Origin of the sequence: Streptosporangium sp. NPDC020145 (assembly GCF_040631275.1) — a bacterium.
GTDB lineage: Bacteria > Actinomycetota > Actinomycetes > Streptosporangiales > Streptosporangiaceae > Streptosporangium.
This window is the reverse complement of record NZ_JBEXZT010000039.1, coordinates 1-56,038: the sequence shown is the minus strand read 5'-3', so window position 1 is coordinate 56,038 and position 56,038 is coordinate 1. Positions and strand designations below refer to the sequence as shown.

The window sequence follows — 56,038 nt, the reverse complement described above, 5'->3', positions numbered from 1 at the left end:
GCGCTGGCCGGAGAGATCTTCGGAGCCGACCGGGTTCGCCTGGCCGAACGACTCGACGAGGCGATCGACATGGGGATCGGCCTGGCCGACGAGGAGGGGGAGTTCGCCGGTGCCGGTGTGTTGATCACCGGCTCCGTGGTCACGGCCGGAGACGCGCGGTTGTTGCTGAAGGCGGAGGAGGCCACGTGAGCGAGAGGCGGGGCATGTTCACCGTCACGCCGGGTATGCGGCGGCTCTGTGCCAGTGTGCTGGGCATGGAGGCGATCGTCGTCGGCCTTTTCACGCCGGTGGCGATCAACACCCAGGGGGTCGAGCCCGCTTTCGCGGTGACGGTCGGGCTGGGTCTGGCCGTCCTCTGCGTCCTGGTGGTGGGTCTGTTGAAACACCCCTTCGCCTACATCGTGGGAAGCGTGATCCAGGTTCTGGCCATAGCCGCGGGTTTTCTCGTTCCGACCATGTTCTTCCTTGGGGCGATCTTCGCCGCACTGTGGATCACGGCGATATTCGTCGCTCGCCGTGTCGAGGGCGTGACTTCCCGCTAAAGTCGGCCAACATGGCCGTCCCTCCCATGCAGCCGGCCCGGGGGGTGGCCGCCGGGTCCGCTGACCTGGCGCGTCCTCTCCGTGCCTCGCTGATGCTCGACGTCATCCTAGGGCTGCTCGTCGCGGTGACCCTTCCCCTGGCGATCGTCGCCGTTCCCAACACGATCTCGGTGGTCGCGGCACTGCTGCCGCCCGACGTCTCCCAGATCGAGATGGTCAGGGCACACGGGCTCGCCCTACCCGCGATGGTACTGACCGTGCCGCTCGCCGCACTGTTCTTACGCCGGGTCAGGGCAGTTCCGGTCCTGGTCGCCGGACTGGCGTTGCTGGCGCTCGCGGACGCGGCCGGGGGCTACGCCGGGTCGGCGTCCCTGGTCGGGGTGCTGCGGGCTCTGCACGGTGTCGGAGCCGGGCTGTTGCTGCCCGCCAGTCTTGTGACGGTCTGGGAACGCTCCGCCGTCCTGCGTGCCCTTTGGGCGGGCATGCTGGCGGTGAGCCTCACGGCCGCGCAGGCATTGGCCCTGTGGCCGCTCAACGAGGTCAGGTCCTGGAGGGTCACGCTCCAGCCGTACCCCATGTTGACCGGAGTGGCGTTGGTGCTGGCCGCCGTCTATCTCGTGTTCTGGATAAGGAGCGGCGAAGGTTCCGCGAGTCCCGAGGCCATGCGGGGCGGTCGCCTGCCGGTCGCGGCGGGGTCGGCCGCGGCGGTGGCGACACTGGCCCTGGGCACGACGTTCGACTGGCCGCCGGGCCTGCTCGTTCTCGTCGCGGTGCTGTCGATCATCGGGCTTTTCCTCCTGGCTTCGGCGAGCGGGTTCGGGGAAGGGGCGGGCAGGGCTCCCGCCTACACGATGCTGGTGGTCGGCGTCGTCGTCCTGCCGACCGCGGCGCAGGTCACCAATGTCGAGCTGGGTGGGTTGAGTGGTCCCGGGCTCAGCGGGCTGTGGCCGGCGTTCCTGGTCGCCGGGGTCCTCGGACTGGCCGCGGCCGTCGCGGTGAGCAGACTCGGAGAGTCCACCGCACCGCTGTGCGCCGCAGGTGGCCTGGCCGTCCTGGTCGCCGGGCTGTGCGCGGTCAGGGCATTGCTGCCCACCGCGGAGGGGCTCGCGCTCCTGTTTCCCTTCGCACTGCTCACGGCGGGTGCCGCCGTGGCCCTGACAGCGGTGCTGCGTCCTTCGGGAGTGGGAGTGGCGCTGTTCGCTCTCTCGCTGTTCCTGCCGGGGATCCTGTCCGGCTTCCTGCTGGGGACCGGCGTCCAGCTCACCATGCTGAGGCAGGCGGAGACCCCGCAGGCGATGGTGGACGCGTTCGTCGGGGCGCTGCATCTGTGGGCGCTCATCGGTGGCGGTCTGGTGGTCGCCACGATCGTGCTCGGCGCCGCGCTGGCCCGCCGTACGGTCGTGGTCGGTGCCGGGGCCGTCGAAGACGAGGCGTCGCAGGAGGGGGCGGCGGGGAACGAGAGGAGCGTTTCGGTCCCGGCGCCCGCGCCGCCGGTCGACTCGGCCCCATCTCCGGTGGGGTCCGCGGGCGATGACCGATCCGCCGAAGAGGCCGAGGAGGAGGGGCCCGACGGGGCCGTTCCCGAGACCGGTCCCGGGCGAGATCCGGGAGCGGCGGGCGCACCCGAGCCGGGGACGTTGCCGGTCGTGCCGCCGCCGACTCCGTCCCCGGAGGGGGCGCTGGGAGACGGGGCGGACCGCCCATGACGTCGCCGACCACGGGGAACCGGGCCGAGGGCGATAAACTTCGCGCGTTCCTCGCAGTCCGCGAGTCATCCCCGTTCAAAGGAGAACCTCAGTGTCCGAGCGCACTCTTGTCCTGATCAAGCCCGACGGTGTCGCGCGTGGTCTCATCGGTGACGTGATCGCCCGGATCGAGCGCAAGGGCCTGAAGGTCGCGGCGCTTGAGCTGCGCACCCTGGACGCCGACACCGCCAAGGCCCACTACGCCGAGCACTCGGAGCGGCCGTTCTTCGGCGAGCTGGTCGAGTTCATCACCTCCGGCCCGCTGGTCGCGCTGGTCGCCGAGGGTCCTCGCGCGGTCGAGGCCTTCCGTGCCCTGGCGGGTCTGACCGACCCGGTGAAGTCGGCTCCCGGCACGATCCGTGGTGACCACGCCCTGGAGATCGGTGAGAACGTCGTGCACGGCTCCGACTCTCCCGAGTCCGCCGCCCGCGAGATCAAGCTCTTCTTCCCGGACCGTTTCTAGGTCTCCGGCTTCGCGGAGCCCCGTCGCCTGGGAGGGTGACGGGGCTCCGCGTGTTTGAGACGCTCTAAGATTTTCCCGGATCTGGTGGGCTCATTGCGCTCAGTGGTGGGTACGTCACGTTACGATTCGAGTGCGTTCTGTAGTTTTCGCCGACGACCTGACGGAAGGAGGCCGCCTTCCTCATGAGCAGCAAGCTTGCATTTCTCGGCCGCGACATGGCGGTCGATCTCGGCACCGCCAACACGCTCGTCTACGTGCGGGGCCGCGGTGTGGTTCTCAACGAACCCTCCGTCGTCGCGATAAACACGACCACGGGAAAGATCGTGGCCATCGGCATCGAGGCCAAGCGCATGATCGGCAGGACACCGGGGAACATCATGGCGATCCGCCCCCTCAAGGACGGTGTGATCGCCGACTTCGACGTCACCGAGCGCATGCTCCGTTACTTCATCCAGCGGGTGCACCGGCGCCGTCAGTTCGCCAAGCCGCGCATCATCATCGCGGTGCCGAGCGGGATCACCGGGGTCGAGCAGCGGGCGGTCAAGGAGGCCGGCTACCAGGCGGGGGCCCGGGGGGTCTACATCATCGAGGAGCCGATGGCCGCCGCGATCGGGGCCGGGCTTCCGGTGCACGAGCCCACGGGCAACATGGTGGTCGACATCGGCGGCGGGACGACCGAGGTGGCGATCATCTCGATGGGCGGGGTCGTGACCAGCCAGTCGATCAGGATCGGCGGTGACGAGCTGGATCAGGCGATCATCACCTTCGCCAAGAAGGAGTACTCGCTGATGCTCGGTGAGCGGACCGCCGAGGAGATCAAGATGGCCATCGGCTCCGCCTGCGCGCTTCCCGAGGAGGGGCACGCCGAGATCCGGGGTCGTGATCTGGTCACCGGCCTGCCCAAGACGGTCGTCGTCTCCGCGGCCGAGATCCGCAAGGCCACCGAGGAACCGGTGAACGTGATCGTCGACGCGGTCAAGACGACGCTGGACAAGTGCCCGCCGGAGCTCTCCGGAGACCTGATGGACCGTGGGATCGCGCTCACCGGGGGCGGCGCGCTGCTCAAGGGCATGGACGAGCGGCTCAAGGACGAGACGGGCATGCCGATCCACCTGGTGGACAACGCGCTGGACTCCGTCGCGCTCGGTTCGGGTAAGTGCGTCGAGGACTTCGAGGCGCTGCAGCAGGTCCTGGTGTCGGAACCGCGACACTGATGAGGGACACGCGCCGGGCACGGATGAGTCTGGGAGTGCTGCTGGCCGCGGCGCTGGTGCTCATGACCGTCGACCACCGGGCGGGGGCGAACTCCCCGCTCAGCCCGCTCAGAGGAGTTGGCGCCGAGCTGTTCGGCGCCGCGGAGAACTTCGGGGCGGGGCTGGTTCGGCCGGTCGGGCACTTCTTCGAGACGATGGCGGCCGCACCGGACGCGCAGCGCCGCATCGACGTGCTGCGCGCGGAGAACCAGCGACTCAGACGGGACCTGACGGCGCAGGCGCTGGATCGTGGGCACGCGCAGGAGCTGAGCCGTCTGCTCGGTGTCGCGGGGGCCGCCGGATACCGGCTGGTGCCCGCCCAGGTGATCGCCCGGCGTGGCACGCCCGGCTTCGAGGAGGCCGTACAGCTCGACGTGGGCAGCGCCGACGGGGTGCGCTCCGAGATGACCGTGCTGAACGGCGACGGCCTGGTCGGCAGGGTGGTGCAGGTGGGCACCTCGACCTCGACGGTGGTGCTGCTCAGTGACCCGGCCTCCGCGGCGGGGGCGCGCCTTGAGGGGAGCAACGAGATCGGGCTGGTGCACGGGATCGGGCAGAACGGTCGTCTGCTCCGGTTCCGTCTGCTCGACTCCTCGGCGCAGATCGTGCCGGGACGCCGCATCGTGAGCTTCGGCTCCCAGCGGGGCGCGCCGTACGTGGCGGGGGTGCCGATCGGGGTGGTCGAACGTGTGGTGGCGACTCCGGGGGAGCTGACCAGGGTGGCCTACGCGCGGCCGTACGCCGATCTGACGGCGCTGGACGTGGTCGGGGTGGTGGTGCAGGCGCCCCAGCGTGCCCCGCGGGACACCGTGCTGCCGGCTGTGCCACGGGGAAAGGCCCCGCGTGGGGACGGGCCGCGTGAGGAGGCGGAGGGTGAGCCGTGACCTGGGGGCCGTCGCGGTGCTTCTGCTGGCCCTTGTCGTTCAGGTGACGTTCGTGAACCGGATTCCGCTGCCTGGCGGGGCCGCGCCCGACCTGGTGCTGCTCACCGTCGTGGGGTACGCCCTGGTCCGTGGCGCGGCCGCGGGGGCGGTGATGGGGTTCGGCGCAGGGTTCGCCGGTGACGTGCTGCCGCCTGCCGCCCATGTGCTCGGGCAGTACGCGCTGGTGCTGTGCCTGATCGGGTTCGCCGCGGGCAGGGCGGGGGAGAGCCGTCCCGACGCAAGGCTGCCGGTCGCGCTGGCCTGCGCCGCGGCGGGGCCGCCCGCCGTCGCGGTGGTCAGCGTGCTGCTCGGGGAGCCCGGTGCGGGCGGGGACGTGCTGGCCTCTCCGCTGCCCTGGGCGATCGGCTACAACCTGCTGGCGGCGCCTCCGACGGTGTGGTTGGTGATGAGGATCGTCAAGGGGCCGCGCGAGCGGGAGTTGCGGCCGGTCACGCATCTGGTTCGGGGACGTAGATGAGCGGACGGCGAGGCTGGGGCGGGACGCCGGTCCCGGCCCGCGGGAGGCGGGCATGATCAGGACACGGACCAGGCTGGTCGTGATCCAGGTCCTGGTGGCCTCGCTGCTGGCGTTGCTCGCCGTACGGCTGTGGCAGGTGCAGGTGGTGCGCGGGGCCGAGTTCGTCGAGGCGGCGACCGAGACGCGGACTCGTGACGTGGTCGTACCCGCGGTGCGTGGGCAGATCCTCGACTCGGCGGGGCGCCCGCTGGTACGCAACCGGACCAGGCTCGTGGTCTCCGTCGACCGTACGAGCCTCAACCGGATGGAGGGCAACGGCAGGGAGGTGCTGCAGCGTCTGGCGGCGGTGCTCGACCGTAAGCCGTCGGAGCTGCGCATGCGGATCAGGGCGTGCGGGCCGGGGGTCACCAGGCCGTGCTGGCCGGGCTCGCCGTACCAGCCGATTCCGATCGACGACGACGTCACGACGCGTGAGGCGCTGCAGATCCTGGAGCGGCAGGAGGAGTTCCCCGGGGTGACCGCCGAGGTGCAGGCGGTCAGGGAGTATCCCGGCAACTCGGCGGGGGCGCAGGTGCTCGGCTACCTGCAGCCGATCACACAGGAGGAGATGGAGAGGCGCGACGGGTTCAAGGCGGTCTTCTCCGGGGTCGACCTGGTGGGCCGTGACGGTCTTGAGGCGGTCTACGACAAGGAGCTCCGAGGGGTTCCCGGGTTGAGACGGGTGCAGGTCGACCGGCTCGGCAAGGTGATCGGGGTGGAGCGGCAGGTGCAGCCGACCCCGGGTGACACGCTCATCACCAGCATCGACGCCAGGGTGCAGGCGGTGACGGAGAAGGCGCTGGCGGAGGCGATGAAGTCGGCGCCGTCCGCGGACGGAGCGGCGGGGGTCGTGCTCGACGTGCGGACCGGCAGGGTGGTCGCGCTGGCCAGCGCGCCGACCTACAACCCGGCGGTGTGGACGGGAGGCATCTCGGAGCCCGAGTACCAGCGGCTGCTGTCCGGCAAGGCGGGCAGGCCACTGGTGTCCAGGGCGATCAAGGGGGAGTTCGCGCCGGGCTCGACGTTCAAGATCTCCTCGGTCTCCGCGATGCTCAGGGACGGGTATCCGCTGCACGGGCACTATGACTGCCCGGGGTCCTTCATGGTCGGCAGCAGACCGTTCAACAACTTCCACGGCATCGGGATGGGCACCCTGACCCTGCACACGGCGCTGGTGAAGTCCTGCGACACGATCTTCTACCGGGCGGCGTACGAGCAGTGGTTGCGTGACGGAGGGCTGCGGCCCAGGGGCAAGACGAAGGAACCGATGGCGGTGATGGCGCGGGCCTTCGGATTCGGCAGGCCGACGGGGATCGACCTGCCGGGGGAGTCGGCGGGGCGCATCCCCGACCGCGAGTGGAAGAAGCAGCTGTGGGACGCGACCAAGACGGAGAACTGCAGGCGGGCCAAGAGCGGATATCCGGAGGTCGCCAGGTCAAGTCCGTCGCGGGCGGCCTTCCTCAAACAGCTGGCGTACGAGAACTGCCTGGAGGGCTACCAGTGGCGGCCCGGAGACGCGGCCAACTTCTCCATCGGGCAGGGTGATGTGCTGGTGACTCCGTTGCAGCTCGCCGCGGCCTACTCGGCGCTCGTCGGTGACGGCAAGCTACGCAGTCCCCGTATCGGCTGGGCGCTGGTACGGCCGGACGGCACCATGGTCAAGGAGATCAAGGTCCCGGTCGTCGGCAAGCTGCCGCTCTCCCAGGCGGAGCGGTCCTACATCAGGGGGGCGCTCAGCGAGGTCGCCTCGGACGGCACGGCCGCCGGCGCCTTCGGCGGGTTCCCCATGGACAAGGTCAGGGTCGGCGGCAAGACAGGGACCGCCGAGGTGTACGGCAAGAACGACACCTCCTGGTTCGCCTCGTTCGCCCCGGCGCAGAAACCGCGTTTCGTGATCGTCGTGATGGTCTCCCAGGGCGGGATGGGCGGTCAGACCGCGGCTCCGGCCGCGCGGAAGATCTACGAGGGCATCTACGGCATCGCGCCGCAGGACGGTCAGGGCAAGGGGAAGCCGGTGCGCGCGGCGCTGCCCGACCACCGGCCCGCGACCAGGTTGCCGATGATCGAGCGGGACGGGACCGTGGCCCGATGAACCGCACGATGGCCGTGCCGGCCGGTGGTTCCCTCACACGCAGGGCGGTCGCGGCCTCCTCCGCGGTGCGCAGGATGGACGGGGTGCTGCTGGTCGCGGTCGCCGCGCTGACGGTGATCGGGACGTTGCTGGTCTGGTCGTCGACCAGGACCTGGGCGCCCGGCTCGACCGGCCTCGTCAAGAAGCACATTCTCAACGTGGCCATCGGGATCGCGCTGACCAGCGTGGCGGTGATGGTCAACCACAGGTCGCTGCGGGTCTACGCGCCGCTGGTCTACGTCATGAGCCTGGTCGGCCTGGTGCTGGTGATCACGCCGCTCGGCTCGACGGTGAACGGCGCCCACTCGTGGATCATGCTGGGGGGTGGGTTCGCCTTCCAGCCCTCGGAGTTCGCCAAGCTCGGGCTGGTGCTGATGCTCGCCATGCTGCTGGCCAGACCGGTCAGGGGCACCGACAGGCCCCGCACGCTGGACATCGGGCTCTCGCTCGGGGTCGCGGGGTTCACCATGGGGCTGGTGATGCTCCAGCCGGATCTGGGCACCACGATGGTCCTCGGCGTGATCACGGCCGGGGCGCTGGTGATCGGGGGCGTCAGGAAGCGGTGGATTCTCGGGCTGGCGTTGCTCGTGGTCTGCGGGGTGGTGGCCGTCTGGTTGCTCGACGTGCTTGAGCCGTACCAGATCGCGCGGTTCACCGCTTTTCTGAACCCCGCGAGCGATCCGCGGGGGGTCGGCTACAACAGCACCCAGTCGCTCATCGCGATCGGGTCGGGGGGACTCTTCGGCAAGGGGTTGTTCGAGGGGGGTCAGACGACGGGGCGGTTCGTGCCGGAGCAGCACACCGACTTCATCTTCACCGTCGCCGGGGAGGAGTTCGGCTTCCTCGGGTCGGTCGCCGTGGTGGCGTTGATCGGGGTGATCCTGCTGCGCGGCATGAGGATCGCGCGGTTGTGCGACGACCGGTTCGGGACGCTGGTGGCGGGGGTGATCGTCTGCTGGCTCGCCTTCCAGGCCTTCGTCAACATCGGGATGACGATTGGAATCATGCCGATTACAGGTCTTCCGCTGCCGTTTGTCTCGTATGGTGGTACTGCGACCTTCGCCAATATGATCGCCATAGGCCTGCTCCAGGCCATCCACATTCGCGAGCAACCATTCTGAATCGGCGAACATGAGAGCCGTCCGCATGTTCGCACCCCTGGATTCTCACTGGATTTCCGTGCGTCAAGCGAACATTCTGGGAACGATGACGGAACTCGCGATGACGGAGGGGCCGTGACATCGGAGCTCGCCGAGCGGCAACGGGCACTGGAACTGCTACGTACCGCGTTCCCCGATTATCGGATCGTGTTCAGCAAGGGTCGCTGGGCCGCTGTTTCGGCCGGGAACCCACCTGCGGTATGGTTCGCCGAAACTCCGAGCAGCCTGTGCGGGCAGCTGTTCCAGGCTCAGCTGCGCAACGGTGGGACGGTGGTTCCCTTCGGCGGTAACGGTTCATGAGGGAGAAACTCCCCTTAACCGGCGAAATGCTCTCAGGTCCACCCGATGTCGATCAGACCACTAGCGTGGGGGCGACCCCATCGGGAAAGGGCCGAAAAAGCCTATGACCCAGAGTTCGAGGGGCGGAGACCGTGCCGCCCTCGCCTGCGCCACCATCATCCGCAACCGTACGCTCGCCGCTCTGCCGGGACCGCCGTCCGCGGCCGTCATACAGCAGATGGTCGAGGAGATCCACAGCTGCTGCCCGCAGCAGAGCCTGTTCAAATGCCGCAGGCTCGCCCACGGGTGGACCGTCGAGGAGGCCATAGAGCACTTCCACGCCCTGTGCGACAGGGAGGGCATCAAGCGACGAGGCCTGACCGAGCGTTCGTGGCGGGAGTGGGAGGCGGGCGCGCGACCCGACCGTGACTACACCGATCTGCTGTGCAGGCTCTTCGAGACCGGCCCCGTCCAGCTCGGCTTCGCCAACGACTACACACCTGAGGGGCTTCGGGCCGTGCCGTCGGCGCCGCCCGCCTTCGACATGATCACGGTCGCGGCCGACGAGGCCGGTGCGCACGCGGAGGAGGCGGAGGCGAGCGAGCTGGGCACGGGCGCGCTGGAACGGCTGCGGACACAGGTGATCTGGGTCGGCAAGCGCTACGTCGCCGAGGCGCCGCTGCCGCTGTTCGTCGAGATGCGCGAGTTGCAGGAGCGCACCAGGAAGGCGCTGGACAAGCGCATCCACCCCGGGCAGGCCAGGGAGCTGTACTTCCTCACCGGCGCGCTGTGCGGGCTGATGGCCAACGTCAGCATGGACATGGACCGCCGTATCCCCGCCGACACCCTCGCCCGGGCCGCGTGGACCTACGGCAAGGTGGCCGGGCACATCGCGCTCATGGGCTGGGCGCGTGGTATGCAGTCCTCCGTCGCGCTGTGGGACAGACGCTACGGCGACGCCGCCAGATACGCCGAGGAGGGCCTGAGCTACCTGCGTGCGGGGTCGGGCGCGGCCCGCCTGCACATGCTGTGCGCCCGCTCCTACGCCATGCTCGGCCGCAGGAGAGAGGCCGCCGACCAGCTGCGCAGGGCCGAGGACGCCAGGGCGGCGGGCTCCGACGAGCTGCACGACGAGATCGGCGGGGAGTTCGCCTTCCGCCCGGCCAAGGAGCGCTACTACGCGGCGGTCACCCACCTGCACCTCGACGAGCCCGCCTCGGCCATCGAGGCGGCCCGTGAGTCGCTGGCGCTGTACGCCGCGGGGGAGCCGGAGAACCGCTCCTACGGATGTGAGTCCATGGCCAGCGCGCACCTGACGGTCGCCCACATCATGGAGGGCGACGCCGCGGGAGCCGAACAGGCGATGGAGCCGATTCTCGCGCTTGCGCCGGACAGACGCATCAGCAGCCTGGGCGCGACCCTCAGCACAGGTCGTGAGCTGCTGGCATCCCGGCCCGGCGGGCAGCAGCTGGCCAGGCAGATCGAGAGTTTCTGCGCGGTGGGTCTGCCCCAGCGGGCCCGCCACGCCATTTCAGACAGGAGTGGACGATGACGATTGCCGCGGAGGGCTCGCTCCTCACCAGGGCAGCCATGGCACTCAACGAGGCATGCCGGAAGGCCGATCTGGACGCGGACGGGGTCACGCTGCTGCGTGACTTCGCCAACACCGTCTACCACCTGCCAGCCGAGCGCGTCGTCGTACGGCTGGCGCAGGCGAACACCCCCGGGAAGTTCGACCGCCTGGTGACCTCGGTGAAGGTCACGCGCTGGCTGGTCGAACAGGGCTTCCCCACGATCAGGCCGCTTGAGATCAAGCAGCCGATCGTCGCCGAGGGGTTCCTGGCCACCTTCTGGCACCACGAGGAGCACATCGGCCCCCCGCCGGACCCGGCTCAGCTCGGGCCGCTGCTGCGGCGGCTGCACGACCTTCCGCCGGTGCCGTTCGAACTGCCGACCCACGACCCGTTCGGCACCGTGCGCAGGTCGATCCTGGCCGGTCTCGCCCTCGGGGAGGCCGACCGCGCCTGGCTCCTGGAACGTTGCGAGGCGCTGGCCGAGACCTACTACGAGCGGCTTGAGTTCGCGCTGCCGTACGGGCTGGTGCACGGGGACGCCCACCGGGGGAACATGATCCGCACCCGTGACGGGTTCCTGCTGTGCGACTGGGACGGGGTGTGCGCCGGGCCGAGGGAGATCGACCTGATTCCCACGCTCGCGGGCGTGCGCTTCGGGCTGACCGAGCGCCAGCGGAGCAATTTCAGCCAGGCCTACGGCTACGACGCGACCAGGTGGGAGGGGTATCCGGTGCTGCGCGACATGCGCGAGCTGCAGACCCTCACCGCCGTGCTGCGCAACGCGCACCGCGACGAGACCGCCTTCGCCGAGCTTCGGCACCGCCTCGACTCGCTGAGGGCGGGCGACGATCGCCAGTGGCACCCTTTCTAGGCGGATAGTCTTGGCCTATGCCTGTCGAGTCGTTGTTTCCCCGCCTGGAAGCGCTCCTGCCCAGGGTGCAGAAGCCGATCCAGTACGTCGGAGGTGAGCTCAACTCGACCGTCAAAAGCTGGGACGAGGCGACGGTCCGCTGGGCTCTGATGTATCCGGACGCCTACGAGGTGGGCCTGCCCAATCAAGGCGTGCAGATCCTCTACGAGATCCTCAACGAGATGCCGGAGACCCTGGCCGAGCGGACCTACGCGGTCTGGCCCGACCTGGAGGCGCTCATGCGGGCCGAGGGGGTGCCCCAGTTCACCGTCGACGCGCACCGCCCCGTGCGGGCGTTCGACGTGTTCGGGATCTCCTTCTCCACCGAGCTCGGCTACACCAACATGCTCACCGCGCTCGACCTCGCCGGCATCCCGCTCGACGCCGCCGACCGGGGCGAGGACGACCCGATCGTCCTCGCCGGAGGTCACGCGGCCTTCAACCCCGAGCCGATCGCCGACTTCATCGACGCCGCGGTGCTCGGGGACGGCGAGCAGGTCGCCATCGCGATCACCGAGGTGATCCGCGAGTGGAAGGCCGAGGGTTCGCCCGGCGGGCGCGACGAGCTGCTCATGCGCCTGGCCGAGTCCGGCGGGGTCTACGTGCCCCGCTTCTACGACGTCGAATACCACCCCGACGGCAGGATCCAGCGGGTGGCGCCGAACCGCTCGGGCGTGCCCTGGCGCATCCACAAGCACACGGTCATGGACCTCGACGAGTGGCCCTATCCGAAGAAGCCGCTGGTCCCGCTGGCCGAGACCGTGCACGAGCGGTTCAGCGTCGAGATCTTCCGCGGCTGCACGCGCGGCTGCCGCTTCTGCCAGGCAGGGATGATCACCCGCCCGGTCAGGGAGCGTTCGATCACCACGATCGGCGACATGGTCGAGGCCGGGATCAAGGCCTCGGGCTTCAACGAGGTCGGCCTGCTCTCACTGTCGTCGGCCGACCACTCCGAGATCGGCGAGGTCGCCAAGGGACTGGCCGACCGCTACGAGGGCACCAACACCTCGCTGTCGCTGCCCTCGACCCGGGTCGACGCCTTCAACATCGACCTGGCCAACGAGTTCTCCCGCAACGGCCGCCGTTCCGGCCTGACGTTCGCCCCCGAGGGCGGATCGGAGCGGATGCGCAAGGTGATCAACAAGATGGTCACCGAGGAAGACCTGATCAGGACCGTCACCACGGCCTACAGCCAGGGCTGGCGGCAGGTGAAGCTCTACTTCATGTGCGGCCTGCCGACCGAGGAGGACATCGACGTCCTGGGCATCGCCGACCTGGCCAGAAAGGTCATCAAGGCCGGTCGCGAGGCCACCGGGTCGCGTGACGTGCGCTGCACGGTCTCCATCGGCGGGTTCGTGCCCAAGCCGCACACCCCCTTCCAGTGGGCGGCCCAGGCCTCCCACGAGGTGGTCGACCACAGGCTCAAGGCGTTGAAGGACGCCCTGCGCGGCGACAAGGAGTACGGCCGCGCCATCGGCATGCGCTACCACGACGGCAAACCCTCGATCGTCGAGGGGCTGCTGTCCCGGGGCGACCGCAGGGTCGGTGAGGTCATCCGCGCGGTGTGGCAGGACGGCGGCCGGTTCGACGGCTGGAGCGAGCACTTCTCCTACCAGCGCTGGATGGACGCCGCCACCAAGGTCGGCATCGACGTCGACTGGTACACCACGCGGGAGCGCGAGGAGAACGAGGTGCTCCCCTGGGACCACCTCGACGCGGGCCTCGACCGCGAATGGCTCTGGCAGGACTGGCAGGACGCCGTCAACGACGTCGAGGTCGAGGACTGCCGCTGGAGCCCGTGTTACGACTGCGGCGTGTGCCCGACCATGGGCACCGAGATCCAGATCGGGCCCACGGGGAAGAAGCTGCTGCCACTGACGGTTGTCTGAGATAGGCCGTGCGTGAGCACGGCCCGCTGACAAAGGCGACCATCACGACTTGGGAAGGACGAAACCACTCTGAAACCCGTTCCCGATGGGCCGGCGCCCGCGCCGGTCGCGCAGCGTCTACGCGTCCGATACGCCAAGCGCGGCCGTCTGCGCTTCACCAGTCACCGTGACATCTCCCGGGCGGTGGAACGTGCCGTCCGCCGCGCCGACGTGCCGGTGGCGTTCAGCGCGGGCTTCTCACCCCACCCCAGGATCTCCTACGTGGGCGCCGCCGCGCCGACCGGAGTCGCGAGCGAGGCCGAATACCTTGAGATCGCCGTGACCCGGCGATGCGACCCCGACCGGCTGCGCGCCGCCCTGGACGACTCGCTCCCGCCGGGCCTCGACGTGCTGGCGGTCATCGAGGCGGCCGGGGAGAACCTGTCCGACCGGCTCGAATGCTCCGCGTGGGAGGTACGGCTGCCGCAGGCGGATGCCGCCCTCGCGGCCGTCGCGGTCGAGGAGTTCAAGGCCGCCGAGCGCGTCGAGGTCGAGCGCCTGACGAAGAAGGGGCTGCGCCGCTTCGACGCCCGGGAGGCGGTGCTGGGTCTTGAGACCCGTGAGGCAACTGAGGGAATTGGGACAACAGCAGGTCAGGGGTCCAGTCAGCCATGTGTCATACTTCGCATGGTTGTGCGGCACGCTACTCCTGCCGTTCGACCCGACGACGTTCTTACCGGACTGCGTCTTGTGGCTGGCTTCGCGCCGCCGGTGCCCCCCGAGGTGACCAGGCTGGCGCAGGGACCGCTCGACGTGATGACCGGTGAGCCCGCCGATCCCTTCGGCCTGGACCGCGACACCACGCGCGGCGGCGAAACGGAACCGGTGGGCGGGCACGTCGGCGGCGACCTATAGGACTTGGCGCCGGACCCGCGGGCCCGGCGTACAGCGAGAGACGAGAGCTCCCGCGCGGCGCGGAGACGCGCCCGGGAGCTGACGGGAGAACGCCCGCATGCTCGACAACGAGCCCGGAACCGGGGCCACAGGCCCTGGCGGGGACACAGAGGAACAGCCGAAGCAGGCACCGCGCAGGCGGGCCGCGAGCAGGCCGGCGGGCCCTCCGCCGGAGGAGCCGGAGACCGCCCCGCCGGTGGTCGTGGTCACCAGACCCGAACCGGAGCCCGAGCCCGTAGGGGAGCCGGTCGCCACGGCGGCGCCTGAGGTGACGGCGCCCGAGCCGGCTCAGGAGGAGGCGCCCAAGCGCGCCACCAGACGAAGGACGACCGCGGCGACGGGTACGACCACGCGGCGGAGCCGTACGAAGAAGACGGCCGAGGAGACGGCGGAGCCGGTCGCCGCGGCTGAGGAGAGCGCCCAGGAACCGGCGCAGGAGGCCCCCGCGCCCGCCAGGCGCAGCCGTACGCGGAAGAAGGCCGTCCCGGAGGAGACGCTCCCCGAGCCGGTCGCCGAGTCGGTTCCGGCTGAGGAGGCCGAGGAGGTCGCCGAGGGGCTCCTGCTCGCGATGCCCGCCGACGAGCCGCTGGACGACGAGCCCGCGGGCGAGGACGTCGCCGAGGAACGCCCCGGTCTGTTCGCCGACCCGTTCGGCCTGACCGCACAGGAACGTTTCGAGGTTCCCACCGTCACCTTCCAGGCGCCCGCCGCGGTGTTCCAGCCGCTGTTCCAGGCGCCTGACCCCTACCGTGCGGAACCGCCCGCCCGCCCCACCGCGCCGCAGCCGCCCGAGCCGCCGCAGCCTGAGCCCGAGGCCGTGGAGGATGAGGCGGAGGGCGCCGAGGAGCCCGAGGACGACGACTCGGAGGGGGACGAGTTCGAGGGCAGCCGTCGCCGTCGCCGCCGCAGGGGCGGCCGGGGCCGGGGCAAGACGCGTGAGCTCGACGAGGCCGACGAGGACGACTCCGAGCAGCGGCAGCCGCAGGAGGAGGAGACCTCCGCAGAGGCCGTCCAGGAGGAGGAGCAGGACAGCGGCGGCACCTCCCGCCGCCGCCGCCGTCGCCGCCGCAGGGGCGCCGACGACGCGGGTGAGCTCAGCGACGACCCGCCGAACACGGTCGTGCGCATCCGCGCGCCCAGGGCCGGTCGCAGCACCTCCGCCGACGAGGTGCAGAGCGTGCGCGGCTCGACCCGCCTGGAGGCCAAGAAGCAGCGTCGCAGGGAGGGCAGGGAACTCGGCAGGCGGCGTCCGCCGATCATCACCGAGTCGGAGTTCCTGGCCCGCAGGGAGTCGGTCGAGCGCGTCATGGTCGTGCGCCGCACCGGTGGCCGTACCCAGATCGCGGTCCTTGAGGACGGCGTGCTGGTCGAGCACTACGTCAACCGTGAGGCGAGCCAGTCCTACGTGGGCAACGTCTACCTCGGCAAGGTGCAGAACGTCCTGCCCAGCATGGAGGCGGCCTTCGTCGACATCGGCAAGGGCCGTAACGCGGTGCTCTACGCCGGTGAGGTCAACTTCGACACCGTGGGCCTTGAGGGCCAGCCGAAGCGGATCGAGGTGGCGCTGAAGTCGGGCCAGTCGGTGCTGGTGCAGGTCACCAAGGACCCCATCGGGCACAAGGGCGCGCGGCTCACCTCACAGATCAGCCTTCCCGGCCGTTACCTGGTCTACGTGCCCGACGGCTCGATGACCGGTATCAGCCGCAAGCTCCCCGACAAGGAGCGCACCCGGCTCAAGGGCATCCTGAAGAAGGTGATGCCGGAGAACGCGGGCGTCATCGTCCGCACCGCCGCCGAGGGGGCCTCCGAGGAGGAGCTCGGCCGCGACGTGGCCAGGCTGTCGGCCCAGTGGGAGAACATCCAGCGCAAGGCCAAGTCGGCCAGCGCGCCCGAGTTGCTGTCGTCCGAGCCCGACCTGACGGTCCGGGTGGTCCGCGACGTGTTCAACGAGGACTTCACCTCACTGGTCGTCGCGGGTGACGACGTGTGGGAGACGGTCGACGAGTACGTCCACTATGTGGCGCCGCACCTGGCCGACCGGCTCGTCAGGTGGCAGGAGCAGGGCGACGTCTTCGCGGCCTACCGGATCGACGAGCAGATCGCCAAGGCGATGGAGCGCAAGGTCTGGCTGCCCAGCGGTGGCTCGCTGGTGATCGACAGGACCGAGGCCATGACGGTCGTCGACGTCAACACCGGCAAGTTCACCGGCCAGGGCGGCAACCTTGAGGAGACCGTCACCCGCAACAACCTGGAGGCGGCCGAGGAGATCGTCCGTCAGCTCAGGCTGCGGGACATCGGCGGCATCATCGTCATCGACTTCATCGACATGGTGCTGGAGAACAACCGGGACCTGGTGCTGCGGCGCCTGCTTGAGTGCCTGGCCCGCGACCGGACCAAGCACCAGGTGGCGGAGGTCACCTCGCTCGGCCTGGTCCAGATGACCCGTAAGCGGGTCGGGCAGGGGCTGCTCGAGGCCTTCTCGACCGTCTGTGAGTGCTGCAACGGCCGTGGCCTGCACGTCTCGACCGAGCCGGTGGAGAGCAAGCCCGAGCCGCGTGGCACCCAGGGCAAGATGGCCGTGGAGAAGGCCGTCGCGGAGAAGCTCGTCAAGGACGGCCACGCCGTCGCGGCCAGCGAGGTGTCCGGCCGTGATACGGTGACCGATGCGCTTGATGACGTCCGAGGTGAGGACGCGCAAGCCGTACAGGCTTCGGGCCGGGGGCGGCGACGCTCCCGTAAGGCCAAGACGGCCGACTAGACCCGTTCCACAGGATTTCCACGAGGGACGGGCCTGGCCCGGCCTACCGACGTTCCGCCCGGTTCGACCAGGAGACCGGTAATCCGGTACCCTGGTGAACCGGTGCGCTCATGGCGTGCCCTGTTCGCGCGCCTACCTGGTTCGTCGGTCACAATCAATGCCCACGGCCGGATGCGGGGCGCAGCATCCAGCGAGCAAACAGTCAGAAGAAGGGTTCCGCGGTGTACGCGATCGTTCGTTGCGGCGGCAGGCAGCAGAAGGTCTCCGTCGGTGACGTCCTTGAGGTGGACAAGGTCGCCGGCGAGGTCGGTTCCACGGTTTCGCTGCCGACGGTGCTCGTCGTCAACGATGGCGATGTGACCACCGAGGCGGGCAAGTTCACCGTCGCCGCCGAGATCCTCGGCGAGACCAAGGGTCCGAAGATCCGGATTCTCAAGTACAAGAACAAGTCCGGCTACAAGAAGCGCCAGGGTCACCGCCAGCGTTACACGCAGGTGAAGATCACCGGCATCAACCAGGCCTGAGTTTCGGGAGTTTTGCGAGATGGCACACAAGAAGGGCGCGTCGTCCACTCGGAACGGCCGTGACTCCAACGCCCAGCGGCTCGGTGTGAAGCGCTTCGGCGGCCAGCTGGTCAACGCCGGTGAGATCATCGTTCGCCAGCGTGGCACCCACTTCCACCCCGGCGACAACGTCGGCCGTGGTGGCGACGACACGCTGTTCGCGCTGGCCGCGGGTCACGTGAAGTTCGGCGTCAAGCGCGGTCGCCGCGCAGTGAGCATCGTCCCGGTCGCGGAGTAGATCCGCACCGACAGACGTCAACGGCAGGGGTGGATCGCATAGGCGGTCCACCCCTGTTCGCGTTTTAAAACGGGTATTTCCGCATATGGGGGTAGGGAGCAGGCATGCCGGACTTTGTGGACCAAGTGGTCCTGCACATCAAGGCCGGTGACGGGGGACATGGCTGCGCCTCTGTCCATCGGGAGAAGTTCAAGCCGCTCGGCGGCCCCGACGGAGGCAACGGAGGCCGCGGCGGCGACGTGATCCTTGAGGTCGACGCCAACACCGCGACGCTGCTGGACTACCACCGCCGCCCGCACCGCAAGGCGGCCAACGGCAAGCAGGGCCAGGGGTCCAACCGTGACGGGGCGAACGGCGACGACGTCGTGCTGCCCGTCCCCGACGGCACCGTCGTCAGGAACGCGACGACCGGCGAGGTCCTGGTCGACATGATCGGCGCCGGCACCCGCTACGTGATCGCCGAGGGCGGCCACGGCGGGCTCGGCAACGCCGCCCTGGCCTCGACCAAGCGCAAGGCCCCCGGTTTCGCGCTGCTCGGCGAGGCCGGCGACGAGCTCGACGTGATGCTGGAGATGAAGAGCGTCGCCGACGTCGCCCTCGTCGGCTTCCCCAGCGCGGGCAAGTCCTCACTCATCGCCGCCCTCTCCGCGGCCCGACCCAAGATCGCCGACTACCCGTTCACCACGCTGATCCCCAACCTCGGCGTGGTCACCGCGGGCGACACGATCTTCACCGTGGCCGACGTGCCCGGCCTGATCCCGGGGGCGTCCGAGGGCAAGGGGCTGGGGCACGAGTTCCTGCGGCACGTCGAACGCTGCAACACCCTCGTGCACGTGATCGACTGCGCGACCATGGAGCCGGACCGCGACCCGATCAGCGACTACGAGGCGATCGAGGCGGAGCTGAGGGCATACGGCAAGCTGGAGGACCGGCCGCGTCTGGCCGTGCTCAACAAGGCCGACGTCCCCGACGCCCGCGAGCTGGCCGACATCGTCAGGCCGATGCTTGAGGAGCGGGGCATGCGGGTCTTCACGATCTCCGCGGCCACCCACGAGGGCCTCAAGGAGCTGACCTACGCGATGGGCGAGATGGTCGACGCCGCGCGGAAGGCCGCGCCGGTGGTCGAGCCGACCCGCCTGGTCATCAAGCCCAAGCAGCTCGGCGACACGGGTTTCACGGTGCGCCGGGTCGACGACAACACCTTCCAGGTCACCGGGGCGAAGCCGGAGCGGTGGATCCGCCAGACCGACTTCACCAACGACGAGGCCGTCGGTTACCTGGCCGACCGTCTCGAACGGCTCGGGGTCGAGGAGGAGCTCACCAAGGCGGGTGCGAAGGCGGGCGCCGAGGTGATCATCGGCTCCATGGAGAGCGGCTACATCTTCGACTGGCAGCCGACCCTCAACGCCGAGGCCGTGCACCAGGGGCCGCGCGGTACGGACAACAGGCTCGGATAGCCTGCTGTCCGGCGGTGATCTCCGCGGCCCCTCCGACTCCGGGAAAGGTGAGCGTTTCGTGGACTCTGTGCGCGATCGAATCCGTACGGCCTCGCGCCTCGTCGTGAAGGTGGGTTCGTCGTCGCTCACGACCCCGCAGGGGACGATCGACGTCGACCGGGTCGACGCCCTGGTCGACGTGCTCGCCGCGCGCCGTACGGCGGGGACGCAGGTCGTGCTGGTCTCCTCCGGGGCGATCGCGGCGGGTCTCGGCCCGCTCGGTCTCTCGGCCAGGCCGCGTGACCTGGCCACCCAGCAGGCCGCGGCCTCGGTCGGCCAGGGGGTGCTGGTCGCCCGCTACACCTCCTCCTTCGCCCGCTACGGCCTGCGGGTCGGCCAGGTGCTGCTGACCGCCGACGACATGATGCGCCGCTCGCACCACGTCAACGCCCAGCGCACGCTGAGCAGGCTGCTCGAACTCGGCATCGTCCCGGTGGTCAACGAGAACGACACCGTGGCCACCGACGAGATCCGCTTCGGCGACAACGACCGGCTCGCCGCCCTGGTCGCCCATCTGACGCGGGCCGACGCCCTGGTGCTGCTGTCCGACGTGGACGCGCTCTACGACGGCGACCCGCGCCGTCCCGGTGCCAGCAGGCTGCGGGAGGTGCGCGGCCCGCAGGACCTGGTCGGGGTCGAGCTGGGCAGGGGCGGCGCCGTCGGCACCGGTGGGATGGTCACCAAGGTGCAGGCAGCCAGGATCGCCACCGGTGCGGGCGTGCCGGTGGTGCTGACCGCGGCCGCGCACGCCGCGCAGGCCCTCGCGGGCGCCGACATCGGCACCTGCTTCCACCCCGACGGCCGTCATCCGGGCACCCGCCTGCTCTGGCTGGCGCACGCGACCACCGGGCGGGGCAGGCTCCACCTGGACTCGGGTGCGGTGGACGCCGTGGTCGGGCGCCGCAAGTCGCTGCTGCCCGCCGGGGTCACCGCCGTCGAGGGAGACTTCGCCGCGGGTGACCCGGTCGATCTGTGCGGGCCGCTCGGCGGGGTGGTCGCCAGGGGACTGGTCAACTTCGACGCCGTGGAGATCCCGGACCTGCTCGGCCGTTCGACGCGTGAGCTGGGCGCCAGCCTGGGTCCGGAATATGAACGCGAGCTCATCCACCGTGACGACATCGTCATACTGGAGTCCCACCACTAGTTCTTTTGGAGCGCGACATGTCCGAGGACTTCCTGAAGGTAGCCCTGGCGGCTAAGGAGGCCGCCGCCGAGCTGGCCCCGCTGCCGCGGGCCCCGAAGGACGTCGCGCTCCGCGCGATCGCCGACGCCCTGGTCGCCAGGTCGGCCGAGATCGTCGCCGCGAACGCGCTCGACGTCGAGCGGGCGGAACAGAACGGCGTCCAGGCCTACATGATCGATCGGCTCAGGCTCGACGAGGGACGGGTCGCCGCCATCGCGGACGCCGTACGCCAGGTCGCCGACCTGCCCGACCCGGTCGGTGAGGTGATCCGGGGCGGCACGCTGCCCAACGGCCTCGAACTGCGCCAGCTCAGGGTGCCGCTCGGCGTGATCGGCATCATCTACGAGGGCCGTCCCAACGTGACCGTGGACGCCGCCGCGCTCTGCCTGAAGAGTGGCAACGCGACCCTGCTGCGCGGCTCGTCGAGCGCCTACGAGTCGAACACGGTCCTGGTGAGGATCATGCAGGAGGCGCTGGCGGGCACCGACGTCCCGGCCGGGGCCGTACAGCTGGTGCCCGGGCAGTCCAGGGAGTCGGCCAAGGAGCTCATGCGGGCCCGTGGCCTGGTCGACGTGCTGATCCCGCGCGGCGGGGCCTCACTGATCAACTCGGTGGTCGAGGAGTCGACGGTCCCGGTCATCGAGACCGGTGTCGGCAACTGCCACGTCTACGTGGACGCCGAGGCCGACCTCGACCTCGCCCTGGAGATCCTGGTCAACGCCAAGGCGCAGCGCCCCTCGGTGTGCAACGCCGCCGAGACGTTCCTGGTGCACGCCGACGTCGCGGACGCCTTCGTGCCGCGCGCGCTGGCCGCGCTGGCGGCCGAGGGCGTGACGGTGCACGGCGACGCCAGGATCGCCGCCCACGGTGACGGCGTGGTGCCCGCGGGGGAGGAGGACTTCCTGGCCGAGTATCTCTCGCTGGACATCGCCGCGGCCGTCGTGGACTCCCTGGAGGAGGCGGTCGCGCACATCAGGAGGTACGGCTCGGGCCACACCGACGCCATCGTCACCCGCTCCGTCACGGCCTCCCGGCGGTTCGTCGCCCTGGTCGACTCGGCCGCGGTCGCGGTCAACGCCTCGACCAGGTTCACCGACGGCGGCGAGTTCGGGTTCGGCGCCGAGATCGGCATCTCCACCCAGAAGCTGCACGCGCGCGGGCCCATGGGCCTGCCGGAGCTGACCTCCACCAAGTGGGTCTACACCGGTGAGGGGCATCTGCGCACCGGTGCGGGCACGGTCATCGCCTCCTCGGGTGCTACGAACGGTTAGAGCGTGTCGCTCCGGGTGATCGGGGCCCAGGGTGGTTTGACTGGGCCCCATGGAGACCGTGATCGCGTTCCTGTTCGTCGTCGTCGTGCTGGCGTGCCTCGACCGCCTGATGCTGTGGCTTGAGGACAGGGGGCATGTGCGCTGGCGCCGTACCGGAAGGCGGGACCTGTCGGCCGAGCCGACGGCGGAGCTGGACAGCCTCCTGGAGGACTCCCGCCCCTGAATCGGCACGGATCTTTCCCCTCCTACGGCGCGCCTCCGGAAAATCGTCATATTCGCCCGCTAGGGTGAGGACTCCTATGGCTGGAGAGCAGGGAAGCACGGGCGAACGTGCGACCCGGTAGGCACAGCGGTCCCCCCAGGGCCATGTGGCCGACGCAGGAGGTCACGTGGGTCGTCTCGGGCGCGTCGGCTCCTACACGTTGGTTGAGCGCTTAGGCCGGGGCGGCATGGGTGAGGTCTACCACGCGACCAACAAGCGTGGTGAGAGCGTCGCCCTCAAGATGCTCCACGACGCCGTCGACGCCGACGCGGAGTCGCGAATACGCCTCGAACGCGAGGTGCGCGCGCTGCGCCGGGTCGAGAGCCCCTACGTCGCGCGGGTCCTCGACGCCGACCTCGCCTGTGAACGCCCCTACCTCGTCATGGAGTACATCGAGGGAGACACCCTCCTCGACCGCGTACGGCGCGGCGGCCCGCTCGGAGGGACGGCGCTGATCAACCTGGCCCACGGCCTGGCCACCGCCCTGTCGATCACCCACGCGGCAGGGATCGTCCATCGTGACCTCAAGCCCGCCAACGTCCTGATCAACGTGGAGAACGACCCGGTCCTGATCGACTTCGGCATCGCCCAGGTGCTGGACGCCACCCGGCTCACCCTGACCGGAACCTTCCTGGGCACCCCCAGCTACGCCGCTCCCGAGGTGTTCGCCGACGAGCCCGTCGGCGAGCCCGCGGACGTGCACGCCTGGGCGGCGACCGTCGCCTTCGCGGCGACGGGGCGCCCCACCTTCGGCAGGGGACCCGCCGAGGCGCAGATGTACGCCATCCTCAACGGCCAGGCCGACCTGGCCGGTGTCCCGGCGGCGCTGCTCCCACTGGTGCGGGCGGCCCTGCACCGGGAGGCGGCCAAGCGCCCGACCGCGGCCCTGCTCACCGCCCGTCTCAGCCGCCTGGCCAGGGCCGCGGGAGCGGAGCAGCGGCCGCGCGGCGCGACGCGCCAGGTTCCGGTGGCCGCCGCGGCGGGTGCGGCGCGCAGAGCGGAGGCGCGCCCGCGTGGGACGGGCACCAGGACGGAGGAGCCGCCGCGGGCCGGACGGCCCGTCCAGGGGCACGAGGGGGTCACGCGTCAGCCCGTGACCGGTGAGCCGTCCGGGGACAGGCCCGTCCGGCGGATGGTCAGGAGGCCGCGGGCGGGAAGCGCAACAGAGGACTCCGCGCCCGGCAGGCCGTCCCAGAAGGGCAGTGCGGCGCTGGGGTTGCTGCTGGCCGTACTGGCCGTGCCGTGTGTCGTGGCGACCGTGATCTGGCCGGTGGCCACCTTCGCCGTGACGGGGGCCTGCGCCGCGCTGGTCCGTTCGGTCTGGGCCGGGCACCGGCTGGCGCGCGGACGCAGGACGGCCAGGTCGCGGGGTGTCCTGCGGGCCGCGTCCTTCCCGCCGGTCTTCGCGATCTCGCTGCTGACCGTGCTCGCCTGGCCGGGGGTTCCCGCCGCCGCGGCGGCCTGGGTGACCCTGTGGCTGGCCTGCGGGGGTTCACCGCCGCCTGAGTGGTGGTTGCAGCCTGCCCCGGTGATCCTCGCGGGCGTCGTGTTCGGCGTCCTCTGCGGCATGATCGTCAACCGGGAGGTGGAGCGGGTCGGCGCGAGGTTCCCCGAGCTTCACAAGGAGGGGCTGCGCATGCTCGCGTTGCTGGGCGGGTTCGTCGCCCTGTGCGCGGCCGCGGTGCGCGCGCTCGCGTTCCTGATCTAGCCTCCGGAGCGCCTCACGGGGCCTCCGGAAGGGGTGGCCTTCGGAAAAGGCCCGGAAGGCGGCCTTCCAGACCTTTTCAGGGAGCCACGCCCTCAGTTGCCGTCGCGGCGGGCGAAGCGGTTGAAGATGCGCTCACCCGCGTTGACCGCGCCCTCGGCGACGTCGCGAAGGACGCCGATGAAGGGGTCCTGCGACTGGGACCAGGACTCGCGGTAGGAGCGGGCGGCGGCCCTGACCTCCTCGGAGATCTTGGCGTTCGCGTCGTCGGCCCGGCGGGGGTAGTCGCCGGAGAGGATGGTCTCGTACTCGCCGCTGCGGCGCCACTTGTCCAGCTCGGCCACCCGGGAGACGGCGAACGGGTGGGTCGTGCCGAGCAGGTTGAGGACCTTGAGCAGGCCGTCGCGGACGTCACCGGCCGTGTCGTACTCGCGGGCCTGGTCGAGGAAGGCCTCGATGTTCATCTCGTGCAGGCGGGAGCCGCCGGCGAGCTTCATCAGCGCGCGCAGCGCGGCCTCCGGGTCCTGGCCGCAGAGCAGACCGCCGCGGTCGGCCGACAGCTCCGACTTGCGGTGCCACTCCTCAAGGCCGGCGACGATCGCGCGCAGCCCGATGTAGCCGAGCGGGATCCAGGCGACGCGGGTGGCCAGACGGGTCAGGATGTCCAGCATGGTGCGGTAGACCGCGTGGCCGGACAGGATGTGCGCGGTCTCGTGGCCGACGACGAAACGCAGCTCCTCGTCGTCCATGAGGTCGAGCAGGCCGGTGGTGACGACGATGAACGGGTCGTCGAACCCGATCGCCATGGCCTGCACCTGCGGGCTCTGCTGGACGTACACCTCGGGAATGCGGTGCAGATCCAGGGTGTAGGCCGCGTCACGGCCCATGTCGTGCAGTGTGCGGAACTGGGTCTCGCCGGTGCGCACCGCGGAGGCGAGGTAGATCAGGCGCAGGCGGCGCTCACTGATCAGGCCGGACATCTGCTTGAGAACCGTGTCGAACCCACTGAGCGAGCGCAGGGCTACCAGCGCGGACCGGTCGGCGGGATGTTCGTAGGCACGTGAGCTTACGCCGGGAAGCTGCACGCGATTGCGATCCGGGGTGGTGGTCATGTCCGGCATGCTACGTCGGGCCCGCCGGGCATGCGCGGGGGGTGATTAAAAGCCGGGTACGGCTTACGCGTATGGTCCGTTTCATGATGAAAGCGGCCAACGGCACGGGGAAGAGACGCCTGGGAGTCATGGGCGGCACCTTCGACCCCATCCATCACGGGCACCTCGTCGCCGCCAGTGAGGTCGCGCATCACTTCCACCTCGACGAGGTGATCTTCGTGCCGACGGGGCGGCCGTGGCAGAAGGCCGACAGGACCGTCTCGGCCGCGGAGGACCGCTATCTGATGACGGTCATCGCGACCGCCTCGAACCCGAGTTTCTCGGTGAGCCGGGTGGACATCGACCGCCCCGGGCCCACCTACACCATCGACACCCTCAGGGAGATCGCCGCGGCGGGGGGAGCCGACGTCGAGCTGTACTTCATCACCGGGGCCGACGCGCTGTCGCAGATCCTGGGCTGGCACGACGCCGACGAGCTCTTCACCATCGCGCACTTCGTCGGGGCCACCCGGCCCGGTCACATCCTGCGCGACCCCGGGCTGCCCGAGGGCAAGGTGAGCCTGCTGGAGATTCCGGCGCTGGCCATCTCGTCGTCGGAGTGCAGAGAACGTGTCTCTTCCGGACAACCCATCTGGTATCTGGTCCCTGACGGTATTGTGCAGTACATCAACAAACGCGGCCTTTACCGTCATGTGCGCTCTTCGCCGGACCATCAATCCGTTTGCGACGTGGAATCGGGTGGCACACGATAGGCGTTGTACCCGAAGGCGGCTCTTCGACAGGCGTTCGATCGGGCACCCTGATAGGTGACAGCGCCGACTACTGGAGGACTAACCGAAACCGTGACCGCAACCGACAGATCCGTCCAGCTCATCAGGATCGCCGCCGAGGCCGCGGCCGACAAGCTGGCCGACGACATCCTCGCCTATGACGTGAGCGACCAGCTCGTCATCACCGACGCCTTCCTGCTCTGCTCCGCCACCAACGACCGTCAGGTCCGCTCCATCGTCGACGAGATCGAGGAGCGGCTGCGCGTCGAGGCCCACGCCAAGCCCGTCCGCCGTGAGGGAGAGCGTGAGGGCCGCTGGGTTCTCCTCGACTACGTCGACATCGTCGTGCACGTCCAGCACGAGGAGGACCGCACCTTCTACGCCCTGGAGCGGCTGTGGAAGGACTGTCCCGCCATCGCCCTGCCCGACAGCGTCGCGCAGGCCGCCGCCCAGCGTGCCCGCCCGGCGGTAACTGAGTGAGCCGCCGTGTCGTCTGCCTGAGACACGGTCAGACGCTGTGGAACGTCGAACACCGCTTCCAGGGCCACAGCGACATCCCGCTCGACGAGACCGGCGTCGCCCAGGCGGCCAGGGCCGCCTCGCTGCTCGCCGCGCTCCGCCCCACCATGATCGTTGCCTCCGATCTCCAGCGGGCCTATGACACCGCCTCCGCGCTCGGCCGTCTCACCGGTCTGAGCGTGTCGGTCGACAAGGACCTGAGGGAGCGGGGCGGCGGCGAGTGGGAGGGGCTCACCCGCGAGGAGATCTCCGCCGGGTGGCCCGAGCAGTACGCCGCCTGGGAGGCCCCCGGCGGTGAGGAGGTCGCCGACGTCGCCGCGCGTGTCTCGGCCTCCATCCGCAGATGGGCCGAACGGCTCGACGAGGACGGCCTGCTGGTCGTCGCCTCTCACGGAGCGGCGATCCGGCTCGGCATCGCCCACCTGCTCGGCCTGCCTGAGGATCTCTGGTCCGCCCTCGGCGGCCTGGGCAACTGCTCCTGGTCGGTGCTGGAGGAGGGACGCAGGGGCTGGCGCCTGATGGAGCACAACGCCGGAACCCTCCCCGAGCCCGTCCAGAGCGACGACAGCCCCGAGGTGACGCAGAGCTGACCCCTCGTACGGCTCACGCCCGGTGAAGGGCGAGAGCCGTACGGTCGTCGATTAGGTGAACCCCCGGGTGTCCTTGTATGCTTCCCAAGCGCCGCAACGAGAGCACTCGGAGCGGTGACCAGGGGCTATGGCGCAGCTGGTAGCGCGCCTCCATGGCATGGAGGAGGTCTGGGGTTCGAATCCCCATAGCTCCACAGGACCGGCGAGATCCCGCCCGATCAGCTGATCGGGCGGGATCTCGTGTTTTCTGCAGTTCTTCGGCAGTGGGCAGACAGGCCTGAGACGCCCTGATCCGTGGGGCGGGGCCGGCGCACGATAATCGATGACATGTGGTTCGGCTTGCTCGGCGCGACGGAGATCAGGGACGCCGAGGGCGGCCCGGTCCCCGTCGGCGGGCCCAGGACGCGCGCGCTGCTGGCGCTGCTGGCCCTCGACGCGGGCCGGGTGGTGACCGTCGAGCGGCTGATCGACGGCCTCTACGGTCAGGAGACGCGTGGCAACGCCGCCAACGCGCTGCAGGCTCAGGTCTCCCGGCTCAGGAGACTGCTCGGGCACGCCGGGACGGTCGAGTTCACCCCCGCCGGTTACCGGCTCGCGGTGAGCCCGCAGAAGGTGGACGTTCACCGGTTCGAGGCACTGGCCGCCCGGGGACGGCGAGCCCTGGAGGAGGGGGACGCCCCGCGCGCGGCCGGCCTCCTGCGCGAGGCGCTGGCCCTGTGGCGGGGGCCCGCGCTGTCCGACGTGGACGGTGCCCCGTTCGCGCGCGGGCAGGCCGTACGGCTTGAGGAACTGCGGCTCTCGGCCGTGGAGGAGCGGGTCGAGGCGGAGCTCGCCATGGGCGGGCACCGGGCGCTGGTGGCCGAGCTGACCGGCCTGGTGGCCGCGCACCCGTTGCGGGAGCGGCTGCGGGGTCAGTTGATGCGGGCGTTGTACGGCGGTGGCAGGCAGGCCGAGGCCCTGGCCGTCTACGAGGAGGCCAGACGACTCCTCGCCGAGGAACTCGGCGCCGATCCGTCAACGGAGCTGGCCGCCACGCACCTGGCCGTGCTGAGGGCGGACCTCTCCCTTCTCTCCGGGCCGGTGGTGCCCGCCGCTCCGGAGAGGCACGCGCTCACGGCCCAGCTCACCAGCTTCGTGGGCAGAGGGCGGGAGCTTGAGCGGGTCGGCGCGCTGCTCGAACGGGCACGCCTGGTCACCGTCACCGGGCCGGGAGGGGCGGGCAAGACCCGGCTGGCGGTCGAGGTGGCCACCCGGCACCCGGGGGAGGTCCGGTTCGTCGACCTCGCGCCGTTGAGCCGGGACGCGGAGGTGCCCCAGGCGGTCTTCGACGCCCTCGGGCTGCGCGAGGCGTGGCTCACCCCCGGACTCGGCAGACCGGGAGGCGACGCGGTCGAGCGGATGGTCGCGGCGCTCGCCGCACGGAGCGTCCTGCTGATCTTCGACAACTGCGAGCACCTCGTCGAGGCCGTCGCGGCGCTCGCCGGGCGGCTGCTCGGCGCCTGTCCCCGGCTGCGGGTCCTCGCCACGAGCAGGGAGGCGCTGGGCATCACCGGCGAGAGCCTGTGCCCGATCCCCGCGCTCGCGGTGCCGCCGAGGGGAACCCCGGCGCGGGAGATGCCCGGTTACCCGGCTGTCGAACTGTTCGCCGACCGGGCCGCCGCCGTGCTGCCCGGGTTCACCGTCGGGGAGGACAACGCCGAGGCCGTGGGACGGATCTGCCGGGCACTCGACGGTCAGCCCCTGGCGATCGAGCTGGCCGCGGCCAGGCTGCGTTCCCTGCCGGTCGGCGAGGTCGCCGCCAGGCTGGACGACCTGTTCGGGCTGCTGTCGCGCGGCAGCCGTACCGCGCAGCCGAGGCACCGCACGCTCAGGGCGGTGGTCGAGTGGAGCTGGGACCTGCTGGGGGTGGAGGAGCGGGCGCTGGCCGGGCGGCTGACCGTCTTCGCCGGGGGCGCGACGCTTGAGGCGATCCGCGCGGTGTGCGGGCTGCCGGACGGCGGCACGGTCGAGGCGCTCACCGGCCTGGTGGACAAGTCTCTTGTGGAGGTCTCGGGAACCCGCTACCGCATGCTCAACACGATCAGGGCGTTCTGCGCGGAACGGCTCGCTGAGGCGGGGGAGACCCGGCGGACGCGGCGCGCGCACGCGGAGTACTTCCTCGGCCTGGCGGTACGGGTCGAGCCACGCCTGATCACCGCCGAGCAACTGGAGTGCCTGGCCGCGCTGGACGCCGAGCGCGACAACCTGCACGCCGCGCTCCGCCACGCCACCGAGGCGGGGGAGGCGGAGCGGGGGACGGCGCTGCGGCTGCTGGCGCGCCTGACGACCTACTGGTGGCTGCGGGGACTGCGCAGCCAGGGGGCGGCGCGGGCCGAGGAGCTCCTGCGCGGGATCGGCCCGCATCCTCCGGAGGGGCTGGAGGAGGAGTACACCGTGGGCGTCCTGAGCATCGCCTCCGGCGGGCCGCGCGGCGAGTTCGACGCCCATCTGGGCAACGCCGTCGCGACGATGCTGGCCGGGGGCCGTCCGCCCAGGCAGCCCTTCATGACCATGTTGCTCGGCATGGCCATGGGCATCCCGGAGGCACACACCGCGAACCTGGACGACCGGTGGTACGGGCTGGTCGGCACCGACCCGTGGAGCCGGGCCCTGAACCACCTCGGTGAGGGGCTCGTGGCGGCCTACACCGGGCGGCTCGGTGAGGCGGAGGACAGCCTGTCCGCCGCGCTGGCCGGTTTCCGGGCGGTCGGAGAGCGGTGGGGGACGTCGGTCGCGCTGTCCGAGCTCGCCAAACTGGCCTCCTGGCGCGGAGAGGCCGAACGGGCGTGGGCGTTGTGCGACGAGGCCCTGCGGACGGCCCGTGAGCTCGGAGCCGAGGAGGACGTCGCCGGGACCCTGTGCCAGCGGGCCGGTGTGCGCCTGCAGACGGGGGATCTCCGGGGGGCCGCGGAGGACGCGGAACGGGCCGCCGTGCTGGCGCGCCGTACGGGGGCCTCCGAGGTGTTCGCCCTCACCCGTCACGTGCTGAGCACCGTCGCCAGGGCGCGGGGTGAGACGGCACGGGCCAGGAGCCTGGCCGAGGAGGCGCTCGCCGGGTGCCCCTCCGGGTGGTTCGGCGGTGAGGAGGCCCGGGCCACGATCATGATCGGTCTCGGGCTGACCGCCGAGGCGGAGGGCGTCGCGGGGGAGGCGCTGGCGTGGTACCGCCGGGCGCTGGCCTCCACGGCGGACCTGCACAACGTGACGATGACGGCCCTGGTCGTCGAGCTGATGTCCGGGGTCGCGCTGCTTGAGGGTGACCCGGCCAGGGCCGCCCTGCTGCTGGGCGCGGGTACGGCGGTGCGTGGAACCGCGTCGGCCGGTGACGTGGACGTGGTCCGGCTCGCCGGGGCCGCCAGACGCGCGCTCGGCGACCGGGCCTACGAGGAGGCGTACGGCCAGGGCGCCCGTATGACACGTGAGGAGGCGTTGGCGATGACCGGGGCCGGTGTTTCCGGAGAACCCGCCTGACGGCGCGGGTCAGTCCTGGGCGTCCTGCGTGGCGTCCTTCCTGCGCGGCCAGCGTCTGGCCTGGGGGCGCCGGGCCGTACGGAAGAGGGGCTCGTACTGGTCGGTGCGCAGCCACAGCTGCACATGGGCGCCGCCGAGGACCGATGAGTCGATCCGCAGCGCGCCACCCGAGCCCTCGGCGAGCCTGCGGGCGATGTCCAGACCGAGGCCGGTCGAGCCCGCGCCGCTGGCCCCGCGCCGCAGCGCCGCCTCGGGGTCGGCGATTCCGGGGCCCGCGTCGGCGATCAGGATGCCGACCGCGTCCGGTCCCTGGTGCAGCGTCACCGTGAACGCGGTGCCCTGGGGGGTGTGCCGGAAGACGTTGCCGAGCAGCGCGTCGACGACCGCGCTGAGCTCGGTCGCCGCGACCGGGATCCTGACCGGCTCCGTGGCGCCGATCAGCTGCCAGGGCCGTTGCTGGTCGTCGGCCAGCGCCGACCAGAAGGTCAGCCGCTCACGCAGTACGTGGGCCGCGTCGCAGTGGACGAGGGCGGGGGCCCGTGAGGGCTGCCTGGCGGCCGCGATGATCTCGTCGACCTCGGCTTCGAGACGGCCCAGGGCCCGGCGGCTCTGTTCGGCCTCCGGGCCCAGGTGGTCCAGGCTGAGACGTAACGCGGTCAGCGGCGTGCGGAGCCGGTGCGAGAGGTCGGCCGCCATCTCCCGTTCCGCGGCGAGCAACTGGATCACCCGGTCGGCCATGGTGTTGAACGCCTCGCCGACCGCGACCAGCTCCGTGGGCCCCTCGGGGGCGATCCTGACGGTGAGGTCACCGGCTCCCAGGGAGGTCGCCGCGTTGCCGAGACGCTGGGAGGCACGCACCAGCCGGGCCCCCAGCCGGTCGGCGACGAGCACGGAGCCCGCCATCAGCACCAGCGCCACCCCGGTCAGCACCGCCCAGGAGACGGCGACCCCCCTGGTGAGTTCCTGGACGGGTACGAAGATCTCGATGACCGCGGTCCTGCCGTTCTCCAGGGTGACGGGGCGAAGCAGCAGGGAGTCGTCGCCCAGCTCGTCCGAGGTCGCGGCGCGGGTCAGCCGGACCGCCGTGGCGACGGTCAGCGCCGAGGCCCTGGGGGTGCCGATCTTCCTTCCGTCGGGCAGGTGGAGCGCGATGCGCTCCGGCTGGCCCGTGCTGGCGACCGCGCGGGCCAGCCGGGCCGGCGTGGTGGTGATGGCCAGTACCGGGACCAGCGCCGAGGCCTGCCGTTCCGCCTCGGCGATCGCCCGGTCGTGTGCGATGTCCCTGACGATGATCCCGAACGGGACCAGGAAGGCCAGGGCGATCATCGAGGCGCCGGCGAGGGCGAGCAGGGCCAGGGTGCGTCTCACGACGGTGTGATCAGCATGACGCCGACGCCGCGCACGGTGTGCAGATAGCGGGGGGCGGAGGCGCTCTCACCGAGCTTGCGCCGCAGCCACGACAGGTGGACGTCGATGGTCTGGTCGTCACCGTAGGACTGCTGCCACACCTCGGTGAGCAGCTCCTTGCGCGGGACGACCCGGTCGGCGCGGGCCGCGAGGTAGGCGAGCAGGTCGAACTCCCGCCGGGTCAGCGAGAGAGGCTCCCCGCCCAGGGAGGCCTCACGCCGGTTGAGGTCGACCGAGAGCGCGCCGACGCGCAGCACCGGGGGCGGCCCCGCGGCCCGGGCCCTGCGCAGCACCGCGTCGAGCCGCGCGTTGAGGTGGTCGCCGGAGAACGGCTTGACCAGGTAGTCGTCCGCGCCCGCCTCCAGCAGGCGGACGATCTCCGCCTCGTCGTCCCTGGCCGTGGCCACGATGACCGGAACGCTGGAGACGCTGCGGACCATCTTCAGCGCCTCCGACCCGTCCAGGTCGGGCAGGCCGAGATCGAGGATCACCGCGTCGGGGGGATTCTGGGTGATCTCCCGCAACGCGTCGAGCGCACGTCCCGCGCTGCGCACGGCGTGTTGGCGCCTGCCCAGTTCCTGGATCATCGCGGAGCGCACGTACTCGTCGTCTTCTACCACGAGAACCGTCGCCATACGACGTAACCGTAGTGAACAAAGAAGCACATGAGGTAATAATTCACCGCATGAGGCAAACCTGGGGATTCGTTGTGGTCTGGTGTGCTGCCACGGTCCTGGCTGCCGGGATCACCTGGCTTGGTGTCCGTGACGTGCTGACCAGCCAGGTTTTCGACGACGCGAGGGTCGAGTCCCTGGACGCGGAGCTGTCCCGGATAGGGGCCGTCGCGATTCCCTCGAAGCCGCCGACCGGCACGGCCGTCGTGACGGGCCCGCCGAGCGCCTCTCCCCAGGGCAGGCGCACCCCGGGGGCCTACGTCTCCCCCCTGGGCCGCCGCGGCACCTCCCACCCGCGGGCCACCGGTCTGCCGAAGGGCGACACGAAGGGGTCGGTCGGATCCAGGCGGATCTCCGGCCACGAGCGCCAGACGGACGACTCCCCGGCCAAGCCGACCGCGACCGGAACCCCGACCCGGACCACGACCAAGCCCCCGGCCAAGGCGCCGACCGCAACGCCCGAGCCGGAGAAGGCCTCCGCCACTCCCAGCCCCACGCCCCACCTCGCGGCCGAGGGCGGGACCAAGACGGTGAGCTCAAAGAACGGCTCCGTCGCCTTCAGCATCGAGGGGGGCGTGTGCCGGGTGGTCTCCGCCAACCCCAACCCGGGCTACGAGGCCAAGGTGACCCAGGCCGAGGGATGGATCAGGGTGGACCTGGTCCAGGGGGAGCACGGTTCGGCGATCTACTGCGTCGGAGGGGAGAGCCGCACCGACGTGTGGGAGTACTGAGAACGCCTCAGGATCGCGACAACTCGCGCAGCCGTACGGCGGCGGCGGGAATCCTGTCCTCGCCGAACACCGAGACGCCGTGCTGTTCGAGCAGGGCGGTCGTGACCCCGGCACCGGCCAGCCGCCCGCCGCCGAAGGTGCCGTCGTGGATGGTCAGGCTTCCGCAGGAGGGGCTTGCCTCCTTCAGGATCGCCACCCGGGCGCCGCAGGAGAGCGCGGCGGCGAGCGCCGCCCGCGCCCCGGTGAGGAAGGCCTGGGTGACGTCGGTGCCGTCGGCCGTGAGCACCCGGGCCGCCCCGGCGAGCACGGCCGCGCCGCCCGCCCCGCCCTCGATCTCGGCGGGAGGACGCGGCACGGGCAGGCCGCCCTCGACCTCGGGGCAGAACGGCACCAGCCGTCCCTCGGCCCGCCAGGCGGCCAGCAGTGCGTCACCGCTGGTCTTGGCGGCCCCGTCGTAGCGGACCCGCCGTCCCATGAGACAGGCGCTGACCAGGATCGTCTCCACGTGTCCAGGGTATGCGGAAGCGGAGAGGAGGGCGGCGGCACCGGGCAGTAACCTACTGCCCATGCCTCCTGCCACGGTGATGTCCCGATGATCGGCCCGCTCGCGACCGCCCTGATCATCCTGGCCCTGGTCATCGTGCTGTCCGCCATCGTGGCCGCGGGCCGGAACAGGCCGATGGGCACCGTGCTGCTCGTCATGCTCGCGCTGCTCGAACTCGGCCTGCTCGTCCAGGCGGGCTTCGCGGTCGCCGGGGTGATCGGGGGCAGGGGGCCGGCGGAGACGGCGACCCTGATCGGCTACCTCGCGGGGACGCTGGTGATCCCGCCAGGGGCGGTCTTCCTCGGCCTCGCCGAGCGTTCGCGCTGGGGGTCGGCGGTGGTCGCGGTCGGCGCCTTCGCGGTCTGCGTCATGGTGGGACGGCTGCTGCAGATCTGGCAGGGGACGGCATGAGCGAACCGGTGATCGGCTCGGGGCCGGGACGCGCGCTGGTCGCGGTCTACGGTGTCTTCGCCCTGGCCGCGGGCGCGCGTGCCGCGGTGCAGATCGCGACCCGTTTCGGTGAGGCGCCGCTGGCCTACTCGCTGTCGGCGTTCGCCGCGCTGGTCTACCTCGTGCTGGCCGTGGCGCTGGTCAGGGGGAGGCGGGGCCTCGCCCTGACGGCCTGCGGCGTCGAGCTGGCGGGCGTGCTGGTCGTCGGCACGCTGAGTCTGGCCGACCCCGAGGCCTTCCCGCACGCGACGGTCTGGTCGGGCTACGGCAGCGGTTACGTGTTCATCCCCCTCGTGCTGCCGCTTGTGGGCCTTTACTGGCTTTTGCGGCGTAAGTAGTTATGTCCGCGGATCGTCGGGCAGGTCGGCCTACCGAACCCACGAGAGGGAGGCAGACCTGTGAGCACGATCGAACAGTCCGTCGATGTGAACGTCCCGATCAGGACGGCCTACAACCAGTGGACCCAGTTCGAGACCTTTCCCGAGTTCATGGAAGGCGTCGAATCGGTCAGGCAGCTGAGTGACACCCGTACGGCCTGGGCCGTGGAGATCGCGGGCGTCCACCGTGAGTTCGAGGCCGAGATCACCGAGCAGCACCCGGACGAGCGGGTGGCGTGGAAGTCCCTGGACGGCCCGCACCAGGCGGGGGTGGTGACCTTCCACCACCTGTCCCCGGAGACCGCCCGTGTCACGCTCCAGATGGAGTACGAGCCGGAGGGCTTCGTCGAGACCGCGGGTGACTGGCTGCAGCTCGTCCGGCTCCGGGTCCGGGGCGACCTGGAACGCTTCAAGACGTTCATCGAGTCGCGCGGCGGGGAGAGCGGCTCCTGGCGCGGTGAGGTCCCCGCGCCGCACGACCGTCCGGGCGGTTACGGCGCCGGCGGTGGCGCGACCGTCACCGACAGGCCGGAGGGCGGCGCTGGGAACGGCGGTTACGGATACGACGATCCGGTTCCGCCGCGCACGGTCGGCGGAGAGTACCCGCCGTCCTCCCCGCTCGCTCCTCCCGGTGGCGGCCCGCTGCCCGGAGCGGGCAGGCGGCCGGGCGAGGAGCCGCCCGCCATGCCGGGCCCGCGCGTCTGAGCCGGTCATCGCCCTGAACTGAGGGAAGGAAGCCGGATCACGCCCTGTAAAGGAGGGCGTGATCCGGCTTTCACAGTGTCAGGGCTTCGGGCGGGGCGCGCATTGCCAGGAACAAACCAAGTTTTAGGTCCTGTTACAGTTGGAGTCAGCCAATCATCCTACGATTGGGTGAATCGATTGAAGGAGGACTGAACCCCGCATGAGCGTGCTAACCCATCAGACTCGGGGCCGCACCGGTGGAACGACGGGATCTCTCGCCTGGTTGCTCGTGCTGGGAATCGTCCTCGCCGCACTGAACCTGCGCACCGCGGTCACCAGTGTGGGACCGGTGCTCGACCGCATCTCCTCCGGCCTCGGCATGTCGGGCGTCGGAGTCGGGCTCCTCACCACACTACCCGTTCTCATCTTCGCCTCGGTCGGCGCCGTGACACCGGCCCTGGCCAGGAGGATCGGCGAACACCGGCTGCTGCTGACCGCCCTGGTCGCCCTGGGCTCCGGACTGCTCATCCGCGCGATGGTCGGCTCGGCCGAGGTCTTCCTGTTCAGCAGCGCGCTGGCGCTGTCCGGCGGCGCCGTGGGCAACGTGCTCATCCCCACCCTGATCAAGCGCCACTTCCCCGGCCGGGCCGGGACCATGACCACCGTCTACACCACCGCCCTCGCGGCCGGCACGATGCTCGCGGCCGCCGCGACCGTCCCGATCGAACGGGCCGCCGACGGCAACTGGCACGTTGCCCTCGGGGTGTGGGCGGCGCTGGCCGCTGTCGCCGCCATTCCGTGGCTTGCGCTGTCGCGCAGTGAGCCGGAGCGGGACACGGGCAGCAGCGATCTCGGTCCCCGGAGCCTGGTCAGGAGCAGGCTCGCCTGGGCCGTCGCCGCCTACTTCGGCACGCAGAGCATGGTCGCCTACATCATGTTCGGCTTCCTGCCGAAGATGCTCATCGACGGTGGCTACACCCCCGGCCAGGCCGGGCTGACGCTGGGCGTCTTCACCGCGATCGGCATCCCGGTCTCCATGGTGGTGCCGTGGATCGCCTCGAAGTTCGCCGACCAGCGGCCCGTCGTGGCGGCCTTCGTGGTCTTCTACACGATCGGCTTCCTCGGCCTGTGGCTCGCCCCCGTCAACCTGGCCTGGCTGTTCGCCGTACTGGTCGGGATCGGGATGGGATCGTTCCCGCTGGCGCTGACCATGCTGGCCCTGCGCACCCGGACCCCCGAGGCCACCGCAGCTCTGTCCGCCTTCGGACAGAGCGCCGGATACCTCATCGCGGGCGCGGGTCCTCTGGTCGTCGGTGTGATGCACGAGGCCAGCGGAGGCTGGACGCTGTCGTTCCTGCTGCTGTTCGCGGTCGTCGGCGTGCAGCTGGCCACCGGCTGGTACGCGGGCAGGGCGCGCTATCTGGAGGACGAGAAGGGCGTCCCCGCCCTCTGATCCCCCCTCCCTCCGCCGTATGGCCCGTGCCTCCTCAGGGGTGGCGCGGGCCATACTCGTTTGGCTGAGATGATGAAGGAACCAACAGGGGCAGAAGGGGGAAACGGTGATCGAGGGATCGACGCTTGTCAGCTATCCGGCGGGGGAGACCGGGGGCCGCTCCACAGTCGTGGCGAGGGTCCCCGTGGGGGAGGAGCACGGGACGGTCGTGGCCGAGACCCCCTTCCATCCGCTCGACCACACCTGGCCCGACCAGCCCGCGGACCGGGGGACCATCGCCGGGATCGCGGTGACCGACTGCGTGACCGGGGCGGTGGCCGACGGCGAGCAGCGGATCCACCTCGGCGAGGACATCCCGGTACGGCGCGGCAGCTCCGGGTGGAGCTGGCTGGTCGTCCACGTCACCCGGGAGCCGGTCCCCGACGGGGAGGTCGAACTCGCCGTCGACGCCGAGTACCGTCACGCGCTCTCCACGGGGCACACCGCCTGCCACCTCGCCGCGCTCGCGCTCAACGCGGCGCTGGCAGACCGGTGGCGCAAGGAGATCTCCGCGGACGGCCTGGGCAACCCCGACTTCGACCAGACGGCCATCGCCTCCTCGCGAATCCTGCCCGGGGGCAGCCTCGACGTCTATCGCCTCGGCAAGTCGCTGCGCCGCAAGGGCTTCGTCACGGAAGGGCTGCAGGAGAGCCTTCCGGAGATCACCGGGAAGGTCTGCGACACGCTGAAGGAGTGGGTCGCGGCCGACGCCGAGGTCCGGATCGAGAGCCCCGGGCGCGAACTGACCGCACGCCGTACCTGGCGGTGTGGCCTGCCCGAGGGAGAGGTGACCATTCCGTGCGGCGGCACCCACCTGCCGAGCACCTCCCGGCTCGGCGCCGTCACCGTGTCCTTCGAACTGTCCCAGGACGGCACCGAGCTCACCATGCGCACCACCGCGGGCTGAAGGCGGCGCTCCCCGGGAGTCCACGGACATGGCGCCCAAGGCGTATCACGCCACCCGTGACGCGACATGACCCAGTAGATGACGTTTTCTGACGAGCATTTACCATCTCATTGCCGCAAGTCGATGGGAAAAGAGGGGGAGCATGGCAGGAGTGGCCGTCGCCGGGCCCGGTGCCGCGATCCGGAGCAGACAGCTCTGGCTCACCCTGCTCGCCCTCTCCATGGCGGGGATGGTCGTCTCCGTCCAGCAGACCGTGGTCATTCCGCTGCTGCCGAGGATGATGGCCGGCTTCGGCGTCTCGGTCGACGAGGTCGCCTGGGTCTTCACCGCATCGCTGCTCGTCGGCGCGGTGGCCACGCCACTGCTGTCCCGTCTGGGGGACATGTACGGCAAGAAGCGGATGATCCTGTTCACCGTCGGCCTGCTCGTCCTGGGCTCCGTGATCTGCGCCGTCTCGCTCACGCTGCCGGTGCTGATCGTGGGCCGTGCCCTGCAGGGAGCCTCCGCGGCGCTGATCCCCCTGGCCATCGGCATGATCAGGGACAGCTTCCCGGCCCAGAAGGTGATGACCGCGATCGGCGTGGTCAGCGCGACCATGGGCATCGGCGGCAACCTCGGCATGATCGTCACCGGCGTCATCGCCGACCGGACGCCCAGCCACCACCCGGTCTTCTGGATCACCGCCGGACTCGGCGTGGTCGCGATCGTCCTCGTCGCCCTGAGCGCCCACGACAGCGGGGCCCGCGCCGGGGGCCGCCTCGACCTCGTCGGCGCGTTGCTGTTGTCGATCTGGCTGGTCTGCCTGCTGCTCGCGGTGTCCAAGGGAAACGACTGGGGATGGGGATCCCCCCAGGTGGTCGCCCTGTTCGCGGCCACCGCGGTCGTCTGCGCGGTGTGGGTGTTCAGCCAGCTCAGGCTCAGGGCGCCGATGGTCCGTCTCGACCTGCTCGTCGGCCGCCGGTCGCTGCCGGCCAACCTGGCCGCGCTGCTGCTCGGCTTCGCGATGTTCGGCTCCTTCACGCTGGTCTCCAGCTTCGTCCAGACCCCCTCCTCGGCCGGGTACGGCTTCGGCGGATCGGTCCTCGACGTCGGCCTCTACGCCCTGCCGAGCACCGTCACCATGCTGGTGTCGTCCTTCATGGCGGGACGGATCTCCGGACGCCTCGGCCCGGCGCGTTCCCTGGCCGTCGGCGCGGCCATCACGGCGGCGGCCTTCGGCTGGTTCGCGATCTTCAACGCCTCGGTCTCGGATCTGATCGTCGCCAACACGCTGCAGGGGCTCGGGTTCGGAGTCGCCTACGCGGCCCTCGGGGCGCTGGCCGTACAGCATGTGCCGATGGACCAGAGCGGCATCGCCAGCGGGGTCAACTCCCTGGTCCGCTCCATCGGAGGCAGCGCCTCGGGGGCGGTGACGGCCGCGCTGCTGACCTCGATCACCGTCGCGGGCACGGCCGTCCCCGCCCGCGGTGCCTACGTGCTGTCCTTCACGATCGTCGCGGTGAGCGCCGTCGCCTCCGTCCTGGTCGCCCTCGTCGCCGCCGCGATGGCACGAGGGGTCCCGGAAGTCGGCTAAGATTTCTTCTGCACCACACAAGGGGCTATGGCGCAGCTGGTAGCGCGCCTCCATGGCATGGAGGAGGTCTGGGGTTCGAATCCCCATAGCTCCACAGCGAAGTGGTCGACGAAGATCCCGCCTGATCGGTCCGATCGGGCGGGATCTTCGCTTTCCGGGACGGCGAGGCCGTCGAGGGGCGTTTCGCGGTCCGGTGGTGACGGTCCGCCTCCGATCACGGCCGCGGGAGCGGCCCGGCTCTCCTGCGGACGGCCACGCCGAGGATCCGGTCGCCGGAGTACAGGCCGACCTGACGTGAGTCGTGACTCTCGCCGGCGTCGCCGAACACGATCAGCGAGTTCTCCGGGACGGTCTCCCGGCCGTCCGACGCGGCGCGCGCCGACACCGGGATCCGGTCGCCGGGCAGCGCCACCACCCGTTTGACCTTCCACCGTGTACGCGGTCGTGCGCGCGCGACGACGACGCCCCTTGGGTGAACCGGGCGGGGCGGCTCCAGGACCACGATGTCGCCGACCTTCAATCCGGTGATGCGGCACCGCCGTACCAGGAGACGGTCTCCCGGCTGGAGGGTGGGCGTCATGCTGGTGCCGCTCACGGTCACCAGCACCCAGCGCCGCCGCAGACGGGCGAGAAGGACGGCGGACGCGGCGAGGACGGAGACCGAGGTGAGAAGTCCGATCACGAGGAGACCGCCTGCGGTTCCTGCCCGGTGTCGTAACCCAGCGCCTGCAGGAGGAAGAGCCGGGCGTAGTCGCCGTCCACGGTCATCAGTTCCTCGTGCGTGCCCTGTTCGGTGATCCGGCCGTCGGCGAGGACGACGATGCGGTCGGCCATCCGGACGGCGTTCAGCCGGTGAGAGATGATCACGCTGGTGGCGCCGTGCCGGTGCTCGACCAGCCGCCGGTGGATCGTGTGCTCCGCCTCGGCGTCCAGGCCCGAGCTGGGCTCGTCGAGGACGAGCAGATCCCGCCTGCCCCGCATGAGGCCGCGCGCGAGGGCGAGCCGCTGCCACTGGCCGCCGGACAGTGTCACACCCGCCGTCCTGCCGTCCGACCGGGAGTTCATGAAGAAAATCCTGCTCAGGAGCGTGTCATATCCGTACGGCAGGCCCGAGACGGTCTCGTGGGCCTCCGCGGCGGTCGCGGCGGCGCGGATCCTGTCGCGGTCCTCCAGCGCCGTCAGGTCGCCGATGCCGATGTTCTCGGCGGCGGTGAAGTCGTAGTTCATGTGGTCCTGGAAGACCGTGCCGATCCGGTCACGCAGTTCCGCCACCGGAATGAGACGGATGTCCACCCCGTCCCAGGTGATCGTCCCGCGCGTGGGCTCGTACAGCCGGCACAGCAGCTTCACCAGGGTGCTCTTGCCGGCGCCGTTCACGCCGACCATGGCGAGCAGGGCACCGCGGGGGATGCGCAGATCGACGCCGCGCAGCACCCACGGCTTGTCGGCGTCGTAGCGGAACCAGACGTCCTTCAGCTCGATCGCGTCCCTCAGCGGCAGGGCGGGCAGCGGGGAGTCCGGCCTCGTCAGGTCGGGTCCCGCGTTCAGGACGGTGAGATAGTGGCCGAACTGCAGGAGCCCCTGGTGCCCGCTCGCCAGTAACGTGATCAGCCCGGACAGCCCGGACTGCACACCCGCGACCGCCGCGACGAAGACGACCACGTCGCCCGGGGTCAGCTCGCCCACCCGGGCCAGCTGGACGGCCCAGACCAGCCCGCCGCCGGACACCGCGGCGGCGAGCGCGGCCAGGCCCACCTGAGCGCGGAAGGCCCGCCGGTCGAGTTCGTGCTCCGCGCCGTTGACCTGTCGTAGTTCGGCCAGCATCCGCTTCCGCATGAAGTCGCCCAGGCCGAACAGCCGGATCTCCTTGGCCGCCGCGCGGTCGGTCATGAGCTGGGAGTAGAACAACTCCCGGCGCGCGTTGGGGCTGGTCGTCCAGAGCATCTCACCGCGCCTGCGGCTCAGGGCCAGCTCGGAGACCACGGCGGGCACGGCCGAGAGCACCACGAACCCCGCCATGACGGGACGCACCGCCAGCAGCGTTCCGGCGAACCCGATCATGGTGACGGCGGCGCGTACGCCTCCCAGCGCCGCGTCGAGGACGATCTGCGGCGCCGTCCCGCTCGCCTGCCGTGCCAGGCCGATGCGGTCGTGGAACTCGGGATCCTCGAACCGGGCCATACCCTCGAAACGAGACAGCGCCTCATACAGCCGGTCCCGGGTGCGGAACCGGATGCTCCGGCCAAGCTCCGCCTGCACGTACCGGGAGAGGAACGGCAGCGTCGCCGTGAGCAGTCCCAGGCACGCCAGCAGGACGGCCTGTGTCACCAACCGGCCGACGGGCACCCGCTCGGCCGACAGCCCGTCCAGAACGTACTTGGTCAGCCAGGCGACGCCGACCGGCGCGGCGCCCGTGACGAGCGCGGCGGCCAGATAGGTCAGCAGCAGGGCCGGTCCGGCGTGCCACGCGACGCCCAGGGCGGCGACCGCTCTCTCCCGCCAGGTCGCCTCACCGCCGACGTGGCCGGCGGTGAGGCCGAGTCCGCTCGTCACCGCGCGGGGACCTGGGGTGAGGCCAGTTCGCGGACGCTCACCGCGCTCGTGCGCACGGTGCCGTCCCGGTCGAGCAGGACGAACGTGGGTGAGCCCTGTACGCCGAACGCGCCGGTCACCGGACCGTCCTGCGGCTCCACGACCACCCGTGCCACCCGGCCTACGGCGTCGATGATGTCGGCGCCCTGTTCCAGGGTGCCGGAGACGACCACCAGTTTCCGCTCCGGGCCGCCGGGCATGGCGGCGGCGTACTCGACGAAACGGGGAACCTCCTCCCGGCAGGACGGGCACCCCGTGGAGAAGAAGCCCGTGAACAGGGGAGTTCTCAGATCGCGCAGGGACACGGTGGCGCCGTCGAGCGCCGTCGCCTCGAAGTCGGCGACGCGGTATCCGGACTCCGGCGACGACCTGCGCTCCACGAGCCGGTCGAGGCCGGCCCGTGCCCATTTCGCCTCGTGGTCCCGTAACCGGCGCAGGACCGCGAGCGACAGCAGCAAGTTGAGCAAGCCCAGAAAACCGACGACGACCACAGCGGCGATCAGTACGGCATCCATCGACACTCCCAGCCTGAGAGGACCTGCAAGAGAATTCAGCGGACGTTCAGCGGACAAGGATCAGCGCCACGAGGTCGTCGTAGGCGATGACCAGCGTGGCCAGGACGACGGCCACGAAACCGGAGAGGAGCATGGCGGTCACGTCGAGTCCGCCGGAAGCCAGGAGGGTCCCCGCCATGCCCGCCGCCGCGACGGACAGGAGGATCACGTTGCGCACCACGTGCCGCACACCCAAGGGCTGATCGGACGCGCCGAAGCACCGGCAGCTCGTCGTCGCGCCCCGCCGTACGGCCGAGCCGATCGCTCCCGTGAAGGCCGCCAGCAACATCGCGGCGAGTCCCAGGCCCACGGGAGCGGTGGCGTCGATCAGCATCAGCGACGCGGAGACCAGTTCGCCCGCGATCACCGCACCCGAGACGGCGGAACTCCAGCGCGGGGCCACACCGAACTCACCGACCGCGGCGCGGAACCGCGCCAGATCACCTCGCCCGCGTAACTTACCGGCGACGGCGGCGAGGAGAACCAGGGCGAGAGACAGGCGGCATATGAAACTCAAATATGCCACCGATATCACGAGCCTCCCGCTGAACGGGGGCGGTGTGATTGCGGGAACATTTCAGAGGAAATGCGTGCCGTCGCGGGATTCGCCGTTCAGCAGAACCACGGTCCGTGATCGCAGCCTCCGGCGGTACACGTCCCGATGCGGTACCAGTCGCTGCAGCCGCCGGGGCCGCAGATCTGCTGCCAGAGTTCGCAGTTCTTGCAGGTGCACCGCAGATATGTCGGGTCGGCGGACGCCTCGGCCCGGGGGGCGGTCAGGGAGAGGAGTGTGTCCCCGACCCTGTTCAGCAGACGAGTCATGTGAACCTCCAGGGGTTTGAGCTGGGTAAACCTCAGCAGGAGTAGACGCCGGTCGGCTTGGTGCACCCTCCGGCGAGGTACCAGTCGCTGCAGCCGCTGGGGCCGCAGATCCGCTGCATCAGCCCGCACGTGTCATTGCAGTAACACTGCAGATATGTCGGGTCGGCGGACGCCTCGGCCCGCGGCGCCGCCATCATGAGCATAAGATCGCCCGCGGCTCTGAACATACGAACCATTTCGCTTCCCTCGGGTCGGTGATTTATCGAAATCATAATTATGTGCGACCGGCCGATCCAGGAGCTTTTCTGCCATACATGGACGGTCGGCTGCCAAATCCGAACCCGAATTATTTCTCCGGCCGTAGCCGGGCGGGGGAGCGGTCATGTGGTCGATTTCGAGTAATCGTGCGGTGGCGACGACGTCCGGCAGGGCGTGTGCGAAAGACCGTCACAGTGGTCGCAGGCCGGGCACCGGGGGGTTCGGGGCCGCCGGACGCTCAACCGGCGCGGTTTCGGAGGCGAGCCGAGCAAGGAGACCGGTGCGCCGGGCCGCCGTCTCGCTGGGACCGCCGCGAACCCCGGGGACGATCTCACGGATCGCTCCGCCAAGCGTGAGCCGGTAGGACCCGGTCGGGCCGTGTTCAGCCTCGGCCCAGGGCGGTTCGAAGGGACTGACGGGGTCCGGGGTCACCCGCTGATCGGTTCGTAGGCGCCTCCCCACTCGTTGAGCAGGACGAAGCCGGGCGATGCCACCGTCTCCATGAGGAGGGTCAGCGCGTCCGTCGTCGACGGGAGGCGCAGCCCGAGCAGTCCGGTCAGCGAGGTACGGCACGCGTCGAGGTCGATGTCGTGGTCGGCGTACTCCTCCTCCAGTTCCGGAACCACCGACGACATCGCTTCGAGCCCGCCGGAGACGCGCCAGACACAGTCCCTCCAGTACGGGACCCGCACGATCAGCTGGATCGCGGAGGTCAGGTCACCGCCGATCAGCCCGGCCTGCCCCTCGGAGTCGGCGTAGAGCACGGGCCGCCGCCCGGCCGCGTCCCCGCAGAGGAAGTACGTCCCGCCCGCGCCGTCACCGGCGACCGCCTCAAGGGTCTGTCCGGACTGCAGCGTCACCTTCTCGACGTGGTCGGTGCGGGAGACGTCGAAGTCGAACGGCCAGGTCAGCAGTTCGGCGGCGGCCGGAGTGCGGTGGATGAGGCCGAGCAGGGGGTCGGGGTGCGTCATGGGGAGCACCGTAACAGTCGTTCGCGGGGCGAACCGGTCATCCCAGTCGCGCGTCTACTGATCATGAGATTGCTCCCGATCGCGCTGCTCGTCGTGCTCGTGACGGCCTGCGGTCCCGGACGCGCGCCGGTCACCGACGACGAGTTCGCCGCCCGTGCCCGCGAGGTCGTCGAACACTGGCGGGGCTCGGCGGAGCGGGAGGCCTGGGTCTCGGGGTTCGTCCCGCTGCGGAACCTGACCCTGGAGCCGGACTGGAGGCGCACACCCCGCTGGGTCGGACGGAGCGCGATCAACAGCGTCTGGAGGCTGGAGACCGAACCGCCGTCCGGGACGCCCGCCCCGGCGAGGTTGCGCTGGGCCGACGGAGGCTCGCTGGAGGTGCCGGTCCTGACGGCGGAGGCCGCCTACGCGGGGCTGAGCAAGCCCAAGTCCTTCGCCGACGAGAAGTGCCCGGCCGAGGGCTGCCGGCCGTTGAGCGTGGTCGCGGTGGCGCGGGGCGAGGCCACGGTGCCCAGCAGCAGGGGAGAGGTACGGGTTCCGACGTGGGACTTCACCGTGCGGGGCGTGCCGGAGCCGTTCCGGCGGGTGGCGGTCGACCCGGCCGCGATGGGCGGGCCGCCCCGGCCGCTGGACGACGGGATCCAGGAGGTGGACACCTACGAGGCGAGCGCGCCGACCGAGCTCCGGCTGAGCTACCTGCACGGCGACTGCGACACGACGTACGGCTCGCGTGTCCACGAGACGCCCGAGGCGGTGGTCGTGGACGTCGACGTCCGGGACGACGACGTGAGGATCTGCCCCGACGTCGGCAGGGCCGGCCGGATCGACGTCACGTTGCGCGAGCCCCTGGGGCGCCGGGTGGTGCTGGACTCCGGCAGCGGGGTGCCCCTGCTGCCGGAGAGCAATGTCCGCCTGATCGAGTTCCGGAACTACGACCCACGCCGTTCCTGACGGGAGTTTCGGCCGTTGACATGCGCTGATTTGCCGAAACGGACACCCATACATACCCTAGGGGGTATGGAGCTGACGGAATCGATGGTGGGCGACGCCGTGACACGGCTGCGCCGTGCCCATGGGCAACTCGCGGGTGTGATCTCGATGATCGAGGCGGGGGAGGACTGCGTGAAGGTCCTGACCCAGCTCGCGGCCGTGTCCAAGGCGCTCGACCGGGCGGGGTTCAAGATCGTGGCCAGTGGCCTGAAATGCTGCCAGGACGCCCAGGCCCGTGGTGAGGAGGCTCCGATGAGGGTCGAGGAACTGGAGAAGCTCTTCCTGGCCCTGGCCTGAACCGAAGGGCGGCGAGTGGTTGGGGCACCCGCTCGCCGTGTGTCCCGCATATACCCCCGGGGGTATCTGGCCCCTCTCATGTCTCACTGATACCCCCCGGGGTATTTACCAAAGGAAGGACCACGATGGAGGTCATCTCGTTCCGCACGCCCGGTCTCGGCGACCAGAGTCACCTGCTCGTCCACGAGGGGCGCGGTGTCCTGGTCGATCCACAACGCGACATCGGCCGCTTCCTGGACGTGGCCGCCGAACGCGACGTCGAGCTGCGCTTCGTGCTGGAGACCCACCTGCACAACGACTACGTCTCGGGAGGCGGACAGGCGGCGCTGCGCACCGGCGCCGAGCTGGTGCTCCCGGCGGCCGCCGCGGCGGCGTACCCGCACACCCCGGCCTTCCATCTGGAGGACATCGACGGTGGGGGCGGCCTGACCATCCGCCCGATGCACACGCCCGGCCACACGCCGGAGCACACCGGCTATCTGGTGCTGATCGACGGCGAGCCCGTCGCGGTCTTCTCCGGCGGCAGCCTGCTGGTCTCCTCCGCAGGGCGGCCTGACCTGCTCGGACCCGAGCGCGCCCGCACTCTGGCCAGGCTGCAGTACGGCTCGCTGCACCGGCTGGCCGCGCTGCCCGGTGAGGTGGACCTGTTCCCGACGCACGGCGAGGGATCCTTCTGCAGCGTGTCCGGCGTCGGCCGCCACACCTCCACGATCGCCGACGAGCGACGGGACAACCCGCTGCTCGCGCTGCCCGACGCCGAGGCCTTCGCCGACGAACTGCTGGCCGCGCCGATGCCCATCCCGGCCTTCTACGCCCACATGGGATCGGCCAACCTTCTCGGAGCGCCCGCCATGCCGGCCCTGCGTCCGCCGGAGACAACGGTCGAGGAGATCCCCGAAGACGCGCACGTCGTGGACGTCCGCCCGCGTGCGGTGCAGGCGGCGGGGTTCCTGCCGGGATCGACCGGCATCGCGCCCGGCGACGACTTCGGCAGCTGGGCGGGCTGGCTGGTGCCGTACGGAGAACCGATCGTGCTGGTGGCGGAACCCGATCAGGACGTCACCGAGGCCCTCACCCAGCTGGCCAGGATCGGCGTCGACGACGTGCGCGGCGTCGTCCGCGACCTCGGCGGGCACGCGAGCGCCGGCTTCGAGCTGCTCGGCCTGACCGACTTCCTCGAAAGGATGCCCGGAGCCCGGGTGCTGGACGTGCGCATGCCCGGCGAACGGCGGGCCGACCCGCTGCCCGGCGCCGTCGAGCGATTCCTGCCGGACCTGCTCACCCAGGGTGTCCCCGAACAGCTGCGGGGCGAGCGGCAGGTGCTGGTCGTCTGCGGCTCGGGCCGCCGGGCCTCGATCGCCGCCACCGTCCTCACCCGCCACGGCCTGCACCCGGTCGTGCTCGGCGACGCGGGCGCCTCGCAGGTGGCGGCGGCCCTGGCCGGAAAGGGGGAGGCGCGGTGAACGCCGTCGACGTGGCCACCGTCCGGGCGCTGACCGCGGCCCGGGAGACCGAAGGCGCCGTGCTGCTGCTGGACGTGCGAACCCCCGCCGAGTTCGAGAGCGCGCACATCGACGGGTCCGTCAACGTGCCCCTCGACCGGCTGGAGGCGTATCTGCCGCAACTGGCCGGCGCGATGACCGGCCGGAGCGTGCTCGTCTGCCAGTCCGGCGGACGAGCCAGGACGGCCCAGGACAAGCTCACCGCCGCCGGGCTGCGCGGGACGGCCGTCATGACCGGCGGGCTGAACGCCTGGATCACCTCGGGAGCGCCCGTCAACCGGGGACGGCGCCGCTGGAGCCTGGAGAGGCAGGTCCGCCTGGTCGCGGGGCTGCTGGTCCTCGGCTCCGTCACGCTGAGCCTCTGGTGGGCACCGGCCCTGTTCGTCACGGCGTTCGTCGGCGCGGGGCTCGGCTACGCGGGAGCCAGTGACAACTGCATGATGGGCATGCTGCTGGCCCGCCTGCCGTACAACAGGGCCGGTGCCGGTGATCCCGCCGCCGCGCTCGCGCGGGCCTGCCGGCGATGACTCTCACCGTGGCCCTGGTGCTGGCCGGCGCGGTGGTCGTGGGCGTCAGCCTGGGACTGCTCGGCGCGGGTGGCTCGGTGCTGGCCGTGCCGGTGCTGGTCTACGGCGCGGGCCAGCCGGTGGCGGTGGCCGTCCCGACCTCGCTGGCGGTTGTGGCGATCTCCAGCGTGGGGGCGCTCGTCCCACGCCTGCGCCGGGGACAGGTCCGCTGGAGCGTCGCGGCGGTGTTCGCCGCGGGAGGCGTGCCTGCCGCCCTCGCCGGGGCGGTACTCGGCCGTGGGCTGCCCGGCGAACTGCTGCTGCCCGCGTTCGCGGTCATCATGGTCGTGGTCGCCGTGCGGATGCTGCGCGACGCGGAGTCGACCGGCGGTGCCTGCCGTACCACGGCGGGGCGGGTGAACCGCCGCCGGTGCCTGCCGAGGGCGCTGGCCGCGGGAGGCGGTGTCGGGGTGCTGACCGGGGTGTTCGGCGTCGGAGGGGGGTTCGCCGTCGTCCCCGCCCTGACCCTGCTGCTCGGCCTGACCGCGACCGATGCGGTGGGGACCTCGCTGGTCGTCGTCGCGGTCAACTCGGTGGCGGGGTTCGCCGGGCACGTGGGCACGCGGCTGGACTACGGCCTGGTGCTGCTCTTCGCCGGTGGGGCGCTGCTCACCTCGCTGGTCGCCGGGCGCCTGGCCACGCGGCTGCCCGCCGACCGGATCCGGCGCTGGTTCGCCTGGACCGTCCTGGCGCTGGCGCCGCTGGTCGCCGCGGGCGCGTGGATCTAGGACCGGGATCGGCGTCACCGTGGAGAAGGGGATCCGTCCAGGTGGGCGACGAATCCCCTTCTTGGACGAACCGGGTCAGGGCTACCCGGCCGTCACGGCGAGCTGGATCTCCGTCACCCATTTCTCGTGGTCGGCCGGGCACTCAAGGCTGATCTCCCTGGCCAGGCCCAGACTGCGGTAGCCGTGCTCCTCGACCCAGTGGGCCAGGATCTGGTAGGTCGAGTCGACGTGGTCCATCGACCCCCGGTGGACGATGGTCGCGGCCGTCCCGATCTCGGGCAGGTCCACGATCTCGAAGTCGTGCCCCGGGGACGGCTGGGCCGTCACCTCGACTCCGGCGTGCACGACCACCGAGCCGTCCTGGACGGGTTCGTAGTGGGCGATGCCGTACCCGGACGGTGCGACCCCCGCCCTTTCGAGGCGCTGGAACAACTCCTCGTACAGGGGCTTGATGACGGGGCCGATCTCCTCACTGTCGTAGCTCGCCGCGACGGCGCTGACCTCCGCCAGCCGCACCGGCGGGACCCGCTTGACGACGACCTCTTCGACGGCCATGTGGCCCTCCCTCTCCATCGTCCGGAGCCTCGCCTCGATCCGCAGCAGCCGCGCGGTGTCCGCGGCGATCCGCTCCTCAAGCTCCGCACGGCGCAGCCGTACCATGCCGTGGAGTTCGGCCACGGTCACCTTCTCGTCGAGGATCGAGCTCACCTGCTGCAGGGTGAGGCCCAGGTCCTTCAACGCGATGACGCGGTTGAGGCGCGAGAGCTGCGCCGCGTGGTAGAAGCGGTAGCCGCTGGCCGGATCGACGTGGGCGGGCCGCAGCAGCCCGAGCGCGTCGTAGTGGCGCAGCATGCGTACCGAAACGCGGCCGAGCTGGGCGAAGTCTCCGATGCTGAACATGATGGTTCCAGGTGTACGGGCTCACACGGTGTCAGGGTCAAACGTGTCAGGTGAGGGCGGCGAAGGCCCCGGCGCCGACGAGGGCCACGGCCCAGGCGAGGTCGAGGTTGAACCACGCCTTGCGCAGCACCGCCACCCCCAGTTTCTCGTAGACCAGCAGGGCGACGGCCGTGACCGTCGTCAGCATCGCAAGGGTGTGGACCGCCGTGGCCAGCAGACTCTGCGAGGCCAGTACGGCGGCGCCGTGGCCACCGCGCAGGGTGACCGGGAGCACCATCAGGCCCGCCCCGTGCGCGGTGGCCATCAGGAACGACCACCCGGCGAGCTGCCACCGGTTCACCCGCATGCCGACCCAGCGGGGGTGGCGCCGCCGTACGATCCGCCAGATCCCGAACCCGCACACCACGGCCGCCACGCCGTAGGAGACGGCCCTGGGAGGCACGGCCAGTCGTGCGAGGGACACCAGCGCGAGCGTGACCAGCACCGAGCCCGCGTGGCCGAGCACGATGGGCGGCAGGGCGCGCAGCACCGCGGAGCGCGAGCGTTCCTGCAGGCCGAGGGCGACGGCGAACAGCCAGCCCATGGCCGGGTTCAGGCCGTGGAAGGCACCGAGACCGGCCAGGACCAGCACGGACGTCAGGTCCATCTCGCGCGCTCCGTCCTGTTCTTCGGGGCGGGGCCCGCAAGAGCGTTCATGGAGGAGGCCGACTCCTTTCTGCGGTCGTCGCGGGGATCAGGAGGGGAAGCAGTAGGAGTCGGAGGAGGAGTCGCCTCCCTGCAGCCTGATCTGGTGGGCCCGGCGGCCGTCGGCGGCGAAGTCGACGAAGAAGCCCTCGTCGAGGGAGAGCGAGCCGTCGTCGCCGATGTCCACCTTGGCGATCCAGCTGGAGATGCCGTCGGGGTAGAAGACGTCGTCCCAGGAGCGGTAGAGCGAGTTGGAGAAGTAGACCCGCCGGCCGTCCCTGCTGGCCTCGACCATCTGCGGGCCGCCGTTCAGCGCCCGTCCCCGGCGCGCCGGGTGCGGCGTCCTGCCGACGATGCCGCCGAGGCGCACCGAACCGGTCTCGCGGGGGGAGAACGGGTCGGAGACGTCGTAGGCCTTCAACTCGCCCGTGCCCCAGCAGGAGACCAGCAGGATGCGGTCGTCGAGGGTCAGCGAGATGTCGGTCACCAGCGGCGGAACCGCTCCGAACTGCTTGAGCGGCTCGGGCAACAGCTCGGGGTCGGCGGGCTCGGCGGGGATGGTGATGACCTTCTCCGCCTTCCAGACCCCGTTGTCCTGGTACCACGTGAAGATGCCGGCCGACAGGTCCTCGACGCTGATGACCGTGTTGACGAAGCCGTGGGTCTTGGACGGGTCGTGCGCGGGGCGCAGTTCGAGGGCCATCTGGTGCTGGTCCCCGAGGTCGATCTCCTGCAGGTGCCTGCGCTTGGTCAGGTCCCAGACGTGCAGCTTGTGGCCGTACTTCCTGCCGACCAGCAGGTCGAGCGAGGGGCCCGCCTCGATCTGGTTGGGGGTGCCCCACTCACTGGTGATCATCGTGTCGTGGCCGAGGTGCCACCAGAAGTCGTAGTGCAGCTCCTGCGGGCCCCGGTCGACCTCCCAGCGGCCCTTGGGCTCGAAGGTGTCGTGGTCGAGGGTGAAGACGCCGCCGGGCGCGTCGCCGTCCACGTTGCCGAGCGCGCTGACGTAGATCGCGTCGGTGCCGCAGTGGACGGTGTGCGGGCGGCTGTAGCCGGTCTTTTCGAAGACGGTCTCCGGCTCGATCGTCTTGACGAGCCTGGGCCGCCGGGGGTCGTCCTTGACGTCGAACACGTAGATCCTGCTGGAGCGCAGTCCCGGCAGGACCAGGTAGCGCCGCTCGACGTGCGGGTGCGGGGCGTACGGGCACAGGGCGGCGCTGCAGACGTTCCACCCGAAGTGGTGGAGCTCGTCGCCCGCGTGGGGCATGTCGCCGACGCTGACGATCGACCCGTCCGACAGGTCGATCGTGGCGAGCCCGTCGGGACGGCCCTGCCCTTCGGCGTCCAGCAGGGCGACGTAGGCGAGCTCCTCCCGAGGCGCCTGCATGGCGTCACGGGCCGACGGATAGAAGGTGGGATCGGGCTGAATGAGTGCCACGGGAACTCCTAGGCCGAGATCAATATCCCACTAATGTTGTAGGAAAACTCTCCGCTGTCTAGGGGTGATTTTACGTAGCCGGGTCAGGAGGGGACCTGGACGTGGATCTCGTCGAGTCCCTCGGGGGCCTTGCCCGGGTACGCGCCCGACAGCATCGTGGCCACCGTGTAGAGATGCCAGACCTGGGCGGGCTTGGTGACCACGGGCGCGGCGAACAGCTTGCGGACCTCGTCGGGGGAGACGATCGGGGCCAGCAGGTCGAGGTGCTCCAGGATGTGGTCGCGCAGCACGCCGCTCAGCGCCTCACCCGGGCTGGTGCGCCAGCTCCAGCCGCCCCCGGTCTTCGGAGCCGTCAGGAATCCCGGCTTACGCTGCCAGGGGTAGTAGCGCCTGTCGGCGGTGAAGCGCCACGGCTTGCCCTCGATGGGGATGTGGCGAAGTTTCGGGGCGAAGGTCGTGATGAGTTCGTGGACGACCTCCTCCGACAGCCGCCACGCCTGGTCGAGCCCGAGGGCCGCGCGCACCACCCGGTTGTCGAGGAAGGGCCAGACCGGGTCGCCCCGGCGCTGCGACCCCGCCCTTGAACCGGCCTGCCAGCGGCCGATCCGGTAGAAGACGTACATCTGGTCGAGGGCCTCGACCCCCTCGCGCTCCTGCCAGGTGCGGGCCAGTTCACGGGCGTGGTCGTTGGCCTCGGCGCTGAACAGGGCCTTGTCCCGCATGAAGGTGGTGTCGATCCGGCGCCGCAGCGCCTTGGGACTCAGGTCGCTCTGGAGCAGCAGGAAGCTGCCCGCGCGCAACACCTCCCCGCTCTGCCCCGACATGGTCGGCCTGGCGTTGTACGGCAGGTAGCCGACGATCGACTCGTAGGCCGAGGTCATCCCCTCGCAGGTCCGCAGTGTCTCGTAGGTCCTGGCGAGCGGGTGCTCGACCAGGACGGCGTCCCTGCGCTCGGTGCGCGCCGGGGGGATGACCGTGTGCTCGACGCCGAGCGCCCCGGCGATCCGCCCGGCGAGGATCACGTCGGGGTGGCTGTCGAGGCCGTTCGTGGTCGCGCGCAGCGGAATCCCCGCCGCGTGCAGCACCGCGGCGGCCAGCCTGCTGTCCCGGCCGCCGGTGAGGGCGAGGTTGACCGGCTCGCCGGCCGCGCGCAGCGGCTCGACCGAGGTCAGCAGGGCGTCGGCCAGCCCCCCGATGAGGGCCCTGCGCCGCCTGGCCGAGGACGGCGCGGCGACGGCGACCGGCAGCGGCGCCTCGGTGACCGTACGGCTGCCGCCCCTGACGGTGACGGTCGAGGAGGGCGGCAGCGCGCTGACCCCCCGGTAGGGCGTCTCGTCGGACAGGAAGTAGCCCTGCCGGATCATCGACTGCAGGGCGAGCACGTCCCACTCGATCCGCTCGCCGAAGGCGGCCAGGCTGACCAGCAGAGCCCTGCTGCCGATCACGTGCACGTCCGGGGTCTCGGCGTAGTAGACCGGGCAGACCCGGTGGATCGCGGTCGCGGCGGCCAGTTCGGTACCGGTCGCGCGGAAGACCGAGAAGCAGCCGCCGACCGCCTCGGCGCTCAGTTCGGGGGCGCCCGCGAGCCGGTCGACGTCGCCGGGCACGGCCAGGTTGCCGTTGACCCCGGTCACCCTGTCGTGGCCGGTGGCCAGCAGCGGGGGAGTCCGGGAGTCGTCGGGCTCGTTGGTCCAGGCGAACAGGCTGACGCCGGGCCTGTGCCACTCGCGGGGCCTGATGACCTCGGCCGGGACGGGGAAGGCGGTCTCGATCGAGGCGCGCACGGTGTGCAGCACCGCCTCGGGAATTCCGGCTTCGGGACGCTTGGCCGCCAGTCCGAGATACACGCGCATGATCCCGAATCCTATGTCCCCTTTTTTCCGCACGAAGCCTGATTAATGAGGAAAACGTGTGGTCACTTGAGGCGCCGAGCGGGGAGAGGCCGATCACGCGCCGGGCACGGTTTGCGCTCGCTTGGGTCAAGCGCCAGGCCCAGGTCATGAGGGGGTCGTCGTACGGGATGGCGCGCGAATCCCGCGAGTCCCCGTGAATCCATGCAAATCCAGATAAATCACGGCGAATCCTTGTGAATCTCTGTGGAGGCGAACATGAAACCACGCACGCTCGCCGTCGTCCTGGCCGTCCTCGCCCTGTGGGTCACGGCCGCCTGCGGGAGCTCGGCGAATAGGTCGCCCAGCACCCAGCCCAGGGGCGACGCGAACGCCCAGGCACCCGAGGAACGCGAGAACGACACCGGCATGTCCAAGGACATGAACGACACCACCGTCGACCAGATCTCCACCTTCGCCCTCGACGTGGACACCGCCTCCTACGACTACGCCAGACGCACCATCGGGGAGGGCAGACTCCCGGAGCGGGACAGGGTGAGACCGGAGGAGTTCGTCAACTCCTTCCGCCAGGACTACCGGGAACCCGAGGACGACGGTTTCTCCGTACAGCTGGACGGCGCACGGATGCCCGGCAACGGTACGGCGCTGCTCAGGGTCGGTCTGCGCACCCGTCAGGCGCAGTCACGGGAACGACGCCCGGCGAACCTGACCTTCGTGGTCGACGTCTCCGGCTCGATGGGCGAACCCGGCAGACTCGACCTGGTCCGTGAGGCGCTGCACCGGCTCATCGGACAGCTCGGGCCCGGGGACAAGATCTCCATCGTCGCCTTCAGCGACCAGGCCCAGGTCGTGCTGTCCATGACCCCCGCGACCGAACGGCAGGAGCTGGACGCGGCCGTCGAGCGGCTGGCCGTACAGGCCTCGACGAACCTGGAGGCGGGGCTGACCACCGGGTATCAGGAGGCGGCGAAGGCCTTCAGGCCGGTGGCGACCAACCGGGTCATCCTGCTCTCCGACGGCCTGGCCAACAACGGCGACACCAGCTGGCAGGGCATCCTGGACCGGGTCGAGGAGTACGCGGGCAAGCAGATCACCCTGCTGTGCGTCGGCGTCGGCCGTGACTACGGGGACCAGCTGATGGAGCAACTCGCCGACAACGGGGACGGCGCCGCCGTCTACGTCAGCTCGGTCGACGACGCGCGCAAGGTGTTCGTCGAGCAACTCGCCGCCACCCTCGACCTGCGGGCCCGCGACGCCAAGGCGCAGGTCGTGTTCAACCCCGCCACGGTCGAGTCCTACAACCTGATCGGCTACGAGAACAGGCGGATCGCGGCCGAGGACTTCCGTGACGACAGCAAGGACGGCGGCGAGGTCGGCCCCGGTCACACGGTGACGGCCCTGTACGAGGTACGGCTGCGCCAGGGCGCCTCCGGCCAGCTCGCCACCGCGACCGTGCGCTGGCAGGACCCCGACACCCGCGCCCCGGGTGAGGTCAGCGGCTCCATCGGGCGGGCCGACCTGGTCTCCTCTCCGTGGGAGAAGTCGTCGCCGCGGTTCCAGGTGGACGTGGTCGCCGCGGCCTTCGCCGAGTATCTCCGCACCGGAAGGCCGGTCGCCGGGGTCGAGACCGAGGAGCTGGCCGGACACGCCGGTCGTCTGGCGGCCTCGACGGAGGACCCCGCGGTGTCCGAGCTGGCGACCCTGATCACCCGCGCCCTGTCGCTCGGCTGACCGTACGGCCGCCGGGGCGGGCCTGTCCCGGCGGCCTCGACGGTCACCTCGCCGGTTACGGAGCAGGGTGCGATGTCCTATACACTGGCGTGGTGCCGCTGGGCGGTGCGAAACGCAAGGGGCTATGGCGCAGCTGGTAGCGCGCCTCCATGGCATGGAGGAGGTCTGGGGTTCGAATCCCCATAGCTCCACAGCGACAGCGTGTTGACGAGATCCCGTCCGATCGGACGGGATCTCGTCGTTTTCCGGCCCGGATGACCTGCCTGCGTCCCCACCCCGCGCGCCCCGCAGCATGGCTGCGAAACCGTGGACCCGGCAGTGGAGGCCGGCCGCCGGCGGACCACAGGGGTGGTCAGCCGTTCGGGAAGAGCGTGTGAAGGAGCGTGTGGCCCGGCATGGCCCGGGCCGGGAGCACGCCCACGGCGAACATCTCCGGGGTGTCGAACACGGGCTCCCCGCCGGGGCGGCGCGCGTAGGGGACCCGGCCGTAGTCCACGCCGTCGCCCTCGTGGAAGCTCATCCAGGTGATCGTCTCCTGTTCGCCCTCGCGGAGCGGGTGGTTGGACACGGCCCGGCTGTAGACGGTGCCGGAGGCGGTGACCCAGACCAGGGGGACGGCGAGGACCCATCGCGTCGCCCTGATCTCCCGAGCCCTGGCGGCCGCCCGCGTCTCGAACGAGACGGCCGACCGCGGGTCGCGGAGATAGTCGTAGTCGCTGAGCACGAGCCGCCGCTCGCCTTCGAGGGCCGCGACCGCCGGGCAGTGGCGGGCCGCGATGCTCCGCTGGAGACGTTCGACCACCTCGAAGAGCAGCGCGGCCGTCTCGTCGTTCATCGTGTCCTCCGGAACTCACGGTACGGACCGGTACGCCGGGCCCGCGCCGGAGAGGAGGCGCGGGCCGCGTGCGCGAGCCGTCAGATCTCCTCGACGCTGCTCGGCTCGCGCCGGGACAGGTCGATGCCGAGCTCTTCGGCGGCGCGGAAGACGTCCTCGTCGGTGTCGCGCATCTCGATGGACAT

General features: G+C 70.7%; 55 protein-coding genes and 3 tRNA genes (1 of these 58 cut by a window edge). 42 read left to right on the top strand and 16 right to left on the bottom strand.

What is annotated here, in order from left to right:
• The 22 genes from ABZ463_RS38395 to ABZ463_RS38290 form a co-directional block, all read left to right on the top strand.
• A protein-coding gene (locus ABZ463_RS38395) for a folylpolyglutamate synthase/dihydrofolate synthase family protein (RefSeq protein ID WP_362784410.1) crosses the window boundary here: on the top strand, positions 1-189 show its final stretch. The gene continues 1,104 nt to the left of window position 1, outside the view; only the last 189 of its 1,293 coding nucleotides appear in the window; its start codon lies beyond the left edge, outside the window; its stop codon occupies positions 187-189.
• The gene (locus ABZ463_RS38390; RefSeq protein ID WP_352016363.1) at positions 186-542 is read left to right on the top strand and encodes a DUF4233 domain-containing protein; all 357 of its coding nucleotides are present in this window, start codon (positions 186-188) and stop codon (positions 540-542) included. Before ABZ463_RS38395 ends, ABZ463_RS38390 begins: the two co-directional genes overlap by 4 nt.
• An 11-nt stretch (positions 543-553) precedes the next feature.
• The gene (locus tag ABZ463_RS38385) at positions 554-2,248 is read left to right on the top strand and encodes a hypothetical protein (RefSeq protein ID WP_362784405.1); all 1,695 of its coding nucleotides are present in this window, start codon (positions 554-556) and stop codon (positions 2,246-2,248) included.
• Between the two features lie 91 nt (positions 2,249-2,339).
• Entirely contained in the window at positions 2,340-2,750 is a 411-nt protein-coding gene (ndk, locus tag ABZ463_RS38380; protein WP_362784402.1) for a nucleoside-diphosphate kinase, read from the top strand.
• 182 nt (positions 2,751-2,932) lie between these two features.
• Positions 2,933-3,964, top strand: a complete 1,032-nt coding sequence (locus ABZ463_RS38375) for a rod shape-determining protein (RefSeq protein WP_352016360.1) — start codon at positions 2,933-2,935, stop codon at positions 3,962-3,964.
• A complete protein-coding gene (gene mreC, locus ABZ463_RS38370; RefSeq protein ID WP_352016359.1) occupies positions 3,964-4,887 on the top strand; it encodes a rod shape-determining protein MreC in 924 nt (307 codons plus the stop codon). Before ABZ463_RS38375 ends, mreC begins: the two co-directional genes overlap by 1 nt.
• Positions 4,877-5,404, top strand: coding sequence for a rod shape-determining protein MreD (mreD, locus tag ABZ463_RS38365; RefSeq protein WP_352016358.1), 528 nt, complete (start codon positions 4,877-4,879; stop codon positions 5,402-5,404). Before mreC ends, mreD begins: the two co-directional genes overlap by 11 nt.
• Before the next feature lie 52 nt (positions 5,405-5,456).
• The gene (mrdA, locus tag ABZ463_RS38360; protein ID WP_352016357.1) at positions 5,457-7,535 is read left to right on the top strand and encodes a penicillin-binding protein 2; all 2,079 of its coding nucleotides are present in this window, start codon (positions 5,457-5,459) and stop codon (positions 7,533-7,535) included.
• Positions 7,532-8,695, top strand: coding sequence for a rod shape-determining protein RodA (rodA, locus tag ABZ463_RS38355; protein ID WP_352016356.1), 1,164 nt, complete (start codon positions 7,532-7,534; stop codon positions 8,693-8,695). Before mrdA ends, rodA begins: the two co-directional genes overlap by 4 nt.
• Positions 8,696-8,809: 114 nt before the next feature.
• Positions 8,810-9,034 carry a hypothetical protein gene (locus ABZ463_RS38350; protein ID WP_184715420.1) on the top strand — a complete coding sequence of 75 codons (225 nt, stop codon included), beginning with the start codon at positions 8,810-8,812 and terminating at the stop codon, positions 9,032-9,034.
• A 103-nt stretch (positions 9,035-9,137) separates the two neighbouring features.
• Complete coding sequence (locus tag ABZ463_RS38345) at positions 9,138-10,565, top strand: hypothetical protein (RefSeq protein WP_352016355.1); 1,428 nt, start codon at positions 9,138-9,140, stop codon at positions 10,563-10,565.
• Positions 10,562-11,458, top strand: a complete 897-nt coding sequence (locus ABZ463_RS38340) for an aminoglycoside phosphotransferase family protein (protein WP_352016354.1) — start codon at positions 10,562-10,564, stop codon at positions 11,456-11,458. Before ABZ463_RS38345 ends, ABZ463_RS38340 begins: the two co-directional genes overlap by 4 nt.
• Before the next feature lie 17 nt (positions 11,459-11,475).
• Entirely contained in the window at positions 11,476-13,386 is a 1,911-nt protein-coding gene (locus tag ABZ463_RS38335) for a TIGR03960 family B12-binding radical SAM protein (RefSeq protein ID WP_352016353.1), read from the top strand.
• Between the two features lie 69 nt (positions 13,387-13,455).
• Positions 13,456-14,280, top strand: a complete 825-nt coding sequence (locus ABZ463_RS38330; protein WP_362784407.1) for a TIGR03936 family radical SAM-associated protein — start codon at positions 13,456-13,458, stop codon at positions 14,278-14,280.
• Positions 14,281-14,377: 97 nt separating this feature from the next.
• Complete coding sequence (locus ABZ463_RS38325) at positions 14,378-17,077, top strand: Rne/Rng family ribonuclease (RefSeq protein WP_362784394.1); 2,700 nt, start codon at positions 14,378-14,380, stop codon at positions 17,075-17,077.
• Between the two features lie 221 nt (positions 17,078-17,298).
• Complete coding sequence (rplU, locus tag ABZ463_RS38320; protein ID WP_352016351.1) at positions 17,299-17,601, top strand: 50S ribosomal protein L21; 303 nt, start codon at positions 17,299-17,301, stop codon at positions 17,599-17,601.
• Positions 17,602-17,620: 19 nt separating this feature from the next.
• Positions 17,621-17,878 carry a 50S ribosomal protein L27 gene (gene rpmA, locus ABZ463_RS38315; protein ID WP_352016350.1) on the top strand — a complete coding sequence of 86 codons (258 nt, stop codon included), beginning with the start codon at positions 17,621-17,623 and terminating at the stop codon, positions 17,876-17,878.
• Between the two features lie 104 nt (positions 17,879-17,982).
• Positions 17,983-19,335 (top strand): GTPase ObgE, encoded by a 1,353-nt coding sequence (gene obgE / locus ABZ463_RS38310; protein WP_352016349.1) that lies wholly within the window; start codon positions 17,983-17,985, stop codon positions 19,333-19,335.
• A gap of 58 nt (positions 19,336-19,393) precedes the next feature.
• Positions 19,394-20,518: a glutamate 5-kinase gene (proB, locus tag ABZ463_RS38305; protein WP_362784390.1), complete on the top strand. Its 1,125-nt coding sequence runs from the start codon at positions 19,394-19,396 to the stop codon at positions 20,516-20,518.
• A gap of 17 nt (positions 20,519-20,535) precedes the next feature.
• The gene (locus ABZ463_RS38300; protein ID WP_362784388.1) at positions 20,536-21,828 is read left to right on the top strand and encodes a glutamate-5-semialdehyde dehydrogenase; all 1,293 of its coding nucleotides are present in this window, start codon (positions 20,536-20,538) and stop codon (positions 21,826-21,828) included.
• 49 nt (positions 21,829-21,877) lie between these two features.
• Positions 21,878-22,051, top strand: a complete 174-nt coding sequence (locus tag ABZ463_RS38295; protein ID WP_362784385.1) for a hypothetical protein — start codon at positions 21,878-21,880, stop codon at positions 22,049-22,051.
• A gap of 166 nt (positions 22,052-22,217) precedes the next feature.
• Positions 22,218-23,798, top strand: a complete 1,581-nt coding sequence (locus tag ABZ463_RS38290) for a serine/threonine-protein kinase (RefSeq protein WP_352016345.1) — start codon at positions 22,218-22,220, stop codon at positions 23,796-23,798.
• Between the two features lie 92 nt (positions 23,799-23,890).
• Here ABZ463_RS38290 and ABZ463_RS38285 read toward each other — a convergent pair whose 3' ends face one another.
• Positions 23,891-24,916, bottom strand: a complete 1,026-nt coding sequence (locus ABZ463_RS38285; protein ID WP_184715434.1) for a M48 family metallopeptidase — start codon at positions 24,914-24,916, stop codon at positions 23,891-23,893.
• A gap of 74 nt (positions 24,917-24,990) precedes the next feature.
• Between ABZ463_RS38285 and nadD the strand changes: the two genes are divergently transcribed.
• The 5 genes from nadD (at position 24,991) to ABZ463_RS38260 (ending at position 30,296) form a co-directional block, all read left to right on the top strand.
• Positions 24,991-25,659 (top strand): nicotinate-nucleotide adenylyltransferase, encoded by a 669-nt coding sequence (nadD, locus tag ABZ463_RS38280; RefSeq protein WP_352016344.1) that lies wholly within the window; start codon positions 24,991-24,993, stop codon positions 25,657-25,659.
• Positions 25,660-25,749: 90 nt separating this feature from the next.
• Positions 25,750-26,157, top strand: coding sequence for a ribosome silencing factor (rsfS, locus tag ABZ463_RS38275; protein WP_352016343.1), 408 nt, complete (start codon positions 25,750-25,752; stop codon positions 26,155-26,157).
• A complete protein-coding gene (locus tag ABZ463_RS38270; protein WP_352016342.1) occupies positions 26,154-26,786 on the top strand; it encodes a histidine phosphatase family protein in 633 nt (210 codons plus the stop codon). The genes rsfS and ABZ463_RS38270 overlap by 4 nt, the downstream gene beginning before the upstream one ends.
• Before the next feature lie 121 nt (positions 26,787-26,907).
• Positions 26,908-26,980, top strand: a tRNA-Ala gene (locus tag ABZ463_RS38265).
• Positions 26,981-27,113: 133 nt separating this feature from the next.
• On the top strand, positions 27,114-30,296 hold the full coding sequence (locus tag ABZ463_RS38260) for a BTAD domain-containing putative transcriptional regulator (RefSeq protein WP_362784379.1): 3,183 nt from the start codon (positions 27,114-27,116) through the stop codon (positions 30,294-30,296).
• A 9-nt stretch (positions 30,297-30,305) separates the two neighbouring features.
• Here ABZ463_RS38260 and ABZ463_RS38255 read toward each other — a convergent pair whose 3' ends face one another.
• The gene (locus ABZ463_RS38255; RefSeq protein ID WP_362784376.1) at positions 30,306-31,664 is read right to left on the bottom strand and encodes an ATP-binding protein; all 1,359 of its coding nucleotides are present in this window, start codon (positions 31,662-31,664) and stop codon (positions 30,306-30,308) included.
• Positions 31,661-32,338, bottom strand: a complete 678-nt coding sequence (locus tag ABZ463_RS38250; RefSeq protein WP_352016339.1) for a response regulator transcription factor — start codon at positions 32,336-32,338, stop codon at positions 31,661-31,663. Before ABZ463_RS38250 ends, ABZ463_RS38255 begins: the two co-directional genes overlap by 4 nt.
• A gap of 50 nt (positions 32,339-32,388) precedes the next feature.
• On the opposite strand from ABZ463_RS38250, the gene ABZ463_RS38245 reads away from it, so the two are divergent.
• Positions 32,389-33,108, top strand: coding sequence for a hypothetical protein (locus tag ABZ463_RS38245; RefSeq protein WP_352016338.1), 720 nt, complete (start codon positions 32,389-32,391; stop codon positions 33,106-33,108).
• A gap of 7 nt (positions 33,109-33,115) precedes the next feature.
• Here the strand turns inward: ABZ463_RS38245 and ABZ463_RS38240 are convergent, their stop codons facing one another.
• Positions 33,116-33,613, bottom strand: coding sequence for a DUF523 domain-containing protein (locus tag ABZ463_RS38240; protein ID WP_352016337.1), 498 nt, complete (start codon positions 33,611-33,613; stop codon positions 33,116-33,118).
• Positions 33,614-33,700: 87 nt separating this feature from the next.
• Here ABZ463_RS38240 and ABZ463_RS38235 point away from each other — a divergent pair, with 87 nt between their 5' ends.
• The 7 genes from ABZ463_RS38235 (at position 33,701) to ABZ463_RS38205 (ending at position 39,229) form a co-directional block, all read left to right on the top strand.
• The gene (locus ABZ463_RS38235) at positions 33,701-34,063 is read left to right on the top strand and encodes a hypothetical protein (protein WP_352016336.1); all 363 of its coding nucleotides are present in this window, start codon (positions 33,701-33,703) and stop codon (positions 34,061-34,063) included.
• Positions 34,060-34,440: a hypothetical protein gene (locus ABZ463_RS38230; RefSeq protein ID WP_352016335.1), complete on the top strand. Its 381-nt coding sequence runs from the start codon at positions 34,060-34,062 to the stop codon at positions 34,438-34,440. Before ABZ463_RS38235 ends, ABZ463_RS38230 begins: the two co-directional genes overlap by 4 nt.
• Positions 34,441-34,500: 60 nt before the next feature.
• Positions 34,501-35,184 (top strand): SRPBCC family protein, encoded by a 684-nt coding sequence (locus ABZ463_RS38225; protein WP_352016334.1) that lies wholly within the window; start codon positions 34,501-34,503, stop codon positions 35,182-35,184.
• A 268-nt stretch (positions 35,185-35,452) separates the two neighbouring features.
• Positions 35,453-36,616: an MFS transporter gene (locus tag ABZ463_RS38220; protein WP_352016333.1), complete on the top strand. Its 1,164-nt coding sequence runs from the start codon at positions 35,453-35,455 to the stop codon at positions 36,614-36,616.
• A gap of 106 nt (positions 36,617-36,722) precedes the next feature.
• Complete coding sequence (locus ABZ463_RS38215; RefSeq protein ID WP_362784369.1) at positions 36,723-37,562, top strand: metal-dependent hydrolase; 840 nt, start codon at positions 36,723-36,725, stop codon at positions 37,560-37,562.
• A 142-nt stretch (positions 37,563-37,704) separates the two neighbouring features.
• Entirely contained in the window at positions 37,705-39,135 is a 1,431-nt protein-coding gene (locus tag ABZ463_RS38210; protein ID WP_362784366.1) for an MFS transporter, read from the top strand.
• A gap of 21 nt (positions 39,136-39,156) precedes the next feature.
• Positions 39,157-39,229: transfer RNA gene (locus ABZ463_RS38205), tRNA-Ala, on the top strand.
• Between the two features lie 120 nt (positions 39,230-39,349).
• On the opposite strand, the gene ABZ463_RS38200 is transcribed toward ABZ463_RS38205, so the two are convergent.
• From ABZ463_RS38200 to ABZ463_RS38170, 7 genes are all read right to left on the bottom strand, one after another.
• Positions 39,350-39,817, bottom strand: a complete 468-nt coding sequence (locus ABZ463_RS38200) for a S26 family signal peptidase (protein ID WP_362784363.1) — start codon at positions 39,815-39,817, stop codon at positions 39,350-39,352.
• On the bottom strand, positions 39,814-41,688 hold the full coding sequence (locus ABZ463_RS38195) for an ABC transporter ATP-binding protein (RefSeq protein WP_362784360.1): 1,875 nt from the start codon (positions 41,686-41,688) through the stop codon (positions 39,814-39,816). The genes ABZ463_RS38200 and ABZ463_RS38195 overlap by 4 nt, the downstream gene beginning before the upstream one ends.
• Positions 41,685-42,242: a TlpA disulfide reductase family protein gene (locus ABZ463_RS38190; RefSeq protein WP_352016328.1), complete on the bottom strand. Its 558-nt coding sequence runs from the start codon at positions 42,240-42,242 to the stop codon at positions 41,685-41,687. The genes ABZ463_RS38195 and ABZ463_RS38190 overlap by 4 nt, the downstream gene beginning before the upstream one ends.
• 46 nt (positions 42,243-42,288) lie before the next feature.
• The gene (locus tag ABZ463_RS38185) at positions 42,289-42,798 is read right to left on the bottom strand and encodes a MauE/DoxX family redox-associated membrane protein (protein ID WP_352016327.1); all 510 of its coding nucleotides are present in this window, start codon (positions 42,796-42,798) and stop codon (positions 42,289-42,291) included.
• Positions 42,799-42,893: 95 nt separating this feature from the next.
• Complete coding sequence (locus ABZ463_RS38180; protein WP_352016326.1) at positions 42,894-43,103, bottom strand: hypothetical protein; 210 nt, start codon at positions 43,101-43,103, stop codon at positions 42,894-42,896.
• Positions 43,104-43,135: 32 nt separating this feature from the next.
• On the bottom strand, positions 43,136-43,300 hold the full coding sequence (locus ABZ463_RS38175; protein WP_362784356.1) for a hypothetical protein: 165 nt from the start codon (positions 43,298-43,300) through the stop codon (positions 43,136-43,138).
• A 489-nt stretch (positions 43,301-43,789) separates the two neighbouring features.
• A complete protein-coding gene (locus ABZ463_RS38170) occupies positions 43,790-44,332 on the bottom strand; it encodes a hypothetical protein (protein WP_352016324.1) in 543 nt (180 codons plus the stop codon).
• Between the two features lie 63 nt (positions 44,333-44,395).
• Here ABZ463_RS38170 and ABZ463_RS38165 point away from each other — a divergent pair, with 63 nt between their 5' ends.
• The 5 genes from ABZ463_RS38165 (at position 44,396) to ABZ463_RS38145 (ending at position 48,415) form a co-directional block, all read left to right on the top strand.
• Entirely contained in the window at positions 44,396-45,283 is an 888-nt protein-coding gene (locus ABZ463_RS38165; protein WP_362784353.1) for a hypothetical protein, read from the top strand.
• 66 nt (positions 45,284-45,349) lie between these two features.
• Complete coding sequence (locus ABZ463_RS38160; RefSeq protein ID WP_352016322.1) at positions 45,350-45,619, top strand: metal-sensitive transcriptional regulator; 270 nt, start codon at positions 45,350-45,352, stop codon at positions 45,617-45,619.
• A 125-nt stretch (positions 45,620-45,744) separates the two neighbouring features.
• A complete protein-coding gene (locus ABZ463_RS38155) occupies positions 45,745-47,082 on the top strand; it encodes an MBL fold metallo-hydrolase (protein WP_352016321.1) in 1,338 nt (445 codons plus the stop codon).
• Complete coding sequence (locus ABZ463_RS38150; protein ID WP_352016320.1) at positions 47,079-47,648, top strand: rhodanese-like domain-containing protein; 570 nt, start codon at positions 47,079-47,081, stop codon at positions 47,646-47,648. Before ABZ463_RS38155 ends, ABZ463_RS38150 begins: the two co-directional genes overlap by 4 nt.
• Positions 47,645-48,415 carry a sulfite exporter TauE/SafE family protein gene (locus ABZ463_RS38145; protein WP_352016319.1) on the top strand — a complete coding sequence of 257 codons (771 nt, stop codon included), beginning with the start codon at positions 47,645-47,647 and terminating at the stop codon, positions 48,413-48,415. The genes ABZ463_RS38150 and ABZ463_RS38145 overlap by 4 nt, the downstream gene beginning before the upstream one ends.
• Before the next feature lie 81 nt (positions 48,416-48,496).
• Here ABZ463_RS38145 and ABZ463_RS38140 read toward each other — a convergent pair whose 3' ends face one another.
• The 4 genes from ABZ463_RS38140 to ABZ463_RS38125 form a co-directional block, all read right to left on the bottom strand.
• Positions 48,497-49,315 (bottom strand): MerR family transcriptional regulator, encoded by an 819-nt coding sequence (locus tag ABZ463_RS38140; protein ID WP_362784347.1) that lies wholly within the window; start codon positions 49,313-49,315, stop codon positions 48,497-48,499.
• A gap of 46 nt (positions 49,316-49,361) precedes the next feature.
• Positions 49,362-49,961, bottom strand: coding sequence for a hypothetical protein (locus ABZ463_RS38135; protein ID WP_352016317.1), 600 nt, complete (start codon positions 49,959-49,961; stop codon positions 49,362-49,364).
• A gap of 87 nt (positions 49,962-50,048) precedes the next feature.
• Positions 50,049-51,437, bottom strand: a complete 1,389-nt coding sequence (locus ABZ463_RS38130; RefSeq protein ID WP_362784344.1) for a selenium-binding protein SBP56-related protein — start codon at positions 51,435-51,437, stop codon at positions 50,049-50,051.
• An 83-nt stretch (positions 51,438-51,520) separates the two neighbouring features.
• On the bottom strand, positions 51,521-53,290 hold the full coding sequence (locus ABZ463_RS38125) for an asparagine synthase-related protein (protein ID WP_362784341.1): 1,770 nt from the start codon (positions 53,288-53,290) through the stop codon (positions 51,521-51,523).
• 255 nt (positions 53,291-53,545) lie between these two features.
• Between ABZ463_RS38125 and ABZ463_RS38120 the strand changes: the two genes are divergently transcribed.
• Together ABZ463_RS38120 and ABZ463_RS38115 are read left to right on the top strand one after the other, a co-directional pair.
• A complete protein-coding gene (locus ABZ463_RS38120; RefSeq protein WP_362784338.1) occupies positions 53,546-55,018 on the top strand; it encodes a von Willebrand factor type A domain-containing protein in 1,473 nt (490 codons plus the stop codon).
• 118 nt (positions 55,019-55,136) lie between these two features.
• Positions 55,137-55,209: transfer RNA gene (locus ABZ463_RS38115), tRNA-Ala, on the top strand.
• A 161-nt stretch (positions 55,210-55,370) separates the two neighbouring features.
• On the opposite strand, the gene ABZ463_RS38110 is transcribed toward ABZ463_RS38115, so the two are convergent.
• Positions 55,371-55,853, bottom strand: coding sequence for a hypothetical protein (locus tag ABZ463_RS38110; RefSeq protein WP_352016313.1), 483 nt, complete (start codon positions 55,851-55,853; stop codon positions 55,371-55,373).
• Between the last annotated feature and the right edge of the window lie 185 nt (positions 55,854-56,038).

Bases quoted from the DNA above. Each gene is read 5' to 3' on its own strand.
- ABZ463_RS38140 (WP_362784347.1), bottom strand. From the start codon at position 49,315: ATGTTCAGCATCGGAGACTTCGCCCAGCTCGGCCGCGTTTCGGTACGC.
- ABZ463_RS38235 (WP_352016336.1), top strand. From the start codon at position 33,701: ATGATCGGCCCGCTCGCGACCGCCCTGATCATCCTGGCCCTGGTCATC.
- mreC (WP_352016359.1), top strand. From the start codon at position 3,964: ATGAGGGACACGCGCCGGGCACGGATGAGTCTGGGAGTGCTGCTGGCC.
- rpmA (WP_352016350.1), top strand. From the start codon at position 17,621: ATGGCACACAAGAAGGGCGCGTCGTCCACTCGGAACGGCCGTGACTCC.
- ABZ463_RS38175 (WP_362784356.1), bottom strand. From the start codon at position 43,300: ATGATGGCGGCGCCGCGGGCCGAGGCGTCCGCCGACCCGACATATCTG.
- ABZ463_RS38210 (WP_362784366.1), top strand. From the start codon at position 37,705: ATGGCAGGAGTGGCCGTCGCCGGGCCCGGTGCCGCGATCCGGAGCAGA.
- ABZ463_RS38340 (WP_352016354.1), top strand. From the start codon at position 10,562: ATGACGATTGCCGCGGAGGGCTCGCTCCTCACCAGGGCAGCCATGGCA.
- ABZ463_RS38190 (WP_352016328.1), bottom strand. From the start codon at position 42,242: ATGGATGCCGTACTGATCGCCGCTGTGGTCGTCGTCGGTTTTCTGGGC.
- ABZ463_RS38295 (WP_362784385.1), top strand. From the start codon at position 21,878: ATGGAGACCGTGATCGCGTTCCTGTTCGTCGTCGTCGTGCTGGCGTGC.
- ABZ463_RS38285 (WP_184715434.1), bottom strand. From the start codon at position 24,916: ATGCCGGACATGACCACCACCCCGGATCGCAATCGCGTGCAGCTTCCC.
- obgE (WP_352016349.1), top strand. From the start codon at position 17,983: ATGCCGGACTTTGTGGACCAAGTGGTCCTGCACATCAAGGCCGGTGAC.
- ABZ463_RS38125 (WP_362784341.1), bottom strand. From the start codon at position 53,290: ATGCGCGTGTATCTCGGACTGGCGGCCAAGCGTCCCGAAGCCGGAATT.
- ABZ463_RS38160 (WP_352016322.1), top strand. From the start codon at position 45,350: ATGGAGCTGACGGAATCGATGGTGGGCGACGCCGTGACACGGCTGCGC.
- ABZ463_RS38325 (WP_362784394.1), top strand. From the start codon at position 14,378: ATGCTCGACAACGAGCCCGGAACCGGGGCCACAGGCCCTGGCGGGGAC.
- ABZ463_RS38260 (WP_362784379.1), top strand. From the start codon at position 27,114: ATGTGGTTCGGCTTGCTCGGCGCGACGGAGATCAGGGACGCCGAGGGC.
- ABZ463_RS38170 (WP_352016324.1), bottom strand. From the start codon at position 44,332: ATGACGCACCCCGACCCCCTGCTCGGCCTCATCCACCGCACTCCGGCC.
- ABZ463_RS38145 (WP_352016319.1), top strand. From the start codon at position 47,645: ATGACTCTCACCGTGGCCCTGGTGCTGGCCGGCGCGGTGGTCGTGGGC.
- mrdA (WP_352016357.1), top strand. From the start codon at position 5,457: ATGATCAGGACACGGACCAGGCTGGTCGTGATCCAGGTCCTGGTGGCC.
- nadD (WP_352016344.1), top strand. From the start codon at position 24,991: ATGATGAAAGCGGCCAACGGCACGGGGAAGAGACGCCTGGGAGTCATG.
- ABZ463_RS38375 (WP_352016360.1), top strand. From the start codon at position 2,933: ATGAGCAGCAAGCTTGCATTTCTCGGCCGCGACATGGCGGTCGATCTC.
- ABZ463_RS38300 (WP_362784388.1), top strand. From the start codon at position 20,536: ATGTCCGAGGACTTCCTGAAGGTAGCCCTGGCGGCTAAGGAGGCCGCC.
- ABZ463_RS38180 (WP_352016326.1), bottom strand. From the start codon at position 43,103: ATGACTCGTCTGCTGAACAGGGTCGGGGACACACTCCTCTCCCTGACC.
- ABZ463_RS38245 (WP_352016338.1), top strand. From the start codon at position 32,389: ATGAGGCAAACCTGGGGATTCGTTGTGGTCTGGTGTGCTGCCACGGTC.
- ABZ463_RS38165 (WP_362784353.1), top strand. From the start codon at position 44,396: ATGAGATTGCTCCCGATCGCGCTGCTCGTCGTGCTCGTGACGGCCTGC.
- ABZ463_RS38385 (WP_362784405.1), top strand. From the start codon at position 554: ATGGCCGTCCCTCCCATGCAGCCGGCCCGGGGGGTGGCCGCCGGGTCC.
- ABZ463_RS38250 (WP_352016339.1), bottom strand. From the start codon at position 32,338: ATGGCGACGGTTCTCGTGGTAGAAGACGACGAGTACGTGCGCTCCGCG.
- ABZ463_RS38135 (WP_352016317.1), bottom strand. From the start codon at position 49,961: ATGGACCTGACGTCCGTGCTGGTCCTGGCCGGTCTCGGTGCCTTCCAC.
- ABZ463_RS38120 (WP_362784338.1), top strand. From the start codon at position 53,546: ATGAAACCACGCACGCTCGCCGTCGTCCTGGCCGTCCTCGCCCTGTGG.
- ABZ463_RS38110 (WP_352016313.1), bottom strand. From the start codon at position 55,853: ATGAACGACGAGACGGCCGCGCTGCTCTTCGAGGTGGTCGAACGTCTC.
- ABZ463_RS38230 (WP_352016335.1), top strand. From the start codon at position 34,060: ATGAGCGAACCGGTGATCGGCTCGGGGCCGGGACGCGCGCTGGTCGCG.
- rodA (WP_352016356.1), top strand. From the start codon at position 7,532: ATGAACCGCACGATGGCCGTGCCGGCCGGTGGTTCCCTCACACGCAGG.
- ABZ463_RS38345 (WP_352016355.1), top strand. From the start codon at position 9,138: ATGACCCAGAGTTCGAGGGGCGGAGACCGTGCCGCCCTCGCCTGCGCC.
- ABZ463_RS38155 (WP_352016321.1), top strand. From the start codon at position 45,745: ATGGAGGTCATCTCGTTCCGCACGCCCGGTCTCGGCGACCAGAGTCAC.
- ABZ463_RS38335 (WP_352016353.1), top strand. From the start codon at position 11,476: ATGCCTGTCGAGTCGTTGTTTCCCCGCCTGGAAGCGCTCCTGCCCAGG.